Source organism: Marinigracilibium pacificum (assembly GCF_012926615.1).
GTDB classification, from domain to species: domain Bacteria; phylum Bacteroidota; class Bacteroidia; order Cytophagales; family Cyclobacteriaceae; genus Mangrovivirga; species Mangrovivirga pacifica.
Genome location: NZ_JABBNU010000013.1, coordinates 57672 through 115342, shown reverse-complemented (window position 1 = coordinate 115342; position 57671 = coordinate 57672). Strand labels below are relative to the sequence as shown.

Annotated in this window: 39 protein-coding genes (2 of these 39 cut by a window edge); 12 read left to right on the top strand and 27 right to left on the bottom strand. The window is 34.3% G+C overall.

Going from position 1 to position 57671, the window contains the following annotated elements:
* The 15 genes from HH304_RS18945 to HH304_RS18875 form a co-directional block, all read right to left on the bottom strand.
* Window positions 1-280, bottom strand: partial view of a hypothetical protein gene (locus tag HH304_RS18945; protein WP_169684861.1) — the 5' portion only. 131 nt of this gene lie to the left of the window's left edge; 280 of the gene's 411 nt are visible here — the first part of the coding sequence; its start codon is at window positions 278-280; the stop codon falls past the left edge of the window.
* A gap of 329 nt (window positions 281-609) precedes the next feature.
* Window positions 610-1095 carry a hypothetical protein gene (locus tag HH304_RS18940; protein ID WP_169684860.1) on the bottom strand — a complete coding sequence of 162 codons (486 nt, stop codon included), beginning with the start codon at window positions 1093-1095 and terminating at the stop codon, window positions 610-612.
* Window positions 1096-1472: 377 nt separating this feature from the next.
* Window positions 1473-2045 carry a hypothetical protein gene (locus HH304_RS18935; protein ID WP_169684859.1) on the bottom strand — a complete coding sequence of 191 codons (573 nt, stop codon included), beginning with the start codon at window positions 2043-2045 and terminating at the stop codon, window positions 1473-1475.
* 509 nt (window positions 2046-2554) lie between these two features.
* Window positions 2555-3094, bottom strand: a complete 540-nt coding sequence (locus tag HH304_RS18930; RefSeq protein ID WP_169684858.1) for a hypothetical protein — start codon at window positions 3092-3094, stop codon at window positions 2555-2557.
* Window positions 3094-3321 (bottom strand): hypothetical protein, encoded by a 228-nt coding sequence (locus HH304_RS18925; RefSeq protein WP_169684857.1) that lies wholly within the window; start codon window positions 3319-3321, stop codon window positions 3094-3096. Before HH304_RS18925 ends, HH304_RS18930 begins: the two co-directional genes overlap by 1 nt.
* Window positions 3322-3382: 61 nt before the next feature.
* Window positions 3383-3931 (bottom strand): REP-associated tyrosine transposase, encoded by a 549-nt coding sequence (locus tag HH304_RS18920; protein WP_169684856.1) that lies wholly within the window; start codon window positions 3929-3931, stop codon window positions 3383-3385.
* A 208-nt stretch (window positions 3932-4139) separates the two neighbouring features.
* Complete coding sequence (locus HH304_RS18915) at window positions 4140-4775, bottom strand: hypothetical protein (RefSeq protein ID WP_169684855.1); 636 nt, start codon at window positions 4773-4775, stop codon at window positions 4140-4142.
* Window positions 4762-10350 carry a hypothetical protein gene (locus tag HH304_RS18910; RefSeq protein ID WP_169684854.1) on the bottom strand — a complete coding sequence of 1863 codons (5589 nt, stop codon included), beginning with the start codon at window positions 10348-10350 and terminating at the stop codon, window positions 4762-4764. Before HH304_RS18910 ends, HH304_RS18915 begins: the two co-directional genes overlap by 14 nt.
* A 10-nt stretch (window positions 10351-10360) precedes the next feature.
* Entirely contained in the window at window positions 10361-12487 is a 2127-nt protein-coding gene (locus tag HH304_RS18905) for a fibronectin type III domain-containing protein (RefSeq protein WP_169684853.1), read from the bottom strand.
* 2 nt (window positions 12488-12489) lie between these two features.
* Window positions 12490-16890, bottom strand: a complete 4401-nt coding sequence (locus tag HH304_RS18900; protein ID WP_169684852.1) for a hypothetical protein — start codon at window positions 16888-16890, stop codon at window positions 12490-12492.
* A gap of 38 nt (window positions 16891-16928) precedes the next feature.
* Window positions 16929-17984, bottom strand: coding sequence for a hypothetical protein (locus HH304_RS18895; protein WP_169684851.1), 1056 nt, complete (start codon window positions 17982-17984; stop codon window positions 16929-16931).
* Between the two features lie 2 nt (window positions 17985-17986).
* Window positions 17987-18907 (bottom strand): hypothetical protein, encoded by a 921-nt coding sequence (locus tag HH304_RS18890; RefSeq protein WP_169684850.1) that lies wholly within the window; start codon window positions 18905-18907, stop codon window positions 17987-17989.
* A complete protein-coding gene (locus HH304_RS18885; protein WP_169684849.1) occupies window positions 18907-20745 on the bottom strand; it encodes a hypothetical protein in 1839 nt (612 codons plus the stop codon). Before HH304_RS18885 ends, HH304_RS18890 begins: the two co-directional genes overlap by 1 nt.
* A gap of 11 nt (window positions 20746-20756) precedes the next feature.
* Window positions 20757-24959, bottom strand: coding sequence for a T9SS type A sorting domain-containing protein (locus HH304_RS18880; protein WP_169684848.1), 4203 nt, complete (start codon window positions 24957-24959; stop codon window positions 20757-20759).
* Between the two features lie 265 nt (window positions 24960-25224).
* Window positions 25225-25647 (bottom strand): hypothetical protein, encoded by a 423-nt coding sequence (locus HH304_RS18875; protein ID WP_169684847.1) that lies wholly within the window; start codon window positions 25645-25647, stop codon window positions 25225-25227.
* 334 nt (window positions 25648-25981) lie between these two features.
* Here HH304_RS18875 and HH304_RS18870 point away from each other — a divergent pair, with 334 nt between their 5' ends.
* Window positions 25982-26965 carry an energy transducer TonB gene (locus HH304_RS18870; protein ID WP_169684846.1) on the top strand — a complete coding sequence of 328 codons (984 nt, stop codon included), beginning with the start codon at window positions 25982-25984 and terminating at the stop codon, window positions 26963-26965.
* 59 nt (window positions 26966-27024) lie between these two features.
* Window positions 27025-27525, top strand: a complete 501-nt coding sequence (locus HH304_RS18865) for a hypothetical protein (RefSeq protein WP_169684845.1) — start codon at window positions 27025-27027, stop codon at window positions 27523-27525.
* Between the two features lie 73 nt (window positions 27526-27598).
* Here HH304_RS18865 and HH304_RS18860 read toward each other — a convergent pair whose 3' ends face one another.
* Window positions 27599-27820, bottom strand: coding sequence for a hypothetical protein (locus HH304_RS18860; protein WP_169684844.1), 222 nt, complete (start codon window positions 27818-27820; stop codon window positions 27599-27601).
* Between the two features lie 69 nt (window positions 27821-27889).
* The gene (locus HH304_RS18855; RefSeq protein WP_169684843.1) at window positions 27890-28942 is read right to left on the bottom strand and encodes a serine protease; all 1053 of its coding nucleotides are present in this window, start codon (window positions 28940-28942) and stop codon (window positions 27890-27892) included.
* Between the two features lie 559 nt (window positions 28943-29501).
* Between HH304_RS18855 and HH304_RS18850 the strand changes: the two genes are divergently transcribed.
* Window positions 29502-30425, top strand: coding sequence for an ion channel (locus tag HH304_RS18850; RefSeq protein ID WP_169684842.1), 924 nt, complete (start codon window positions 29502-29504; stop codon window positions 30423-30425).
* Here HH304_RS18850 and HH304_RS18845 read toward each other — a convergent pair.
* From HH304_RS18845 to HH304_RS18835, 3 genes are all read right to left on the bottom strand, one after another.
* Complete coding sequence (locus HH304_RS18845; protein WP_169684841.1) at window positions 30422-31342, bottom strand: NAD-dependent epimerase/dehydratase family protein; 921 nt, start codon at window positions 31340-31342, stop codon at window positions 30422-30424. The genes HH304_RS18850 and HH304_RS18845 overlap by 4 nt on opposite strands.
* Before the next feature lie 23 nt (window positions 31343-31365).
* Complete coding sequence (locus HH304_RS18840) at window positions 31366-32022, bottom strand: phosphoadenylyl-sulfate reductase (RefSeq protein ID WP_169684840.1); 657 nt, start codon at window positions 32020-32022, stop codon at window positions 31366-31368.
* A 122-nt stretch (window positions 32023-32144) separates the two neighbouring features.
* On the bottom strand, window positions 32145-33599 hold the full coding sequence (locus tag HH304_RS18835; protein WP_169684839.1) for a phytoene desaturase family protein: 1455 nt from the start codon (window positions 33597-33599) through the stop codon (window positions 32145-32147).
* 70 nt (window positions 33600-33669) lie between these two features.
* Here HH304_RS18835 and HH304_RS18830 point away from each other — a divergent pair, with 70 nt between their 5' ends.
* From HH304_RS18830 to HH304_RS18805, 6 genes are all read left to right on the top strand, one after another.
* The gene (locus HH304_RS18830) at window positions 33670-34077 is read left to right on the top strand and encodes a 6-pyruvoyl trahydropterin synthase family protein (protein WP_169684838.1); all 408 of its coding nucleotides are present in this window, start codon (window positions 33670-33672) and stop codon (window positions 34075-34077) included.
* Window positions 34040-34747 carry a GTP cyclohydrolase I FolE gene (gene folE / locus HH304_RS18825; protein WP_169684837.1) on the top strand — a complete coding sequence of 236 codons (708 nt, stop codon included), beginning with the start codon at window positions 34040-34042 and terminating at the stop codon, window positions 34745-34747. Before HH304_RS18830 ends, folE begins: the two co-directional genes overlap by 38 nt.
* Window positions 34748-34922: 175 nt before the next feature.
* The gene (locus tag HH304_RS18820) at window positions 34923-37118 is read left to right on the top strand and encodes a sodium-translocating pyrophosphatase (RefSeq protein WP_169684836.1); all 2196 of its coding nucleotides are present in this window, start codon (window positions 34923-34925) and stop codon (window positions 37116-37118) included.
* A 124-nt stretch (window positions 37119-37242) separates the two neighbouring features.
* Window positions 37243-37665 (top strand): DUF2147 domain-containing protein, encoded by a 423-nt coding sequence (locus tag HH304_RS18815; protein ID WP_169684835.1) that lies wholly within the window; start codon window positions 37243-37245, stop codon window positions 37663-37665.
* Between the two features lie 218 nt (window positions 37666-37883).
* A complete protein-coding gene (locus HH304_RS18810; RefSeq protein ID WP_169684834.1) occupies window positions 37884-38093 on the top strand; it encodes a hypothetical protein in 210 nt (69 codons plus the stop codon).
* A gap of 2 nt (window positions 38094-38095) precedes the next feature.
* Window positions 38096-38815: a tetratricopeptide repeat protein gene (locus tag HH304_RS18805; protein WP_169684833.1), complete on the top strand. Its 720-nt coding sequence runs from the start codon at window positions 38096-38098 to the stop codon at window positions 38813-38815.
* On the opposite strand, the gene HH304_RS18800 is transcribed toward HH304_RS18805, so the two are convergent.
* Window positions 38790-41801 carry a PAS domain-containing sensor histidine kinase gene (locus HH304_RS18800; RefSeq protein ID WP_169684832.1) on the bottom strand — a complete coding sequence of 1004 codons (3012 nt, stop codon included), beginning with the start codon at window positions 41799-41801 and terminating at the stop codon, window positions 38790-38792. The two genes, HH304_RS18805 and HH304_RS18800, sit on opposite strands and share 26 nt — an antisense overlap.
* Window positions 41802-42362: 561 nt before the next feature.
* A complete protein-coding gene (locus HH304_RS18795) occupies window positions 42363-42944 on the bottom strand; it encodes a hypothetical protein (RefSeq protein WP_169684831.1) in 582 nt (193 codons plus the stop codon).
* 419 nt (window positions 42945-43363) lie between these two features.
* Between HH304_RS18795 and HH304_RS18790 the strand changes: the two genes are divergently transcribed.
* The gene (locus HH304_RS18790) at window positions 43364-44779 is read left to right on the top strand and encodes a DUF5723 family protein (RefSeq protein ID WP_169684830.1); all 1416 of its coding nucleotides are present in this window, start codon (window positions 43364-43366) and stop codon (window positions 44777-44779) included.
* A gap of 59 nt (window positions 44780-44838) precedes the next feature.
* Here HH304_RS18790 and HH304_RS18785 read toward each other — a convergent pair whose 3' ends face one another.
* The gene (locus HH304_RS18785; protein WP_169684829.1) at window positions 44839-47211 is read right to left on the bottom strand and encodes a transglycosylase domain-containing protein; all 2373 of its coding nucleotides are present in this window, start codon (window positions 47209-47211) and stop codon (window positions 44839-44841) included.
* A gap of 128 nt (window positions 47212-47339) precedes the next feature.
* On the opposite strand from HH304_RS18785, the gene HH304_RS18780 reads away from it, so the two are divergent.
* Window positions 47340-48188, top strand: coding sequence for a pyrroline-5-carboxylate reductase family protein (locus HH304_RS18780; protein WP_169684828.1), 849 nt, complete (start codon window positions 47340-47342; stop codon window positions 48186-48188).
* Between the two features lie 92 nt (window positions 48189-48280).
* Here the strand turns inward: HH304_RS18780 and HH304_RS18775 are convergent, their stop codons facing one another.
* The 4 genes from HH304_RS18775 to HH304_RS18760 form a co-directional block, all read right to left on the bottom strand.
* Window positions 48281-51190 (bottom strand): glycoside hydrolase family 3 N-terminal domain-containing protein, encoded by a 2910-nt coding sequence (locus HH304_RS18775; protein ID WP_169684827.1) that lies wholly within the window; start codon window positions 51188-51190, stop codon window positions 48281-48283.
* Between the two features lie 86 nt (window positions 51191-51276).
* Window positions 51277-52566, bottom strand: coding sequence for an amidohydrolase family protein (locus HH304_RS18770; protein ID WP_169684826.1), 1290 nt, complete (start codon window positions 52564-52566; stop codon window positions 51277-51279).
* 20 nt (window positions 52567-52586) lie between these two features.
* On the bottom strand, window positions 52587-55556 hold the full coding sequence (locus HH304_RS18765) for an amidohydrolase family protein (RefSeq protein WP_169684825.1): 2970 nt from the start codon (window positions 55554-55556) through the stop codon (window positions 52587-52589).
* 59 nt (window positions 55557-55615) lie between these two features.
* Window positions 55616-56371, bottom strand: a complete 756-nt coding sequence (locus HH304_RS18760; RefSeq protein ID WP_169684824.1) for an RNA methyltransferase — start codon at window positions 56369-56371, stop codon at window positions 55616-55618.
* A gap of 9 nt (window positions 56372-56380) precedes the next feature.
* Between HH304_RS18760 and tamL the strand changes: the two genes are divergently transcribed.
* Window positions 56381-57671 carry the 5' portion of a translocation and assembly module lipoprotein TamL gene (tamL, locus tag HH304_RS18755; protein WP_169684823.1) on the top strand. The gene runs 1163 nt beyond the window's last position, so the window shows 1291 of its 2454 coding nt (coding positions 1-1291); its start codon is at window positions 56381-56383; its stop codon lies off the right edge, out of view.

Below are 57671 nucleotides of genomic sequence, written 5' to 3'. Positions count from 1 at the left end.
CACTTTCATAAGGAATAATCTCATCTTCAGCAAATACCTGACCACCTTCAATACTTTCAACGATAATATTAGTTTCACTAAAAGTTAAATTTTGACAATCACCATCAGAACATCCTGAGTTATCTATATCATTCCAATCAGAATCAGTACAATTTTCTGAAACCAGTTTAGATTCAATCCACTTTGTTCCAATCAAAGGCGAATTAACTTCTTCATCTCGACAAGAAATAATACATAATGCAAAAAGGAAGGCAATAATTAATTTTTTGTTAAAAAACATAGTAATGGTTGATAAAAAGATTTTAAATAAAAGAGGTACAATTTTCATATGTCCTCACACATTTTTTGTGCACAAGTATAAAAATTTATATTACAAAAAAAATCATATTTATTAATAGAAAATATCAAGAAAAAAATCCATGTTTGATGGAATTAGATATTCCCACGCAGTTTGGAGTGTTCTGCAGGACAACTTCAAACTTTTGTATGAAATGCAGAGTCTGTGACTCGGACTTTCAGAAAGCAAACAGTAAAGTACCCTCAACCATTTATTGTAATTACAACTATAAATGATTGAGGAATTATAAACTAAAATAGTTTAATTAATATTTATTTGATCAAACGGATATCCACGGTTTTCACATACCTAATAATTTCCTCACCACTATCATCAATTGTTTCAAAATTAAATTCTAGGTTATAAGTAGAATCTGTTTTTTCCGTTATTTTAAAAGTTTTAGCTGCCCCACCGCTTCCAAATATAATATCATCACCTTCTATAAGGTAATTTTTATTTATTTCCGGAATTGTAGTTAATTCAATTGTTGCCTCATCCATATCGCCTGTAAAAGGATCACGATAATCAGCAATGAAACTACCATTAGTTGAGCATATTTTTTGGTCTTCCAAAAACGTTACGTTCATAGTTCCTGAATTATATTTAATAGTTGTTGAACCAAAATCTGAAATGTATTCTTTATAATAATAATATGACACAGTCCATTTGTCTGACTTATCAATTTCTTCATCAGAACAGCCTGAAAACATTACTAATAAACATATGATTAAAACATTTAAGCTTTTGCTAAAATTCATAATTGTTATTGTTTTGATTGAAAAATGAATAGAAATAATATATTATGTGGATAGTTGAAAAATCACGTAAAAGTAATATTATTTTTTTTAACTTGGTGTATTAAATTGTTCGAAAGTTGTTGTAAAATTTTTATTAAACATTAACCATTCTCCCCCCCTGGCGCAAGTATTAACTTGTGTCGATGTCGTTAAGCGAAACTTTTAAATATTAATGGATTTCCTGCTCATGCTGGAAATATTTGAACTAAGATTGACCAGGATTTAAAAAGATTAACAAGAAGAAATATAACTACTTTACTTGACCGGGATACAATACTTACTTTTCATTAAAAGCATGAAGTTACGCTATCGCTAAACTCCAGACAGCAGGTGGTATTTTATGGCCTATAAAACTCACTTTCTTTATATTCTTTTCCGCCCCAATATCTTTCAATTTGCTCTTTAGTTGGATTTGTGTGTAGCCATCTAAAATAGCCACAACCATTGGGGTATACTACAATCAAATATTCACCAACTTTTATTTCCTTAGCATCCCTTTTACCACATATTGACAAATCATTAACTACACTATTATTAGAATGATATTGTATTTCATATTCAAAGTCCGAATATTTACCTGTTTCTTCCTTTTTAATTACCTTAGATGCATATATTATCCCTCCATTTTTCATCAATATTTTGTTAAATCTATAATGATCAAATTTCCCATCGACAACAACAAAACAATATATGTGAATAACCACTATAAAAACACCTATAGTTAAATTGAATAGTTTCTTTATAGTAGTAGCAATTAAAATGTTTAATAAGATCAAGGGAACTATATTCTTTACAAAAAAAATAACGCCCAATTTTGAACAACCAAAATAAAATTCACTAAAAAATGCAAAATAATCAACAATTAACACTACAATAAGGAGGGCTAAAAGTAGAAAAATTTTAACTTTCATTGTTTATTTTTTTGTTTAAAATAATTCTCTAACTCTAAATCCAATAAGGTTGAAAATGTCCCTACATCAATTCCCAATAAAATATTTATTGACAAATCATAAATAATATTCTCTCCCCCTGGCGCAAGAATTTTCTTATGCCGTCGTCGTTAAGCAAACCTATAGAATTATTATGTATTTCCTGCTCATGCCGGAAATTAAATGCAACTAAAAATAAATCAAAGAAATATACATTAAGGTTGAAAAATACTTAAAGGAACTAATAATGATCGGTCCAAGAGGATTCTTGAACCAGTTTTCGAACGATAATTGCACAAGTACATACTTGCGCTAGTGGGGGCTCGTTTATGGTCAACAAAATGAAAAAGCCCGCCTCCTGATTACAGATAACGAGCTTCTATCTCTTTTCAATAAAACTTAGCAGCTTTCTGATGACCAGAAAAAAACTGTCAAAGATGTGCTAAGTGCCTTCTTGCTTAAAGCTAACCTGACTAAGCAGTTGATTTGATTTAAAGTGAAACTTCCTTATATGGTCTATTTTCCCACGAGAAATACATTTTATTAAAACTATCTTTCAGTTCTTTAAAATTTGCTTCCTGCGAAGTACCCATGACATTTTTAAAGACATAATAATCCATATGCACCATCTGATCAAATCCACTTTTTTCGTTAATTAAATCTCTCTCAATTACGAGTATCGAGTAGATTCTAAGTAAACTAGGATTTTTTAGTTTATCTCCATTTTCTAACTCTGCAATGGCTCTAATGACTTGATCATAAAGATCAATCACATTCTCACAGTATACCAAACTTTTTTGTTTCCCACCACTTTCACTATCCCATCTCTTCATTTTTTGCAATGACAGGATTCTTTTCTGCTGCTTTTCATCTCCTGTTAGCTCTTTCCATTTTAGATCATCTTTAAACCTATCAATCATAGCTAACTCTTGTCTAATGTTTCTTTTCTCCAATTCTGGAATCTCATCATTAGAAAGCAACTGACTATATTTCAGTGATAGTAATTCGTATTGATCTAGCCTTTCTTTCATTAATCTACTTCTTTGATGTGTATTTCTCTAACTAATGGATCATTAGGTGTAAACCTTGGACGATATGATTTTGAAACAACCTCGAACTTGGTTTTCGATTTGAATAAAATCTCACTTTCGAAAGCTGCAGAAATTTCACCGATAGATTTACCAGATTTTGGCTCTATTACTAGCACTACACTTCCTCCTTTTCTACTCATAAAATCATCTGCAATATCTGTTTCCAAAGAACTAGAAATAAAGTTGTTATAAGTATAGCTTTCCTTGTGCCGTCGTCGTTAAGCGAACTTACCGTATGTAGTTCAGCTTAATCAATTCTTCTTTACCATGCCAACATCCTGCGCTGCTATATGTATATTCTTCTTCCTTTTCAACAAAACCGGCTTCTACAGGATTTCTGTGAATATAGTCAAGTTTTTGATAAAACATCTGCTCGTTAAGTAACTCTATTGGTTTGTTATGCTGCTGCCAAAACTGCCACTTTTTATTGTTGCTATTCTTTAATCCTGCTCTTTCAAACATCCAAAGCATCCACTCTCTCCTGCTTTCTCCCGGATGATCAATTATTGCTTTTTTTAATTGACCTGAAGTATGTCGTTTCATGTCAGCAACAATTCTTTCTAACGGCTTTTCTTTGGAACCAATAATCATATGCACATGACTTGTCATGATACACCAACCAAATATTTCAAGATCCTTATTTTCTTGACAATACTTCCAGCTATTTATCAATATTTCTTTATACTCGTTTCTTATGAATACATCAATCCAATAAACCACAGCAAAACTTATAAAATATAACTTGCTGCTATCGCCAAATTTATATTTCCTGCTCATGCCGGAAATTAATTGCAACTAAAAATAAATCAAAGAAATAAACGGTTAGGTTGGAAAATACTTAAAAGAACTAATAACGATTGGTCCAAGAGGATTCTTGAACCAGTTTTCGAACGATAATTGCACAAGTACATACTTGCGCTAGTGGGGGGGGAACATATCTTCTCCGTAATCGATGCTTTTATCGCTAAAAGAAAAATTCAGTCGATTATGTGAGGCGCAAAATATCGTAAACTTCCTTTGCTGCTTTATCATAGCCTTTAAATTGTGAGGGCTTTGCTTTTGCCTTCTTCTCAGATGATTCAATATAATGATTGCAAAAGCTTTCAAAACCAATATCTCCACAGAGCTTTTTAATAACCATTCTACGTAATGGAAGTGGCTGACTAATAAATCCCACCATCTCTTTAACTTCCATTTTTTCAGATGACTCGTAAACTTGGTATAGTTCTTTGTATTGATCCAAAAAATTAGCTTTATGAGTCAAACTCTCTGATTTTATCTTTTCAAACACATTTCTGACAGCTTCAAAATTGTCTCTTTCAAATTCATGCTGACCAACCTTATAGTCCTTAAATATCGTAGACTTCCAAAACCCAAGGTTGATATTATACTTATCTAATATCGGCTGCAGAATCGACTCTACTTCATTAAATTTTTTGAAAATAGTGCAAGTCTCACGCACCTTTATTGAACCAGGATATGTTATTAATCCAACCGCTATAGTTGCTGGATTTTCGTTATGTAAAAATTCAATATAGCAAGCATCACTGTAAAGCTTTACGTTGAAATTACTTCCAAAAACAGCCTCAATAATATCATTAATCTCTCTATTTAAACTCATCGGTAATATCTATAATGTTTTTTCCAGAACCATCTCCATAAGCTCTCAACCAATTATTCGAGTTTGCTTCAAGCCCTTGATCTAACCCACTAATTTGTCTACTTCTAACAGTATATCCTGATATACTTTTCGCTGCCGATTGGTTAGCAGTCAGCTTTGTTGCATCTGAGAGTTTATTTTCTATTACTATAACATTCTCTATGAATTTATCACCATCAGCATCAAAGCCATATTTCACAAAAGCCTGATCTGCCACAAAATAGTCTCCGGTAGATTTATTGTAGGTAAATTGAACCTGCTCATACATTTCGTAGGAGTCTAAATCATCAATTCCGAACTTCTTACTAACAACATCTTTTAGCTTATTCCTCCATGCTCCTCCCTGTCTAAGAGCTGGAGCAACTACACCTTCAAAATCCTTCCCAAGCTTCGTTATGTCATTGAAAAATGTACTTTTAGCAGTGGTGGTTAAATTTCCATTACCTGCCCTTTTTGCTATGTCTAAAGCATTTTCAGGATCATGGATAATATCATCATACAACTTAAAGAAATCAGGGTCAGCCAAGTCATCAGCCAAAGCGGGATAATTGCCTTTACCTAACCTCCTAGCTAGATCATCAACTTTGCCAGCATCCCATTCATTGATCCTTGAAAGTATTTTGGTCTTATCTGCATCTGAAACTTTACTCAAAGTTCTGCCTAAGCCATTGTCAAAAAGTTTTGCAACATCAAGCGGATTACCATTTAAAGTCTTACCACTTAGCTTGGTTACTTCCTCTAAAACATTTGTATTCCTTGCTAAGTCATCTAACCCAGCATTCTTGATTAGACCCCACGCATCAACCAATTTAGAATTTTCAGCTAATTTCTCAAAGAATTCTGCTGGAGTATTTCTTGAAGAAAGGTCTGCAGCTAATTTTTTAACTAAATCCTGCTTATGAACGATTGAACTATTCTTTACCAGGTTATCAAAATCACTAAGTGTTTTGCCTAACCTACCCAACTGATCTGATAAAGCTGAAATCTCAAAAAGCTCCAGTCCGTAGGTATTCCTAAGTCTTCGTAATAAGGCTTCTGATATATTAAACCCACTTGCTAAAATTTCTTCAGAGGCCTCGGCAAGATCGTCTCCAAATTTTGTTAAATTATACTGAACTCCATCAATTTTCAATTGATAATTATCACCTATGGCAATCAGCTTTTTACTACTTTCTAGTCCAGATAAAATTTTATCTGAGAATGTTTTTAACGCAGACCCTCCACTTTCAGTAATTATTCTAACATAAACTAAACCATTTTGAGCCTTTATAAAAACGTCACTACCACGCATTAATTTAAAAACTCCATTAGCAGATTTTCCAACAAGTTTAAATGCTCTTGTTATATCTGCTAAATCATCTATATAGGATAAAACCCTAAAAATTGTAGCAACCTTGGGCCCAAATGTAGCAGCTAATGTCGTGCCTCCAGAAACAAAACCAATAAGTACCTGAACAGATATGGCAGAAATATCGTGAGCTGCCTTAACAGGTTGCTCCTGCATCTGATCTAATTGTTTTCCAGCTAAATTTTTAAATGCAGCATAAAAGCCTTTTTCACCTGTATCCTCATTTTCATAATTTTTCAAGTTCAGATACATTTGCATTACTTGATTTCTACCATCAACAGTCATTATCATACTAACCATAGAAACCATTTGTGGGATTCCATCAACTATATCAATCAAGCCATTATATGCACCACATAATACTGCAAATTCATATTCATATAGATTTATTGATCCATCCTCATTGAGGAAATTTGAAAGATCACTAGTTGGTTTTTCCTCAGGAGAATCCCAAGCCTGAAATTGATACCCTGCATTATTCAATGAAGTCTGAAGCATCAAAGAAAAAACTTGTCTTGCTGGTTCTAATGTAATTGTTAAATACCTATAAAAAGTTGCGTATCTTGGATCATAATTTTCATGCTTAGGGTTATAGACATACTCTGGAATTTTCGCTTTTTGAATCTGCTGAGAAATAAAATCTGACCCTTCATAAAGTAAGGTACCAAATTGATCGGCAGAATGATTTACCTGTGCCATGATTTTAGCCATAGTAACACCCTTACCATGTAAGGCCAGGTATTCATCTAAATCATCGAACCCGTCAATTTCGTTCTTTAATTCGTATGAGCCTTCTGTTTTATGAATCCAAATCTTTTTAACTCCAGCTCCGGGATCATAAGTTTCTAACTCAGATAATATCCAATCTTCAGTTGTTTCATCAGTTATGAATAATTTTGCCTTAATAGTATGTCTTTGAGTATTATCTTCCAGGGTGATTGGATCATCTCCCTTGTAGAGCTTACTTAAAAACTCTATGTCATCAACTAGATCTGAACCAAAGTTAAAAGCATGTGAATTCCCTGTTTCAATTGATTTAAAAATCAGGAATTGATCAAAATCCAGACAACGGCAATTATTTGAAACTTTCTCTTCTGATATTTCTTCACCAATTTTTATTCGATAAGTACAACTACCATTTTCACCAAAGTCACCTAATAATACATGTTGAGCTATTGCCCTATCTCCCTCTTCAAGATCTATTTTAAAGTCTTCAAAATCAGATAAATTTTTAACCTTACTTTTTATACCAACAGGTGCATACCCAAGAAATGTATCATCCTTTTTACTAAGGTATGGGATATAAGTAGTTCCATTATAGACAAAGGAAGCTAGCTTTCCTTGATGTTCATTAGTGAAGAAGGCTTTCGGAGTAGCTCCTGATGGTAATTTTATTGGTTTTCCACCAATATTATAGAATTGATTGACTCTGGCTAATGTAGTAACTAAATCACCTGATATACATTGACCAGCTATTGTTAACTCCGATAGTTCGTCATCTTGCATCCACGCAATCATCGACTCCGGATCGTGGACTCTCTTCCACTGGAAGTAATACAGGTCGTCTCCCATTGCTCCACTCGCTGCCATCAGGTTATTAGGGTCACTGGTGCTAAACTCATCATCCGGGTGCCTCAACCTGAATAGTCCATGACCCAATTCGTGAGCCACCGTGGTATGGTATTTATCTGTATTATTTATCTGGTTGGCATAGATAAACCCGAAGTTCCGCTTAAATGGCATTCTACCAGCTACAGTAGAGTTACCAGTGCCAGGTGCCACAAACAAAAAGGCTGCATCATCGCCAGCATTGGTATATATGTTTGAATCTTTAAATGTACTAATCAGCTTTTTTTGCTCTGTATTATAGGTACTAAATGCACCACTTTCATCATTTTGAAGTGCTTCCCAGTCGATATCTTCCGAAGGATTCCACTCTATAGCTTTGACTTCAAATGTTACCAGGGTTTCATTAAAAACCTCATTCAGATATTCTTGCAGCTGAAAATTTGAATTGGCAAAATCCTTATTTGCTACATTAACAATAATTACTTCTTTCTTTACATCATTCTTAAATGATATTACATTGGTCTTCCCAACTAGTATCTCATTACCATCTTCAGTTGCTGGCTTACGATATGCCTCCACTCCAAATTCTTCTTCATGCTGGCCACCAACTACTGATATATTGTATTGGTTTGCAATAGACTGATCTGCTACCGGCCTTGGAAGATCGATACCTGTCGTGGTTTTAAATTTATAATCATCTATGTTCTCACCATCTTTCAGTGTAATGGTTACATATCCTATACTCGTCGCCTGCATACTTACCCATGGTACTTTATAACCCTCTTCACTAAGAGGAAGTGTTTCATAATCACCCTGGATATAGGCTTTATATGGCTTGTACTCATCAAAACCAAATTGTCCATCTATAAACAATATGATGCTATCAGGAATTTGACGTTGGGTATTTTCGATAAATGCCTCGGCCTGATCACCCTCGAGTACACGACCATCAGGTGTCACCACATACCTGTCTCCGTTTTCATCTTGAATAACTGTTGGTCCTTCGTCCTGAGAAGGTATATCTACTCGCTGAGGTTCATCATTTCCTTCAACTTCGATAACTACCTGGTTATTTTCTCTATCAATAGTAACTGATTCTATTGTACCTTCAACAATGACTGTTTCTCCAATTGTTTGTCCAATACCCTCAAACGGATGCTGGAGTGCATCTCTTACTTCATCACTTTGTTGCCATTGTTCTTTGAATTTCTCTACGCTTTGGGTCAGTGCATGAACTTCTCCTTCTATTACCTGGTAAGCCTCATTAACTACTATGTTATCAAACTTTACATGTACCGTAAACCCTAACCAAGGGGTTTTCATCGCTCCATATCCTGAAAATATACCATTGCTACCCTGAATCTGTAGCACTTCCATTTCAAAGTCGCCAACCTGAAAGACATTTCCGGTCATAGCTGTGATAAGCGGATTGGTATTTTGAGGAACAGTTGTCGTCACATCCTCTCCACAGGCGGCAATTAATCGAGCAGGAGTTTCAAACTGAAATTCTTCTGTCCATGCTGAAGTATAACCTTCTGATTTTTTACCAATGCGGTAAACATAAGGCGTGGATGGATTAAGTTGATTAAGCATTAATTCAGGATCGGTAGTTTCCTGATCAAACCAGGAGGCACCGCCTTTATCTTCCCTGAATTCTACTACATAATTTGATGGTTCTTCTTCCAGATCCCAATAAATCCTTGCTTGTCGCTGACCAAGCACTTCATGCCCAACATTTGTTACCGGATAGCTCAGTGCTTCTTCTACTACTGTAAAATAACATACGGCACTATACCCCTCATTTTCATAGAGATCTCTTCCTTCGACATCCATGGCCCGGACTCTCCATGCATAGGTCTTACCCGGTAGTAACTGAGGTTCATTATACCCATACAAAAAGCTGGTTTGATCGGTTATTGTCTGAAATAAAGGCTCAGAAGTATTAATTGCATCATTTGGATTTCTTCCTTCCGGCCAAACTTCGGTCACTGTCAGTTCATATTCAGTACTCAATGCTGAATTTGGTGATGCATTGATGTTTTGCCACTGAAATAAAAACTGCGGCTGCTGTACCGGATTAATTGCTGTACCACAAACCGGTTGTGTGATCATTGGCGGGTCATTTCTTACCAGCCATACTACTGCCTGGGCAGTATTAGAAACTTTTTGGTCGTGACGCTCATAATCATAGGCTGTAATTGTAAATCGATACATGCCTTCTGGTAATTCACCACTTTGATAGAATTTTTGCGCTCCCGGACCACTATAAATCAGGTTTTGTGGATTAAGGTAATCGGCTATTTCAAATCCGGAAACAGTTGTCATCATGCCCGGATTTAGCTCTACCGGAAGATTAACTGCATTTGGCCTGGAAGTAATTGAGATATTTGTACCCTCAATTTTTACTACAAGCCGTGCATTATACACAGGTTCATTTAAATCGCGCAATGTCAGATTAAGCCTCAAATGATCTTGATCAGGTAATGTGTAATCTGACAAGTACAAACTATATGGAGGTGTAATCTGCAATGAAGCATTTACGGGCCAGGTCTGGGCATTTACCTGCCAGGAAAAAATAACACCTATAAAAAATATCAACAGTTGATAGAACCTGTTCATAATAAAAAAATCAATATTTTACTTTCAATTCCTTACTAATCGGAAGCATGCTTCCATCTTTAAGCACCGGCTGAATACGGTATGTATAATTTGTGTTGATTATCAGATCACTGTCTTCCCACTTTCTTAATGTTCCGTCAAGTTTCTGATAAGTCGTCATGGCAAATCTGTCTGATCCACGATAAAGAATAAAGTGATCTACAGGTTTACCTTCGTATTTCCAGTTTAATATTATTTTCAATTGGTCACGATCAGCAGCACCTCTTTTCCAGTCAAATTCATCATCTTCAGACACAATATTTGAAGCAGTCCTGATCGAAATCGGTTTTGTTTCTCCTTTCAGGCCAGCATCATCAATTGCAGCAATCACATACTGATATCTGGTATTTGCTTTTACTTTATTATCAAGGTATGAATAACTGCCACTGCCATTTTCTACTTCGATAGTATCGGCAAAAATTTCATTCCCATTTACCTGTCTTGAAATCCTGTGCATTACTACATCTTTAGCTGAGCTTGGAACAAACGTCAGGTGAACGCCCTTGCTATCTGCAGAATAATTGGATATCACCGGTGCTGATGGTGCTATTACGTCCGGACGTTGAAGTTTTATTGGCTCACTATAATCTGAATTATTGTAAACATGATCAACAGCAACAATCCAGTAATAAATATCTTCATGAAGGGTATTCATAGTAACGGTATCTACAAAGACCGTATCATAATGCATCTGTGGAGTTACAAGGCTAGGTTCGTCAGAAACATAATTTGCCTGATATACTTTATAAGCGATTACATCAACCTCCGGATTTGGTTTCCAGGCTATTGTTACTACTCCCGAAGAATCAATTTCTGCTTTAACGCCTATCGGCTTTACAGGAGGAATATTATCTTCCAGCACTCCAACTGCGGGTAATGAAATTGAAGTCTCTCCTTCTGAAGTTACTGCTTCTATAAAGTAATAGTTAATTCGCTGTGGCGATTCATCAACATATACGCCATCTTTTGCAGGTATTGGCTTAGAGTTTAATTTTACTTTATAATCACCCTCATCATTTTGACTTCTATAAATATTCAGGTGTTTAGCTTTATCAATCAAAGTTTCCGGAATTGTCCACTCTATCCTTGCTTTTGAATTATTAATTACCTGAACGCTTTTTATAGAAGCTACATTTCCTGATATAACCGGAAATCCAAACCCTTCTTTAACTTCTGTCCATTTACCATTTTCACCAAATGGAGTCTTACCTCTCATCCGATAATAAACCATTTTTCTATTTTCTCTTAAGCTATCAATGTAAAGAGCCATTCTGGAATCCTGATTTTCATTAACCACGCTAACATAGTTTGTTGAATCAACTCTGAAAAAATCAGTTCCATTATATGATTTCTGAATTTCGTAGCTTGTAAAAAATGTGCCACTTATTTCGGCATTCCAACTTAAGAATGCTGTTTTGTCTGCAAACTCCACGTTAAAATCAAGTGGTGCCGGTAAGGTTACAAATTCATTTCTATCTACTCTGGTCGCTGCAGGTTCGGGAGTAATACCAGATTGCCCCGGGTCAGCGAGCTTAATTCTGTAAACATATATCTTACCTTTATCAACTGACTTATCTACAAATGCAAGCCCCATTGCCTGGGCTACTTCATAATCTTGATCTGCAACATAAAGTCCAAATGCATGTCTGTTTTCCTGGTCAGTTGCCATATCGAGCATTTGCATCATGTCAGAACTTGGAGTACTCAGGTTAAATGACTCACCATACAAAGTTTGAAAAGCAATTGCCGCATTGGCGTCATTGTTTGCAAACTCAGTCCATTTTTGTTCCGGCCATGGCTGAATAGGCTCGTTACTTAATAATTTAATTGCCTGGTCAGCTTTAATATTGCCTTGATTATCCAATTCGAAGCGCTCGAGAATATAACCATGCCTTTTCCCCAGTTCAAACATGATGTGGTTTGCCGGAGCCCATCTTAGTCTGACCTGATTTGATTCATTTCTGGCAATCAATGCGATACTATAGTTGCTATTTTGTGCAACCAAACCAAATGGGTTACCAATAAACATAATCCAAATAAAGGTCAGGCTTACCAGTCTTTTCATATTCTGTAGTATGTTGTCCACTCCTTTTACCATCTCTACCACTTGATTTTAAATGTTTTTGTTGACGTAACCTTTCCTGTTCCCGGCAATACATATTTCATTTTGAAACCATACTCGGAACCAGTATAAATATTTTCATAGGTCACTTTTAATAATGAAGGATAGCTAGTTGAAGGTTTATAATTTGCCATTAAGTAATTGTAAATCTTATTATAATCCTGATTTACATAGAATGGCAGATCATAAATATATCCTGTAATACCTCCAATGCTACCTGATGTCGATTCAAATGATGACTCAGTTAGTACCGGATATTGATCTTGATATACAAAGACACTTTTTACAGGTGGAATACCCAGTTCTTCAGCAGGACTTCTAAATGTGTTAATATTAGCTGTTAAACTACTTCCATATTTAGGGTAAGGATCATAAATCTTTGGCAAGACAAAATTATTCATCCATGGGTTATCAGCTAATCCTTCGATTTCTATCAATCGAGTGTATCTTATGCCATCTGAACCACCCTTTTCAAATCTTCCAAATACCTCATCAGAGGTAGTACGATATCCTAATCTGATAACATTGTAGTCTTGAAGTATTCTTCCAATTGATTCCTCGCTAGAAAGGTTGTTCATTTTATCAACAAAAGTATTGAAACGGCTGGTACGGAATCTTAATGAGTAAATTTCCTTTTCACCCGGACCAATTATTACACCTGCCAGTTTATTATTAGAAGTAGAAACTTCGCCTCCAATTTCACCATCAGAATATACTTGTTTATCGTCTCTTATTACATTTCCTTCAGAAAGATAATTTTGAGCAGGTTTTCTGACTATCACCATTTTATAGGCTGTTGCATTTAATAGGTTATCAGGAATAGACAGTCTAATAATGCCTCTATTTTCAGGGCTATAAGTAATGCCTACTTCCTTACGATCAAATCCATCTGCTGAAGCAAACACTGCGCTATAATTCCATTTAACTCCGTCAATCTCTTCAGCAAACACCGCATCTTGAGCCATATTCAATTGGATATACGCCTGTCCATATTCATCCTGATAGAAGTTATACATGTTATTTACAGGATATGCGTATTTCACATTGCTTTCAGGAATATAATCCGGTGCTTCTCCGGTCACAAAACTTATTTCTTCTTCCTCAAAAGCTAATTGATCACCAAACTTCAAGTCAGTCCAACTTCCATTTTTACGATGTTGCCAAACAACCTTAACTTTCATCTTGTATTTTGCTTTTCCTTCAAGCACGCTTTCTTGTAAGAAGGTTGCAACATCCTTTCTTTCATTCCACTTGATATCACCAGAGACAACTGATCCGTCAGGAGCAATCAATTCAATTTTATCAAGTCTGATTTTGTATGCATTGAGCTCTGTATCGGTTAGCATCTCAAATTTTGTATTGATTTGAGTATTAAATGCAACCTGAGGAGAAGAAAATACGCTCACATCTTCACCATCTGGTTTCATATCACTGATTACTTTAACACCGTTAAGAGCACCGCCTACAATTTCACATCGTTCTCCCACTTCAACTTTAAAGCGACAATTTCCTTTCACCAGGCCACCGAGAATACTAAACTCACCTCCTACTACACCTTGCATCCAAACCGGGTTTGGCAATCTGGCCTGAAGCACCACAGCAGCACCAATTCTAAGGATTTCAAACTCACCTTTAAACCATCTTTTATCCACAAATACACCAATACTTCCCGATACATAAGCCCAGGCTTGTCCTGTAGCATACCAACCATTTATACCGATTGGTTCAGTACTGCCCGAGCATCTTGCAGCAGGGCCATAGTCTTTGATCATCACATCAAACCCCAGGCCTAAAGCAAAGCTTCCATAGAAAATCGCAAATTCCTGTCGGCCAGTATTTACATCAATTGCCGCACCAAAGGCCAAACCACCGCCTGAAGCCAACTGATTTAAGTCTCTCCCAAGACTCATATCTATATCTCCAATAATCTTAGTTACGTTTGAAGGCAACTCAGGAAAATCAGAAATCACAGTTCCTGCCATAAAGTATGATGTTGCCTTGGCCAGCCCCATAAAGTTTAGACCAATTGGCTGCTCTGGTGTACCGGCATGAATATACCAGTCTTGCGGATCACTATGGATAATTAATGAACCTGCAAGATAATTTTCATTGACACCAATAATTTTTTCTTCTACATTGACAAATAGGCTAACATTAGAATGGAATGTTTTTGTAGGATTATCATAAACCATCATCAATGAAGCATATAATGGAGAACCTCCACTTCTATCATTAATATCAGTTAACAGATAGCCATCACCTTCAAGAAGTACATAGCGTAATCCTCCTGATTCATTGAAGGCCATTTCAAAAGTTGCATCTGCATTAAATGCCTTGGAATTAGCGGTCAGACCAAGCGTAGTCATAAACTTCGCTCCGATACCAATCTCCTTATTAGGAATATATTTGGCTCCGGAAAGTGATTGTCCAACTTGTACGGAGTCTGGCATATCGAAACTTCCATATTTACCCAAATTGGCAACGGCTTGGTTTTCCATATGATAATATAGTCCACCACCAAAGCCAAAGAACCCTATCGGACCACCAACTGGTTTAGGCAATCTCACATTACAATCAATATACCAGTACCTCAGTCCTTCTACTCTTCCAAATTGAGCAGTTGCTTTAGCTGCTAACGATGGTTCAACTGTTAAATCAACAAAACCTCTGATACCATCACCATATACTTTGTCCTTTCTATAAATGCTTAACTCACCTTTTGCAGTAAATGCTCCTGTCGCTACATTTATATAAATATTATTAACCTGAGCCCTCTTAAGTTTCCATTTCTGAACTTCTTTTTCTCCTTCACTATTAACCTCTCCTCCTTCAATATCAGTTTCAACCCCAATATTCGCTCTTGCAGCAAATCCTTTATCTGACTTATTCATCAGGTTAACTGAAGCATCAATATTAAGCTTTACAGATTGCTGGTTGTTGACAAATGAAACGCTGTGAAGTGTAATCGGGAAAGTTCCAATACTGTTACTTTCATCCCCACTTTCACCTCCAAGGTTAAATGTACCTCCTAACAAATATGGTTTTTCAGATACTAAGTGGAGATTCTGAAATTCAAGCTCTTTGACTTCGGCCTCATCCATGCTTAAATTATAAGCTCCATGAAGCATTGCCTGAGCTTTAAATTCGCCATTAACTTTTTCAAGTGTAATTGATGAATTAGGTGCTAATTTCATTCTTCCAGATAATGCACCAACCTGGATTTCTTCCATGGTTTTTATTTGGAATAGATAATCAAGTTTATCGTCAGCACCACGAGCAAGCAAAGCGGTGTATTCCATAGACTTGGCTTCTTCATCCATTATCGGAAGCTTAATATCTCCTTTCATTGCAGCACCTTTAACTGCTCCCATCATAAAGGATACACCTACAGAATCAATAGTAAATGCCCATCCGGCTATATTTCCTTTATCTTCCTTTTGAATAATATTTGCTGCACCGAAATTTCCTGTAAGACCATGCCTGTCAATTATCATTGATGTGGCATCTAGTCTTTTCCTATCCATTCCTTTCGTTAATTCTCCCGGAAGCCTGACTGTGAGGGATTTCAGGAAAAACCCTTTCCATAATTGAGGCATGGCTCCATAAATATCCATGTACTCCTGTGGCATAATCATGTCTGACGAGTTTTTTTCCTCACTCATGTCAAACACAGCATTGGTTACTGCAAAACTAAACCCAGGCATTTCTTTTGGTTGAAACGGAGGCAAGTTAACATCTATCAAAAAGTCATTCCAATCAGACATAAATATCTCAAAAGAGGTTTCGACATATTTATCATTGATAATATTACCATTTTGATCTTCAGGTAACATCAGGTCTCTGCTAAACCGCACCTTCCCAAAAAGATTTACACCTTGAAAGCCATTGCAATCCCAGCTTACGTATGTTTTTTGATTTGAACCATTTAGCTCTAAAGTGGCATGATTTCCTATTTTCACACTATGGTCACTAACCAAATACAGCTTAGCCATATCAGAGGTAGTTAAACCTCCAGGGGTAAATTCAATTCTACTCGCTCTGAAAGCTAATTTCTGAGTAGAATTCGGGACATCTAATGAAACGAAAGCGCTAAAATATGCCCCTGTAGGAGTAAATACTGCACTATCAATTAATACGATATACTCTTGATTACCCACTTCATGGTAAATTCCGATTGGTAATCTACCCAAATCACTTTCTGAAAAATTATCCGTCGTTAGCCCTTCTCCTAATACTTTTTCGTGCAAGCCATGGATATATGCTATCAATGAATCTTCAGAAGCTAATGCCCCTGTTGGAGTTTCATTTTCATTCTCCTGGCCTGATAAAGCAATCGAAGAAAAAATAAACAGTATAAAAAATTTTATAATATGCTTCATTTAAAAAATTTTAATCGCCCTGAATCAAATCATGGTAATTATTGCTTATAATATTCTACCTCCAAATATTGTTTTTTCCTGTTTTTGAGATCTTTAACCAGACTAATTGTCGATTCAAAATCAGTCCCCATCAATTTGCTGATTAATGGATCTGAAGTCAAAATATCTAAAGCTTCATCATACTCTTCTTTAAGGATAAAACAAATACCTTTCATAGCTTTAACCGAGGCTAAAAACTCATTTGCTTCTATTTTACCATTATTCTTTAGTGGTTTAGTTTCGAGCTCACTATATATCTTATATGCTTTTGCTAAACTATCATTACTTACATTATAGTTATTGGCGTCATCTTTAAGTTCTCTTGCATAAAACTTAACAGCTTCATAGGCTTGATTAAATAAAACCACATTTTCAGACCCACTACTTTTTTTATCCTTTATATAAAAAAATGCATTACGCTGATATTCAAAGGCAATACAAAATTGGCTAATCAGCTCTTTACCAAACTTTTCTAATTGCTGATTAACTAAATATCCTCCCTTTCTACTAAGCCAATCATTTTTTATATTGCTAAAGCTTGAGGCCAATGCGGATGAAGACGAATACCCATTTGTTCCATCATCAGGAAATGTAAAATTATATTCATCAAAACCATCGATTACAATTTTTTCATATATAACAGTACCCTCATTATCAAGGAGTCGATATTTAACTGGTGTAGTTATTTTAACCTTATACGAATATTTTTTTACTGTCTTCTTATTATCCCCGCTTCCAGTAACTAGGGCTGTTTGTTCTAGTTCGGTAGAAAGTAACCTTGGAGAAGCTATCTTGACTTCTGAAATGACATCAGCCTTTGAAGCATCCTCCACAAATTGAAGTCCTTCCAAACCAATTAGATTTTTCAGGTTGCTATTCATATGCAAATTCTCCTCAGGAAAGGAATATTTAATAGCATAAGTTTTAGCATTTCGCAGGTCGTCTTTTAACGGATACTTCCTTACTCTGAAATACTCCCCGTCAACTTTTAATTTTTGAGCATTTGATGCTATTCCTGAAAGCAACAATATCGATAGTATAAAAATCTTCTTCATAATTAAAAAATTGAACGATCTATACTGAAACTATCTTTTACTGAATCAGCCCAAATAATCAATTCATTCAATGCTGATTCATAATCGTTTACCAAAATCAAATTACCATCATGTTCTATCGGGTAATCTTTTATGTAGGCTGCCATATCTTCCATTAGCGGATAACCACACTGAATTGGAACCTTTCCGGATTCGCGATAATATGAACAGCGTTTTTCGGCGACCTTAAGTTGATTAAAAAGCCATTGATATACCTTAGTATTCCTGGTATACAATAAGTCAGGTACTAATTCATGATAAACATTCGAGTTTAGGGAATTGATATTCGCAATTTGAATTATTTTATCAGTTGCTTCAGTAACATTTAGCCTGCTTGCTGCCAATAATGCCGACCATTTAATCTTTTGAGCATTACCCTCTTCGCTATAAATATTAATCAGAGCACCTTTTGTTTGATCATTACCGTAATAACCTGCAAGCTTGATAAGTCTGTTATCCTTTTGCCATACTAAGTCTGTTGAAAACCTGTTATTAAAAATTTGTCTGAAATTTTGATCAATAACTGATGCAGGCACCAAACTCAGTGAGCGATATAAAGCACCGTCCGAAATTAAAGAAGATGTATCTTCTACAATTAAAATTAAATTCTGGGCTGACCTGTATACAATTGCTTCATTCGTAGAATTAGCACAAATTTTACCCAGTAAAGAAACCTTAGTTTCTAATAAAGACTGAACCGTATCAACAGGATAGTTTATTATTTCATTCAATTGAGCATTATTCAATTGGGCATAATCATCCTTCTTTAAGTATGGCATTTGTTCACCTCTGGCAGCAGCATCCAACACTACCTTAAATGGATTTTGACCATTTACAGTAAGATGAACTAATATATATATTGTTATGATATAAAATCTTTTCATTAGAATGATATATTGTAAGTAATTCTAATTGTTAATTCTCTGTATTTTGAATTTTCTCCAAAAACCTGCTTTCTTGAAACATAACCACCCGAAAGTGACAAACTTTGCCTCAGGTTTAATTTTCTTTCTTTCGGCTCAATATCCTTTGGTTTTACTTTTTCCTCCTTTTTCACTAATTCAGCAGGAAGAGCTGCGCCGGTTGTTTCTGAATATACTACCTTTTTCTTATTAGGCTTTATCTGCTTTTGTTCACTACTTTCCGAATCTTCTTCTTTAGCCTTTAGCATAAAAAGTTTTTCCGGAGTTATGCGAACATTAAACCTGGCACTAAAAATTTCAGAGCTAATCTGACTGTTCTGATATTGTCTTTGAGATGTAATTGACAAGGTATTTCTCAGGGCACCTTTAAGCATACTATTTGAAACTGACAATACAGGCCCTTGGGTTTCTGTATTAATCAAATTCATTTCATTTCTATTGTAATTATATCCCAAACCACCTGTAAGCTTTAGTGGTCTGAAGTTAACCCGGTAATTTGCATTGGCTGTGTAAAAATCACTTCCATTACCAGTATCTTCATCATTTTGAAGATCTTTGATTTTTTGAACACTTCCGGTAAACATTACCATATGTGTTAAATCATCCTGACCAAAATTATAGTTTAATGATCCTTGTGAACTGTTATTAACCTGATAAAAGTTTAATGTATCTAACTCATTTTCAATAAAAGGATCTATTTCCGGTCTTATATTAGTGAAAGTGCTAAAATTTGAATAGCTGACATTACCATTCCAGTTTTGAGTTGGGTTAAATTGAATATTTATAGCGCTAACCCATCTTTCAGTCTGATTAACCCGATCATTTTCAAGATTATTCCTTTGTTTACCCACATTACCTGTAATATTAGCTTTGCCATTAAATAAATTAACACCTCCGCTAATGGTGATATTTTCAAGATCATTATTGAAAAAATATGCCCCATAAGAACGGTAGCCAGGATCTATTCGCTCATAATTCAATTGTAAGGAGTATTTCTGCTGATTATAAGCAACAGAGGCCTTATAGGCACTAAATTCTTCTTTGCGGTTTATCGATACATTAGAAGAATTCTCCGTAGTATCTTTAACATTACCTGAAGTTGTAAAAATACTTCTTGCATATTCTACATGAAGAGACACATCAGGTAATAATCTTTGTGTGGTACCTCCCTGGAAAACCCAGTTTTTTTGCGGTAAAAGTTCCGGATTCCAGAATGATTTATCCAAACTATTTTCTACATCATAACCATGAAAGACACTGAAATTATAATCACCTTTTTCAGTAGAGTAACCTAATTTCACACCTCCACCGTATCGTTCAAAGTCACCATTTCCATAACTAGTTGAATCTGGTTCAATCGCTTTTTGAAATCGACCATACATTACAGAAGCAGAGAATTTGCCAGGGGAAAACTCCGCACCAGCTCCTAAAAAGAGATGTCCATTTAATGAATATGGACTAAAGCTCATACTTTGATTTCCCAGGTATAGCCTTACCCATTTATAATATGGATTTAAGGAAAATTGATTAAACGGTTGCCTGAAGTTCACCTGACGATTAGTGTAGTTGAAAGTGAACGGAATATTCCAGCCGTAAATACTCAAACCAAGATTCCCTGATAAATACATAGTATTTGGATCTCTTCGTTGGGGGCCTCCCAGACTATTATAGTAAATATTTGAGAAGTTTAGACCACCAGAAACTTTGACAGGTTCAGTTTTACCGATCTGTCCTAAGTCTTGTGCAACTAAATAATTCCCAAAGGATATTATAAAAAATAAAATAAAAAATGCTCTCATTAGTTGATAACCTATTCCTTGATAACCTTTATTGCTATCTGATCTGTTTTAGTTTCTATAATTAAAAAGTATATATCAGGTTCTAAAGTCGACAGATCAATTTCTCTTGCAAAAACCCCAGATACTTGTTGGTTGAAATTTTGAATATTTGTTCCATTCAAATCATAAAGTCTTAGGTTTAAAAAATCTTCCTGATATGATTCACCTTCGATTTTTAAAATTGTATTAACAGGGTTTGGATACACTTTTAGTACTTTTAACCCCATTTCCCCTAATACATATCTGCCTTCTTCTGTAGCTAATTCTTCCGGAGTTAATACCGTAAAGTATTTAATTCGCTCACCAAAACAACCTTCAGCAAATGCAGTAAATCTTAACCAGTATTCTCCTACCGCACTTGGTGCTAATATCAAATTATCGCCATTATCTTCAATAACCTCAATTCCTTGAGGAAGATACCAGTTGATTGAATCCGGCTTTGGATTAGAAATATCTACGATTACAAGAGAATCTTCAGTACTAATCTTCGAGGCCATCAGGAAATTAACTTTGAAATCAAGTTCTGATGTTTCTACAGACACGGTATCGTACAGTATACAATCAGCAGATTGATCAACTTTAATAAAATACTCACCAGCCTCAGACAATAACACTTCGGATCCTGAAACAATACTACCATCGGGTAATGTCCAGGTATAAGTTGCTGCAGGATCAAATGCGATTGGATCAAGAGTGAGTTGCTGATCCTTGCAGAGTTTTACAAAATCTATAACATCAATATTTGATGGCTCTGAAAGGGAGACAGTATCATATTTTATACACCCTTCGGCATCTTCTAATAAGATTATATACTCTCCTGCTGTTAACCCATCTATCATAGATCCAGGTAATACATTTCCATTAACTGAATAAGTATATGGTGAAACACCTCCATTTGAGGTTATATTAATTTGACCATCATTCGCATTAAAACAGCTTATATCTAGAGCTGTGATATTTGTTTCAATTGGCGGATTTAATGAATTAATAGTTATCGTTTCACTTAACAAACAACTATTAGCATCAACTACATCAATTATATGATCACCTTGACCTAAACCTGTTTTATTAATTATTTCGTTTGAAGGTGTTATATTTTCACCATTAACCATATAATTATAACTTGGTACACCGCCAGAAACTGAAAATGTTATTTCACCATTATCTATACCGAAACATTTAACATCAACTGTTTCTAATGAAGCTAACACTAGTGGAGCAGGTTCTGAAAGTAATACTGTGTCTTTTAAGGTACAGTTATACTGGTCAATAATTTCAATGATATGTTGTCCGGCACTTAATCCGGCAAGACTTCCGGTTGATTGAACTGTGCCAAGCACAGCAGTTTTAAAAGTATATTCTCCTGAAGGACCTGACTGTCCACCAGAAACTGTGTAATCAATAGTTCCAGAGTTTTCTCCGGCACAGGCAATCTCAAATCCATTAAAGTCTTGTAAGTTTCGCTGGAATGTTAGTGCTGAAGAAGCCTCCTTAACTTCTAATGAATTTTGAGTCTGCAAAATACAATTACCTTCATCAGTAACACGCACATCATATAAACCTCCAGGTAATTCTAAGGTTGAATCTAATGGCTTAAAGGCAGTCTCTGGTTCATTAGCTGTTTTAAACTGATAATTATATCCACCCCAGCCTCCTGATGCTAATACATTTAAGCTACCATCATTAAAACCAAAACAAGATACAGGCAACGCTTCAAGTTGATCGAAGAGTAATTGGGAAGGGTTAATGATAGTTATTGTTTCTGAAACCTTATCACAATTATTTCCATCTGTAACAATTAGTCGATAATCAGCAGCATATAAATTTTGGATTTCAGAATTGTTAATTCCCATTGGAGATTCAACACCAGCATTGGTTCTCAACCAATTATAACTAAAGTTTTCAGCACCACCGGAAACACTTGCTGTAATTCGGGCATCATCATCACCAAAGCAAGTAATGCTATCTATGTCCAATGCTATAGAAATTTCAGCTGGTTCATAAATATTAAAAGAAGGCGAAACCTCTGTTTGGTCAGAGCAATAATTATTTTCATTTTTAAGAATAATCCTGTAATCACCACCTGACAAACCGGAAATCAGGCTATTATCATTAGAAACGAATAAATTTCCTGCTGTCAGATCGGTCACTTCAAATTTATAATCTAATGATCCTCCTGAAGCTTGGATTTCAATAAATCCATCAGCCAAACCAAAACAAGAAACACTATCAAAGTCAATGATATCAGCAGTTAATGGAGTTGCAGGTTTTAAATCAAAAGCTTCTGTAACAGTAGCACATTGAGGGTTTTTAGCATCGTAAATAGTATATTCATACTGTCCGGCATCTAGAGATTCATAAAGCTTACTATTAGCTTGAGTGTAACTTGAATCAATTACATTACCAAGAGAGTTTTTTAACACTACAGCATACTCAAAACTTCCATTTTGAATAGAAGATATATTGATCTTTCCATCTTTTTCATTGAAGCATGTAAGATCAACAGAAGAAGCAGATGAGGTTATGTCTTCTGGTTCGAAAATGTTGATAGTATTATTAATTTTAGAACCGCACTTATCCTGAATTAATAAATCATAAGTTCCCCCAGACAGGTTTGCAATATCAAAATTCCTATTATAATCTTCATATATAATTGAATCAGAATACCCACAATCCTCATATAACATATTCGTTTTAGGATCTACTAGCCAGGAACATTGCCAAACCTGTACAGTATCAATAGGGTATTGACCTAATAAATCAACTTCTTCACTATGTAGCAAGGTCCCGGCTTTTGAAAAACTATAGGTATAGCTCTCCCATGAGCCTCCTGTAAATCCAACATCAATACTGGCGTCTTGCATTGAATTACAGGTTACCGAATCAAAACTCAGGTATGAAATTTCAGGGGAAGTAACGGTTTCTATCGATACTTGTTGAGTTTGATCAGGATTGTAACAAAACCCTCTAGAACCTCCTCCATTTGTAACATAGACCGTATTATTGCCTAATTTTAGATCATTTATTATATTTTCATTAATTCCATTTAACTCAACAGTCTTAATATCTGATTTAATAAACCCAATGGTATCACTTGCATTTAATTGAAGACTTTGCCCATCTGGCAATACCCAGGCAACATAAGTGTTATTTACGGTAGGTTTAGTTACCTGAACTTCAATACCTCCTCCTCCTTTTAATGAATCAGCACAAGCATCTCCTAACTTGGTAATATTAAACTCAGGTCCTTGAGGTGATAACATAAATGTACCTACATTAATTTCATATCTTTTACCCACTGTTCCACCATGTAATTCGGCCTTAATTGTTATTATTGCATTTTCAGAAATTGATTCTCCCAAATCTGAAAACATATCTTTGATTAATTGCGAATTAACTTTAATCAATTGACCCGATTGTGGATAAAATTGAGTTAAATCAATTGTTTTAAATTCATTATAAACAATCCTGTCTTCATAAATTGTTTGCGGATAAGAACAACAAGCTGCTGGTTCCTGTCCAATATCTTCCAGATATCCAGGGTCACATTTTTTTATTTCATCACCACAATAATCAGGATTATCAATTGGCACCTTTGTCGTTTGACCATTAATATTGTAAATATACTTTATTCCTAACCCTACATAATTAGGTGATAAAAGTTCATTCCTAATACTTAATGATTCATTTAAGCAATAATTAGATTGACTTCCATCCAGAGAAACCTTTGGTTCAGGAATTTGATAAAAGAAATTATAAGTTATGCTAGCCGTATTGGATATATATACTAGTTCAGTAGAAACTGTACCTTGGTTAGTTTGTAAAGGAGGTAATTCTCTTAAATCAATATAATCTACAAACTCTATAGTATTATCACTTGAACAACCTAAAACAGCACTGGTTAACAAAACTAATTTTACTTCAATTACATTATCAGTATTACCCCTTTTTAAAACATTCAAATTAAATGGAACATTATCTGTCAATGATTGTGTTTGTTGAAAAACAATTTCTCCATCAACATAAAGGTTTATTCCAAAAATAGCTGAAGGACCAAAACATTCTGAATTAACAGTTAATTCTTTAAATGTTAAACTATATGGATAATCCTGAGAATAAAGATTGAAAAAGGTTATTAAAGATAATACAATATTGAAAAAATATTTTTTTCTCATTTTAATATGTTGATATCCTAGTTAAAAAAATTGATTGCTCAAAAGATTCACAAATCTAGAAATATTAAATAATTAATCAAAAAAAATACAACTGTAATTATTTGTAACACTGCACTTTATCGGAATAATACAAAGTGCAATTTCAACTTCATATATTAACTACCTCCATTCCTATTTTTCGCAAAAAAAAATACAATAAAAAAGGTTTGAGAAGTAATCTCAAACCTTTTCTAATTATCTTAAATTAAAATATTTTGAATGAATATTAATTCTCAGCAACAAAAACTACATATTCATCACAAGCATCTCCCTCTGATTTACTATCAAAATAAATTGTTAATTTATCCCCTTCTATCTTGTATTTGAATTTCTCTCCATCAGCATAAATATAAGTTCCATCACTTTCATATGGTAACCCCGGACCGTCATCTACAGTAGCTTGACCATTCTCCACAAATTCATGAATTATTGTACTCTGAGTAAAAGTTAGATTTTGACAGAATCCATCAGAACATCCTGTATCATCAATCTCGTTTAATTCTGGATCATCACAATTTTCGGAAACCATTTTTGATTCAATCCATTTTGTACCTATCAAAGGTGAATTTACAACCTCTTCATTACCACATGAGGCAAGACCAAATACAAACAGACATGCAAAAATTAAAAAATAGCTTTTCTTTAACATAGTGTAAAATTTTTAAAAAATTAAAATATTCAAATGAGGTATTAAAAATATGCACCTCAATTAATAAGTGCCAAAAATACAGAAAGTTATATTTAATCAAAATGAAATCTTAGTCGGTGTATTATAATTAAAAAATCACCTGAAACATGACTAGCAATAAAAAAACCAGATCAGTCTTTACCATTGAATAATACGATTAATAACAAACCGGACTTTTACTATCTAAATTTGTTCAATTTCTCCAGATACACTAGTTTTAAAGTTTCAACCATATTTTTCTATCACCAAAATACTTAACACTGTTTAATCAGGAATAATCTACCAATCTAAAAACATGAGAACTCTTCTTTTACTTTTAACTGTACTTACTTTTACCGGTTTTTCTCAATCAAAAAAACAAAAGGTTCAATTAATAGACGCAGAAACTAATGCGCCAATTGCCGATGCCATTTTTCTATTTAATAATGGTAATAAACCTAAAATAAGTGATGAATCAGGATTTGCAACTTTCAGAATGGATTCTTATGATATCATCACCATATCACATATCCAATATGGTAACAATATTGTAAGCTATGAGAAAAATGCCCCTGATCAAATCAAACTCAAAAAGAAATCTTATAACCTCGGAAGTTTAGATTTTAACCTAATTGATAAAACTACAAATAGCATTGATCCAAAGGATATATGGAATGAAATATCTGTATTTCAAAACTCTGCAATGTATAAAAGTGACATCAATCAATTTTACATTGATATCAACAATAAATTAAAAGAGAAAAGCTATTTTAATAAGCTAGGAGAGGAATTTAGCTACCTTATCACTTTTTCTATCGATACAGAAGGGAATATCGAAAACTTGCTGGTTAATGACAGGGAACCTAAAAATGAAGATGAAAAACTCATCAAAGAAATGGTTCTATCCTTAGACAACTGGTCTCCTGCTTTCCAAAACGAAAAAAAATACAGCCAGAATTTTTATTTCAAAATAGAAAATAAGATTCGTGAACTCGAGGATGAAATTTTAAGCCCATACCCACAAGGAGGAATAGATACCTTTTACCAATACATTTCACAAAACATGGTCTACCCCCCGGCAGCAAGAAGAATGGGAATACAAGGTAGAGTATATGTAGCCTTTGTAATAGATACCAATGGTAAGGCGATCAATCATAGAGTTTTGAGAGGTATTGGGGCAGGATGTGACGAAGAAGCAATTAGAGTACTTCAAAGTTCTCCCTATTGGATTCCGGGACAAAAGGATGATAAACCAACTAAAGTAGAAATAACAATTCCATTAGTTTTCACCTTGAATTAAAGCCTAATCAATATTTAATTTTCAGGTTACAATATTCAAAAAACAATATCTATTGGTTAATGAGATACTTACCTATAATAATTCTAACAATTCTTACTATTGGTATTTTCTCCTTTCAGGATTCTTCGCTTAAGAAATATCATAATAAGTCTAATAAATATATCTGTTACTACCCTTCTTTCATGAGTATGGGTCCTCCTTCACAGTCTGGAGATGGAAGAAATTTTTATAACTCTGATTCATCTTTTACTCTTGGTATCTATCGAACTACAAATTTTAACGGATATGAAGAAGCCTATAAATCAAGAAAAAACTACTTTGAAAATGACGGTGGGAAAATCACCTATAAAGTATTCAAAGAAAACTGGTATGTAATCTCCGGTTTATACCCAGACTCAACAATTTATTATGCCAAGCAAATAAACAGACCTAATGATGAACATCAATTCGAAGCTGTTTTTATAGTACTAAGATACCCTTATTCGGAAAGAGAAAAATATAATAAGTATTGCTCGATTATTCCTGAATCACTTGAATTTGTAGGTTTAGAGGAACAATAGCTGAATAATCACTTCAAAATTGAGGTCTGCCAATAGAATATTGAATCAAATTTACGGCACTATTTTAATGGTATTATTCTATTCCATCTTCAGCCATAAACTGACCGGTATTTTCAACTACAATTGCATATCCGTCAAGTTCTTTAGGTAGCTTACTTTGCACTTCGTCGTTAGAAATGAAGACTGTAATACAATCTTTTCCATTTTTTAGTCCTTGTGCTACTCCTTCAACACCATCAATGTTATCTACCCAGCTTGATGCTTTGGCCAGAGCTTTTTCTATATCATTTGCCATAATATTTTTATCATTTAAAACAGGTCAGAATACTGAAGAAGTATTCTGACCCATACAATTATAAACAGACTATTTTTCGCTTAATCTAATTTTCAGTAATGACTGAACAAATAAGATATTATTCACTATCGTTCTGGTGCTAGAGCCGGCAAATAGCAGACCTACAGCATTTTCTTCACGATCCATAATTAAACTACCAGAATCTCCGGGAGCACTCATTCTACTTGTTACTATTTGTTTACAGAATTTTGCTACTCGACCACTACCGTAGTTAACATTTACTGTTGCATTTATATTAGTGATTTTTCCGGTAGTAAACCCTGTGGTACGACCTGTTTTTTGAACAATCTCACCTATTTTTGGTGCATCATATAGCTTTTTAACACATCCCTGCCAATAGATTTCTCTATCGAGATCCTGAAAATTACCTTCTCCAATAGCAGCATCAACATAATTATATGGCTGACTTGTGGAAGTGATAAATTTAATTGGAATATATCTGCTCAATCTGGCAATCACATCCCTTGGATAAGTACCACCATCAACTCTTCCCGGCTGAAGAATTGGATCTCCGATTCGACAATTGTTTGAGTTAGCAATAACGTGGTTATTACTTAACAAATAATATTTAGATGGTATTCCAGGAAAAGGAGTAAGGTCATAACAACAAGTTGCAATTGTCCCGGCTGTAACTTTATAATGACCACAACTATAGCCTCCCTTGGCTGGTCTGATTCTATTTTTTAAGTTTGAAGCTGCTCCAGCCTGAATAACATCCTCAAGAATATCCTCCTGTTGTCCAACATGATTATCCACATCCACAGATACCTCAACACCAGTATTTGGATCAATAAAACCTGCGAAAACCTCCCCGATCTCCACAACATCCGTTTTTACGCCATTATATTCTTTTTGAATAACCTGACTTGAAGTAAGTGAGTCTTCCGGTAGCTTCTGGTCAACAAAGACTGTCATTACCTGGTCACTTTCTTTTTCAATTCCATTTTTGATTTTGTTTCCTAAGGCTACACCAACAACATTTTCCATGTTTAATAAATCTGATTCAACCTCAGATTGTACCTCAGTCATCATTTTCAAAGACTCTCCATTAAATTTAGCCATGATAAGTAGTTTTTAGGTCTACATACTTCAATTGCCTGCCAAATTGAATATTCAACCGGTTATAAAAGGATTTAGAGAGGTGAAATACAGGCAGTTAAACCAACTGCGTTATATTGAAGTTGATAATTTCATTATTCAAAAGATTAATCATTAATTATCTATATTGATTATCTTTTTTACAACAATTCAAATTTCTAGATTAGGCACTAGTTGACGCTCTTATGAGGTGATGCATAAAGGTAGTAAACAGTAATATTTAAGTCAATACCCAAGATTCGGCATTTTTCAACCCTTCAAAAAATGATCTCCCTAACAATCTTAAGCCTAAATAATCTATTAAATCATAAACAATCAGTCAAAAAATCTGACTATTTGGTTAACAATAGAAAATTGATTTGAATATTCTTTATGAATATGATATTTATGACAAATAATCTATTAAATGTATAGTCATAATTAAACAAAATTTTTTTTAGAGTTAGTTTACCTCTTGACTTACTCCAGCTTTTACCTTGCTATTGAGAGTTATTCAGAATAAATTTGATTAACACAAAATTTTATGGCTTTAAACAAACGCAGAGATCCGGGAACAGGAACTAACCCTCAATTTCGAGCAGGTAGAACCATTAATAAAGATGGTAGTTTCAATGTAAAGCGTCTGGGCAGAACTTATATACTTATTAGCACTTTTGAATGGTTGATCAATTTAAAATGGTCAGTTTTCTTTCTTATGCTAATTCTAGGTTACTCCTTTATTAACTTAATCTTTGCCTTAATTTACTTATATATTGGCGTTGACCATATTGGAGGTACTGATACGCTAACCACTACCAATCCTTTATTAATTGCTTATTTCTTTAGTTTTCAAACCTTTACAACCGTTGGATATGGAGCCCTGCATCCAGTTGGGTTGACAACGAATATCATTGCAAGTTTTGAAGCGTTTTTGGGGTTCATGATGTTTGCTATTGCCACAGGTCTTCTGTATAGTCGGTTTTCGCGTCCAAAGGCTAAAATTCTATTCAGTAAAAATGCTTTAATTGTTGATAAGGATAACAAACGAATGCTTCAATTTAGAATTGGCAATCTCAAAAATAATGCTTTAATGGAGGCTCAAATTGAAGTGATAATGCAAAAAAAAGAAACAGGCCCCAATGGACCTGTTTTCAATTTTTATAACTTAAAACTCGAGAGAAAATACATTTTATTTTTCCCACTTAACTGGACCATCGTGCATGAAATAGATCAGGATAGTCCCTTATATGGGTATGATATTTCAAATAAGGAAAACTTTGAATTTGAAATACTTATACATTTCAAAGCTTTTGATGACACCTATAGTGAGCATGTTCACCAACGATTCTCTTACACTTCTGATGAAGTAGAGTTTGGTTGTAGATTTGTACCCACTTACTATACTGATAAACATGGTCATACAATATTTGATTTAAACAAAATCAGTCAATATACACATGTTAATTAAAATGAAAACCGATCTTTAAAATCTATCAGTTCTTCCCTCAAAGATCTGTTATTTGTATAATCAATATGGTTTCTAAGCGAAGACTCAGAGGACACCCTCAATTCCCTTAACGTCAAATGCTGGTTGATAAATAAATACTCAAGATCAGGATATATTTCCTTAACTACATCAACCAAGTCCAAAACAGACAAATTCCTGTCTACTACATTATAAGTCCCTTTTTCAACATCATTCACAGCAATTTCTTCCAATACTTTAGTAAGTAGATCAACATGAATAAATGCCCTACCCTGTTTTCCATTACCATGAATAGTAATTCTACCATTGCAATTGGCTTCAAACATAAATCTGTTTATTACTGCATCAAATCTCATTGACTTGTTATATCCATATACGTTTCCACATCTCAGAATATAGGTATCCATTTTATCAACCAGTCTTTGGACGTGCTCCTCTCCTCTCATTTTAGAAATCCCATAAAAGGTTCGTGGATTAGGAATTGTCTTTTCTGTAACTTCCTTTTTAGAAGAGCCATATACGGAAGTACTACCAGCATAAATCAGCTTTTTAACACTACTTTCTTCTAAAGCATAAACAAGTTCTGCGGTACCCCAGTGATTGACTTGCTCAAAAATATGCGGATCAGAATTAGCAAATGGGGTAGTTACTTTTGCTGCAAGGTGATAAACAATATCAACCCCAACAAGAGCTTTCTTCAAGCTTCTTGAGTCAAGTAAATCACCCTGAATAAATTTCAGTTTTTCCTTGTTTGCATAAGTATGGCCTAGAAAAAAATTATAATTCTGCTTAGATAAATTATCGTAAATTATTACTTCATCAACATCATTTCTTTCCATTAATGAAGAAGTCAGTGCCGACCCAATATAGCCTGCACCACCTGTTATTAGTATTCGCATGGTATAGTATGGTAATTATAGATTTATTTTTTAACGAGCTCAGTATGTAGTCCACACTCAACTTTTTTCATGCCGAACCATCTCGATTCTCTTTCGTGCATTTCAGGATCTGGTTTTCTGGTACATGGTTCGCATCCGATACTACTGTAGCCTTTTGCATCTAATGGATGCCTTGGAAGGTCATGTTCTTTGATATATGCAAAAATATCCCGCATTGACCAATCAAGCATAGGATGAAATCGAATTGCCCCTGAAGGTGCCGGCTGCTCTACCGTCATCGCCTTTCTTACTGCAGATTGATCTCCTCTTACACCGTTTATCCAAACATCATACTCCAATAGAAGTGGCTCCATAGGCTGTACCTTGTTCAAATAGCAGCAATGATCAGGATCACTGGTAAACAACAACCGTCCATTAGCATCTTTTTGCATTATTTTGGGAGTTGTCGACTTGATATCTATTACATTCAAACCAAATTCATTTGCTATTTGGTCCCTGAAACTTAATGTCTCCGGAAAGTGATAACCAGTATTAATGAAAAATACAGGAATAGTATTATCAATTCGACTGATCATGTGAAGCATCACTAAACTGTGAGTTTGAAAACTAGAAGAGGTAAATATCTTCTTGTTTTGATGCTTGTATAGATCTATTTTGGAACTAAATTCTTCGAAAGTCAAAATTTCCTCCTATTAAAGTTTGGTTTACAAATATACAATTTTGAAAAATAATGAATCACTTTATGATCATTTTATCAAAAATATCACCAATTAATTAGGCCAAATAGTGAAACGAGATTATTTCAAAGCCAGTCAGATCTTAATTTCTCAAATGCAATTATACCACTTAGTGCTACACCCGGGATACCCTGCCCCGGATATGTGGAATCTCCACATTGGTATGCTTTATCCCCGTCTATTCTCGAATCAATCATCTGCCAGGGTTTTATAGAAAAATACTGAGGATAACCTCCCACAAAGCCGAATGCCCTGCCCGTCCACTTTTCCCAACTAAACTGGGTTGAACTATGAAGGTAATCAACGGATGCTTCATCAATAAGGTTTCTAATTTGCAACTCTTTTAAAACTCTTTTAACCACCTTATCCTTATCAAATCTGGTTTTCTCAGGGTTTCTGATATGCATGCTAATATTAGCTACACTATGTCCTTCTGGTGCTCTGGTCAAATCTTCCGGATGATTAACTGATAAAAAAAATGAATCAGCATCTAACTCAGCAATTGGTTCTTCTAATATTATTTGATGATGTATTGCTGAAGAATTTAATTTCCCCTTAAACCCGATACCCATTTGAAATGCGCTGTAGAGCTTTTCTGAAGAAAGAATTTTTGACTTATTTGAAGCGTTAAGATTAAAATCAATGATTTTTTCAGTATTGTTCACAGGTATTCCGGAAATCAGATATTTTGATTGATAGATTCCGTTTTTTGAACTAATAAAATACCCCCCATTCGACTTGGTTATTTTCTCTACAGGGTTTCGAAAAATTAATTCACACCCTTTTCCTTCCAGATAATCCAAAATGGGTTGTATTAACCCCATCAGACCTCCATCGGAATAATAGTTTGTATAATTTGTATAACATAAAGCTGCTGCACCAAAAGGCTTGTTTACCTCAGAAGCATGATTTTGTGCAGATATCAAAAGTTGCTCGTCAATAAATGTTTTGAAATATTTTAGATCATTCAAATTGTATTTATCAATTTCACTTTGGACATTTTTAAAAACTTCCGGAATCAATCGTAGTTGACCAGGTTGAAAATTCCCTATCAGTTTTAACAGATCTTTCGTTTTTGATGGTGGAAAATGTGTTTGTTGACCACTGATCTTCCAGACTAACTGACTTACCCTGTACATTTCTTTCCAAAACTCCTTCAAGCCTGGTTTATCACCCCAATAATTAATCGTCTGATCAACCCACTCTTCAATATTATTATATCGCGTTAAAACCTCATTATCAGGAAGGTGAACTTCCATAGGTGGATCAAGTTTACGAAGATTAAATTCTATCCCGGTTCGTTCTGAAAAAATCTGCATCGGCATTCCCTTATCAAACCCAACTATTGTTGTAGCCCCACTATCAAAAGTATATCCTTTTCTCCAATAAGAACTTGTACAACCACCCGGCAAGTAATTTCGTTCAAAAATAGTTACTTTTACTCCCTCATTAGCCAATAAGGCTGCTGAGACTAATGATGACAAACCACTTCCAATTATTGCAACGTCTGTTATCTGCATTTTTTGTTTAATCTATTTGTTAAAATGTTAAACAAAATTTTTAGATTGGAGTTTATAAAAAATAGAAATAATGAAAATAGCCGTATATAGAAAGGAACACTTTAACGCTGCTCACCGTTTATATAATCGAAATTGGAGTGACGAAAAGAACAATGAGGTTTTTGGAAAGTGTAACAATCCGAACTATCATGGTCACAACTACGAGTTAGTAGTAAAGTTAGTAGGCGAGCCTGATCCTGAGACTGGTTACGTTTATGATATGAAGAAATTAAGTGATATTATAAAAGATAAAATTTTAAAAAGATATGATCACAAGAACCTTAATCTCGATGTCGAAGACTTTCGAGATATTAACCCAACAGCAGAAAACATTGCTGTGGTTATTTGGAATATTTTAAGAAAAGAAATTGATGAAAAACTTGATCTAACAGTCAGATTATATGAAACACCGAGAAACTTCGTTGAAATCCCAGCTTGACGAAAAAATAACAAGAAAGATAGATGACATTGGTGATGAACATGTAGGAACATCACTGGAAACTCCAATGAGAGCAGATGCTTTTGATAAAGATGATGAGCTTAAAATTGAACTTATCGAAAAGCACTTCAAAGAAATTATGACAATCCTTGGTCTTGACCTTAATGATGACAGCCTTCAGGGCACCCCTAGAAGAGTTGCTAAAATGTACGTTAAGGAAATATTCAGTGGATTGAACCCTGAGAATAAGCCTGATATTACATTATTTGAAAATAAATTCAGATATCAGGAAATGCTTGTTGAAAAGAATATCACTTTTCATTCAAATTGCGAGCATCATTTTGTTCCAATTTATGGCCATGCTCATGTGGCATATATCTCAAATGGCAATGTTATCGGATTAAGCAAATTGAACAGAATAGTTCAATATTATGCAAAAAGGCCTCAGGTACAGGAAAGAATGACTGTTCAGATTGCAAATGAGTTAAAAGAAGTTTTAAATACCGAGGATGTAGCTGTGGTAATCGATGCCGATCATATGTGCATTTCATCACGTGGTGTAAATGATACTAACTCATCAACAATTACAACCCATTACAGTGGAAAATTCCTTAATGAAGATAAAAAGAAGGAATTTTTAAACCATATCTACAACGGTAGAAACATATAAGATATATTAATTTTTAATCTGTGAAAAAGCTGTTCAAATTGAGCAGCTTTTTTTTATTATTTGCAAAAATTTGGCTTTTAAAGTCTCTATAGAAAATAAAATTTTGTTTTCTATTCTCAACTCATCTTATATATTTGTGAATCTTAAACTTTTTAACTAATCCAACTAAAACGATATGAGTAACATTATTTACGTGGTGCCGGCGCTTGGTATACTGGGCCTTTTAGTTATGTACATAAAGGCTACATGGGTAAACAAGCAAGCAGCCGGAGATGATAAAATGCAAAAATTAGCGGGTTATATCGCTGAGGGAGCAATGGCATTTTTAAAAGCAGAGTGGAAAGTACTGGCAATTTTTGCAGTCATTGTAGGTAGTTTACTGGCTTATTCAGGAAGTTTGGTTGAAAACTCTGACTGGGTTATTGCTGTTGCATTTTTAATTGGAGCTTTTTTCTCTGCTCTGGCTGGTTTTATTGGAATGCGTATAGCTACAAAAGCAAATGTACGTACCACTGAGGCAGCAAAAACTTCTTTAAAAAAGGCATTAAATGTATCTTTTACAGGAGGTACAGTAATGGGTCTGGGTGTTGCAGGACTTGCAATTCTTGGTCTGGGAAGCTTATTCATCATATTTTATAATTATTATGTTCTTTCTAATGGTGGAAGTGCCAATGGAATAGAAATGGAAACTGCCCTTGAGGTATTAGCAGGATTCTCACTGGGAGCTGAAAGTATTGCTCTTTTTGCTCGTGTTGGCGGTGGAATTTACACTAAAGCTGCAGATGTTGGAGCTGACCTTGTTGGTAAGGTTGAAGCAGGTATTCCGGAGGATGATCCAAGAAACCCTGCTACTATTGCAGATAACGTTGGAGACAATGTAGGTGACGTTGCCGGAATGGGCGCTGATCTATTTGGTTCTTATGTAGCAACAATTCTTGCTACAATGGTATTAGGCCGTGAAATTCAATCAGATGATGCTGTTGGTGGTATCGCTCCTATTTTATTGCCAATGGTTATTGGTGGAGTTGGTATTATATTTTCAATTATCGGAGCTCAACTAGTCCGAATTAAAGATGAAAACAGCAGTGTTCAGAATGCTTTAAACCTTGGTAACTGGGTTTCAATTATATTAACAGTTGGAGCTTCATACTTCATTATTAACTGGTTATTGCCTGAGGGTGAACTAACCTTGATGAGAGAAGGTTCTGCAGGATTCACTAAAATGGGTATTTTCTATGCGGTAGTTACCGGATTGGTTGTAGGTGCTCTAATGAGTATTGTTACTGAGTATTATACATCAATGGGTAAAAAACCTGTTAATTCAATAATAAAGCAATCTTCTACTGGTCACGCAACAAATGTTATTGGTGGACTTTCAGTTGGTATGGAGTCAACATTCCTTCCAATTATTATTCTTGCATGCGGTATTTATGGATCATATCATTTTGCCGGTCTTTATGGTGTGGGTATCGCAGCTGCAGGTATGATGGCGACAACGGCTATGCAGTTAGCTATTGATGCTTTTGGTCCTATTGCAGATAACGCAGGTGGTATTGCAGAAATGAGTGGTTTACCTGAAGGAGTTCGTGGCCGTACTGATATTTTAGATGCTGTTGGTAATACAACTGCGGCTACAGGAAAAGGGTTTGCTATTGCTTCTGCAGCTTTGACTGCATTAGCATTATTTGCTGCTTATGTAGGTATTGCAGGAATTAACTCAATAGACATTTACAAGGCTGATGTTTTATCAGGTCTTTTCATTGGAGCAATGATACCTTTTATCTTTTCATCGCTGGCAATTGCTGCCGTTGGTAGAGCTGCAATGGATATGGTTAATGAGGTTAGAAGACAATTCAAGGAAATTCCAGGAATCATGGAATATAAGCAAGAGCCTGAGTATGACAAATGCGTTGAAATCTCGACAAAAGCTTCTATTCGTGAAATGATTCTACCTGGAGCCATTGCCTTATTAACTCCGATTATTGTAGGAGTAGCATTTGGTCCTGAAGTACTTGGAGGTGTATTAGCCGGAACAACAGTAAGTGGAGTATTAATGGGAATTTTCCAGAATAATGCTGGTGGAGCATGGGATAACGCTAAAAAATCATTTGAAAAAGGAGTTGAAATAAATGGGAAAATGGAATATAAAGGCTCTGATGCTCATAAAGCTTCAGTTACCGGTGATACTGTTGGTGATCCATTTAAAGATACATCAGGTCCTTCAATGAACATTCTTATCAAGTTAATGTCTATTGTAGCATTGGTAATTGCACCATACATTTCTTTGAAAGATCATCACACTTCAGACTTGGATCATAAAATCGAGAAAGTTGAAGTCAAAATAACAGAAACAGCAAAAGCTGAAAAATAAATAAAAAAACTCCGGTCAACACCGGAGTTTTTTTTTACTCCCATTTATAGAAAATAGATTTATTATAAACTATTTTAGTGATTGATTCGTTTCTTAAAAACTAATAAAACAACTTCAATTATCTATGCGAAATTTTTTACTATTAATTATTCTTCTTGGTGGGTTTCAGACTATTTCTGCACAAGTTATAGGCAAATGGAAGACAATTGATGATGAAACTGGTGAGCCAAAATCTATCGTAACTATTTACGAGGAAGGAAATAAAATTTATGGAAAGGTGGTAGAAATCCTTAATGAGGATAGAAAAAATGCCAAGTGTGAGGAATGTGAAACAGATGATCCGAGATATATGAAGCCAATTCAGGGTATGGTGATTATTAAAGACCTTGAAAAAAACGGTGATGGTGAATATGGTGACGGCACAATCCTTGACCCGGAAAATGGTAGTGTCTACCGTTGCAAAATCTGGAGAGAAGGCAAGACACTGAAGGTCAGAGGTTATCTCGCTTTTCTATACCGAACACAAACCTGGTATCCAGTAAACTAAAATTTTGAAACCGGCAAAAGCCGGTTTTTTTACTAATTATCGTTGTAAGAATTAGATTAATCTAGGTAATTAGTTCATAAAAAGAACATATGTACATTTATATAAAATGATATCTTCTTTTAAAAACTTTGATTTGACATATTTGCAAGTTGTTCTACATTAGAAGAACTATTTTATTTATAAATAATTAAGAAAATTTGTAACAACCAGCTTTCCGAATGGGTATTAAATTAAAAACAAGTTTGTTTTCTAGTTTTTTGGCTACTTGCATTATAATCATTGGCTTATCAACAGGTGTTACTTCTTGTAAGTCTAATGATTCTGGAAGTACCATTTATGTTGTAAAGCCAAAAACCAGGAAAAAGCTTTACGATTCAAAAAAGCACAAGAGAAAGAAAAGAACGAAGCGAGTTAAAATGATCAATTAGTCATGAATCAGGAGGATAGTTTAGCAAAAGGCATACAATTGTGTAAGGAAGAAAAATATGAGGAGGCAATTGGCCTGTTTAATAATTTGTTAATTGAAACCCCTGAAAACACTAATGTTTTATATAACAGGGCAAAAGCATATTCAAGAACAGGGAAGTTTAAACAAGCAGTTTCTGATTTTGACAAAATTGTTGAACTGACAAACAGTCCTTCAATGATTAGTGAAAGAGCTTTAGCTCATTTTCTAAATCAAAACACGGAGGCTGCCATGAAGGATCTTGACCTGGCTGCTGAACTTGACCCCGAAAACCCTTACAGATATTCTTCACGAGCATTTATTAAAGATAGATTAGGCGATCTGGAAGGTGCTATAAAAGATTATAATAAGGCGATTGAACTTGACCCTGATGATGCCATATCTTATAACAACAAAGGGTTAGTAGAAGAAAAACTTGGTAGAAAGGAAGCAGCAAAAAAATCCTTCACAAAAGCTGATCATTTAGCTGATGGAAAACCGTCTGCTATTGACGCTCCTACAAAACAGGTTTCACAACCGAAAACACCCGAAAATAAACCAACAATCAAGTCTAATAAAGCGGATTCTAAATCGAAACCAAAAATGAAGTTTACGGACTTCCTCAACACAACGAAATCTATAATTTCTGATAAAAAAGAAAGAGCTGATTTCTTTGATTTTATCCGCTCACTTGGGAAAAAGTAGGCTCTTCTTTTATAACCGACGGAATTTTCAAATTAAATGTGGTTCCTACACCAGGTGAACTCTTAAGTTTTAACTGCCCATTTAATTTATCTACTGCGTTTTTCAAAAGATATAACCCTAATCCTGAACCTGTACTATTTTCAGTGGCTCGATAAAACATATTATAAATATTCTTTTGATGCTCAGCTTCAATACCTATTCCATTATCAGAGACCTCAATAGTTAACCAGGAATCACAAACCTTAGCTTTAATTGCAACATAAGGATCAGGTTTACTGGTATCAGAATATTTAACAGCATTTTCAATAAGATTTTGAAGAATTGTTCTGATTAATAGCTTATCAGAATAGATAACAAGATTATTGTCAATGTCGACATTAAATTTCAAGTCAGAATTTGCTGATTTATCTTCATAAGTATCAATAAATTCATAGACTTCATTTTCAAGATCAATAGCAGACCTCTCTGCTTTCTTATCTTTTATTTTAGTTAGACTTAACAAGTCATTTAACAAATCATTTAACCTGTTAATTTGTGTATTGTAACGTTGGAAATACTCTAAAGACTGTTCATCGGTAATATCATACTTCACCAATGTATATAACCCGATCAAAGAGGTAATTGGGCCTTTCAAATCATGACTTGCTTTATAAACAAAAGTATCCAACTCATGATTTTTATACCTCAATTCTTCTTCAATCTTTTTCTGCATAGATATATCTCGAATAACTGTAGAATAACAATCAAGCTGGCCATCACGATTATAATGAGCCATTATTAGCTGTGAAACAGGAAACTCAGTTCCATCATGCTTCAACTCCACGTTCTCTCCCATCCAGAAACCTTCTTTTTCAATAGTTTCCCAAATTTCAGGGTTTCTACTAACAGAATTATTAGGTTGAAAACGCGAAATAGATTGCCCTTTAAGATTATCCTGGCTACTTAAACCATAAAAATCCATTCCAGCTTTATTCATATATTCTATGGTCTTATCCTTATTAATAAGACATATGATATCAGATGAACTCTCTATTAATTTGGTAAGCCTGTCCTTCTCTTCCTGAGCCTTCTTAATCGGAGTGATATCCTGAATATTTCCATACAGTTTAACCAGATTTCCTTCATCATCATGAAGAACCTTTGTTGAAATGTATAAATGTGCTATTTCTCCATCTGGTTTGATTATTCTATATTCAATATTCTCAAGTTTATCTCCTGGCTTAGCCTCAACCGCACTCTTCTGACTTTCAAAATAACAATCTAAATCCTCAGGATGAATAAGTTTCATATAGTCTTCAGTCTTCAGATTAGGAGAACTTATGCCTATAATATTTTGTGACATATTGCTACCAACAAAGACTCCTGGCTTATCCATAACATCAATTTCCCAGGTCCCGAGTTGAGCAAGTTCAAGAGCATCCTGAAGGTGAGAACGACTGCTAATAAGCTCTTGAGTTCGGATTTCAATTAGAGATTCTAAATTTTCTCGATATTCCTGTAGCTCATCTTCAGCTTCTTTAAGTCTACTTATATCCTGGGCTGTACCATAACAGAAAATTGGCTTACCATTTGTATCAGTTTTAACTCTGAAACCGGCAGATATCGTAAATATTCTTTCCTTAATTTCCAGTTTAAACTCAATGAATTTTAATCTATTTGGTTCATCTGAACCTATTAATTCTACAAATGCCTTTAAAAGCCTTCTTTTTTCAGTATCAATTACGTAATTGAATACTTCATCAAGTGTAAAAGTATAAATCTCATCTTTTACGTGTATGCCCAAGTTTGCCAGAAAATGCTGGTGTACTTGACCATTTCCAGTAGTCAGATCAAGATCCCAGTTTGTAAGATTGGCAGTTTTCATAGCATCCAACAATTTCTCATTAGATAACTTAAGTTCCTGCCTTGCCTTAATTAACTCGGTTATATCATAACTAGTACCATAAATAAGTACAGTATTTCCAATGCTATTTTTTCGAACCTTAAGATTGGTAATAAAAGAACGTACCGACTGACCTGCAACGACCTGGTAATTCAAGCTAGCTTTATGATTTACATCCTCAGTATTTATACACTCCTTAATTGTTTGGAGGATGTTTTCGTGATGATCTTCTAATACATATTTGTTCAAAAACTCCTTGAAATTATATGATTTCCCATCACTCTCCGGCAAAAAACTATTAACAAATATCTTATTAAGCTTAACATCAATTTCCCATGTTGATAATCTCGCCATTTTAAATGCATCGGTGAGGATATCATGATTTCTGCTTACCTTTTCCTGAGTTGTCTTTAATTCAGTGATATCCCTTGCCGTTGCTACAACAGATGATATTTCATCTCCCACAGCAAATTCAGGAACCATATAAAGATCTATAAAAATTCCTGTTGGCAATCTCAACTCTACTCTTTGACGAGACCTGTTAATAAATACTGATGAGATATTATATGTAAGCAGATCAATAATTTCAGAATTAAAACCAATGTCAAAAATGGTTTTCCCTAAAAGATCTTCAAAATTGAGATGGAGAAGATCATAAATATTCTCACTAGCATATAAGATGCGGAATTCTTTATCAAATCTAATAATTGTATCTGGTGAACATTCCGCTAAACTTTTATAGTTTATCTTATTAGAAGCATCAAACTTCTTATAAAAGGAAATATCCTTGAAGGAAATGAAATACTTTTTTACCCCGGTTTTTGTAACAGAGACTTCATACCAGATATTTTTATGCAAGTACTCAAATGAAGAATACCCGGTTTCTTCACATTTTTGAAGATAATCATCAAATAATAATCTTAGGTTAACTCCGATGGGCTGATTATCATATAAGAACTCTTTAATAAAAGAAGAAAATAAAATTCTATAATCAGATATTTCAAAAAGTAATTTCGCTGAACGATTAACTTTTATTACCTGGCCTTCTTCAACTATTAGAGCAACATCCCTGAAATTTTTAAAATACTCCTCACTATCTAGCATAAAAAAAATATTACTCTGTAAAATTAGCAATATTTTACCTAATAAAATAAAAAAGGGAAGCTTTGCTCCCCTTAACTAACCCAAATAAACATGAAAAACTGTGTTTGATATAAAATTGAACATTTTTTAATTTATTCGCAATAATACCGCATTTTAAATATCATTTTAACATTATAATATTATAATTATTATCAATTAACATTAAATAAAGGACATATATTTAAAATATGTTAATCTACTACCATCAATCTTCCAAATCATTGCCAATAATAAAAAAAGGGAAGCCTTGCTCCCCTTAACTAACCCAAATAAACATGAAAAACTGTGTTTGATAGCAAGGTGTTAAATAAATACACTATTCACAACAAAACACCATTATATTTACACAAACAACATATTTTTAAACAATAAAATGCAATATCAATAAAATAGAGATTTATATTTTACAAAAATATAAATCACCACTATTAATTATAACCAATCTTTAGCAAAAAGAAAAAGGGAAGCAAATGCTTCCCCTTTATAACCCAAATAAACATGAAAAACCGATCTTAAATATTTTTAGAATTTCATCGATGCTAAATTCTCACCATTATAAAAAACAGTTAATGATTGAGATTCTACGCTATCATCGATTTTTAATACTTTTGTTTCTAATGGATTGAAAGAAATCAATTTTGTAATAGTTTCTTCACGACCATCAATGTTGATCATTACTTCGATCTTCTCTCCGGTTCTGTTTTTAATAAGGATTCGACCATCTTCAACTTTAGATATTACAAATCTGCTTTTTAAATAATCGATATCACTTACAACAGTTAATTGCTTTTCAACAAGAACTCCTGATTTAGAAGAAGATACTAGTACAGAATAATCTCCACTTTCTAACTTACCATAATCATAAATTCTGTCAATTCCATTTCCAGTTACCTGATCTTTGAAAATCACAGTACTACCCTTTTTTACTATTAAAGTATAAAGGTCAAACTGATCATTATTATATGATATATGGTATATACTCTTTCCTGAAATTCGCTCTAATGCGAGACCATTAGTTTTGGTCGTGTCGACAACACCTAGAGACGCTGTTGAATTAAATCCTACGCCTGCTGCAAGTAAAAATGTAAATAATAACTTTCTCATAAATTTTTGATGTTGAATTATGTTACAAAGATATACAGTCAATTACGGATATCTTAATAAACAAATATAAAAATTACGAACACGAACTATATTCGGTCATTTTATTAAATAATTTAAAATACAAACCATTGCAGATTTCAAATATCTCAATTCAAGCTATTGAATAGTGTCATATTTAATGAAATATTCAAAAAAACCGCCCTATCTCTCCAGAAACAGCGTTTTCATCTAAAAACACTCGATAATAAGCAACAAAAATTCAGCTTTAATCGTATTTGCAAAATTTTAAAAGGCTATCTGTTAACTTAGCAGAATTTAATATGCTTGCATACTATTTCTATTCGTCGAAATCCAATTTTTTTGGTAGTCTTTTTCCATAATAAACTTTACTTTAGCGCAAATTTTTTAATTATTAAATCATGAAAAGGATACTTTTTTATTTGTTCGCATTCTTTTTTGCATACTCTATCGGTTTCTCCCAAGATTTCAGTGGAAGTCAATCAAGTAATTTTTATGGGTATGAAAGAATAAATATTCAACCTGCGGCAACTTTCAGTTCAACGAAGAGATTTAATTTTTCCGTTTATGGTAATCTCAATTTTGAAAACAATATGTATTCAGTTAATTTCTGGGATCTCTTGAAAGGCTCTGCAAATGAATCTAATATTGTTAAAAATGTAGATGGCAATGAAAAAAACTTATTTGGATCTACATCTGCAGGCCTGGGATTGAGCATGAACGTAAATAAATCAAATGCCATAGGATTTTCAATTGGAAACAGGACACTAGTGAATGGTGATAATTTTGATAATAAAATTGTCACTCTTATATATGAGTCGGCCATTAAAGGAAATGATATTATGCTGGAGAATTTTAATCAGTTTGATATCGAGGATATGAGATTCAATAGCCAGTCATGGCTTGAACTTAAGGCTTCATACGCAAGGGTAATTATGGATGACCTGCATTTTCTAAAAGTAGGTACATCAATCAAGGCATTAAACCCTCTTTATGCAGCAAGTGTTAATATCAATGAATTTAAATATACGGGACAAGGAGACTCTTTATTATATATAGAGTCTATCGATGCAACATGGAGTTATAACTCAGCATTGGAAGATGTAGAGTTTAGTTCAGACTATATTAAAAACCAAATGTTTAACAACTGGACTGCTGGTGTTGATATTGGTGCTGTTTACGAATACAGACCAGAATCTATTCTGGAAGAAAACAATAGAGACAATGAACCAAATTATCTTTTAAAGGCTGGCTTCTCGATTATTGATATCGGTGGAATAAAATATGAAAGGGCTTCAAACTCAGGATCAATAAAGGGTTCTAATCAAACAATTAACATGAATGATTATGAAAATCTTGATTCACTTAATAATAATCTGGAGGATTTCTTTTCATATAATAAGGGAGGTAGTTTTAAAATGAGTTTACCTACTTCTATTGTCTTGGAACTTGATTATCGTATACAGCGAAGGTTATATTTAAACGTAACAAGCTTACTAGCTTTAAAACAAGGTTCTTCAGATGTTGACAAAACTCATAACCTCAATAAGTTAATAATCACACCGAGGTATGAAGGCAGATATGCTGGTGCTATGATACCTATATCTTTCAATTCGGTAACCGGAACTAATATTGGGATGATTGTAAGAGGTGGTCCATTATGGTTTGGGTCAACAAACATATTAAGCTCTATGGCTTCATCAAGTAACGTTTCGGGTGGCAATATCCAGTTTGGTTTGAATATTGGTATTCCTTATAAAAAGAAAAGTAAAAATAAAGAATTTGATTCTGAAGATGGCTCAATCGAAATAGAATAATAATAGCCTCAAAATGAAGTGCCCCCAAAATGTTAGACACAATTTGGGGGCATTTTTTTCTATATTTCACCAAAGTTAGCTTCAGTTTTTTTCTTGTTTTTATTCTTGCCTTTAAACAAATCCCTGAAAAACTGTTTTCTTTTCCTTTTCTTCTCCATTTTTTCATTGGAAACTTCGTCGTTCCTGAAGATATCTCCAATATCATCAAAGATATTATCATCTTTATATAGCGGACAGTCTATTTTATTTTCTTCTTCACGAGTTAGTTTTCTAAATCTGCCAGTATATTTATTTCGAAGATCATCATTTCTACTTATAGACGAATACATTTGCCCCCAAATCGGTAATGCTAAAGAAGCCCCCTGAGCAATAGCACCACTACTAAAATGTACATCCGGACTTGGAGCGCCAACCCAAACCACAGTTAATAATTCAGGAGTATAACCTACAAACCATCCATCAGCACCATTCTGAGTTGTACCAGTTTTACCAGCTACCTCTCCACTTATTTTATAATTTTTCAATCTCGTTGCTGTACCTGAATTCACAACTTCTTTCATGAATTCAATAACTATTCTCCTGTCCGAATCTGAAAACAATGGCTCATTATCTTTTGATGATACATCTGACAATAATTCACTCCTTTCAGGTTCAGGATATATAATATTTCCTTCACTATCTTCAATCTTTGTAATAAACTGCAGGCTTTCTACCGGATATTCATTTATAATAGATGTATAAGCTTTTGCCATTTCATAAACCGGAATTTCAAAACTTCCCAAAGCAAGAGATGGAACTGGCTCTAACGGACTATCAACACCGGTATACCGTAATAACTCTACAAAATATTCAGGGCCAATCGTCAACAACCAATCAATAGAAATCAAATTGACGGAGTTTGCAAGCCCTCCCATCATTGAAAACTTACCTTCATTACTATTATTCCCAGCATTCTTTGGAGACCAATCATCGTAGTCTACATATGTCTTAGCTCTATTTACAACATAATTACAAGGATTATAACCCTGATTTAGTGCGCCAAGATAGATAAAAGGTTTAATGGTTGAACCAACCTGTCTTCTGGCAAACACATTGTCATATGGAAAGAATCTGAAATCAGCTCCTCCAACCCAGGCCTTTACTTCACCAGTTTCAGGCTGGACAGAAAGAACTGCTGATTGTAAAAATGACTCATAATATGCTACACTATCAATTACAGAAAACTCTACATCTTTAATTCCCTGCCAGGTAAATACTCTCATTCGCTTTTTAACCTTTAAAGAATCAAAAATAGCTTCCTCACCCACTCCTTTTCTCTTTAATCTTAAATAAGCATTCGATTGTCTTAATTTGTTTTTGAAGGATGGATTATTTACCGAAAGCTTATTTTTCACACCTTTATCCTGGCTTAGCTGCTTTTGTAAATTTGATAAATGATTCTCAACTGCCTGCTCTGCACTTTTTTGCAAACGACTATCAAGTGTAGTATGAATCAGTAATCCGTCTTTTTCCAAAACATAAGGTGATCCGTCCTTCTTAACCTTATCTTTTAATATTTTCTTAACCTGTGACTTGATATATTCTACAAAATAGCCAGCATAATTATCAACTGCTCTATTATTATAGTTAATAGATATTGGTTTTTGGCTAAACTCTTTTCTTAAATCTTCAGACAAATAACCATATTTTGCCATCTGACTCAACACAACTGCCTTTCTATTATAGCTATTTTCAGGATTTAATCTAGGATTATAATAGGTATTTGCCTTAAGCATTCCTACCAAAACTGCAGCCTCATCAATAGTTAAATCTTTCACTTTTTTGGTATAATAACGGTCAGACGCTGCTGCTATACCATAAACTTCTTCACCAAAGGGAACAGTATTCAAATACATTGTTACTATTTCCTTCTTAGTGTAAATATCTTCTAGCCTGGTCGCAATTATTGCCTCCTTAAATTTGCTTATCGGCAATGCCAGAAATGGATATTCCTGTCGTCCATAAATATTTTTAACAAGCTGCTGTGTTATAGTACTTCCTCCCCCAGCAGACCCTTGTTGTAGTATTATTGTTCTTATTAATACTCTAAACCAGCTTTGGTAATCAATTCCACCATGGTCAAAAAAACGGACATCTTCTGTTGAAACAAGAGCATTTATTAGGTAATCAGGAATATCATCCTGCTCTACAACCTGGCGGTTCACATAAAAAAACCTTCCAATAACCTTTTCATCTGAAGAGTAAACTAATGATGCTTCCGGGTTTTTAAATTCTCTAAGTTCATCTTTATCAGGTAATGCCCCAAAAAGCCCTATATAAATAGCTCCTATAAATAAAAAAACAATAGCTGCCCCAACGAGAAATATTCTGATTCCCCACCGAAATAATATTTTCAATAATCCGTTACTCTTCTTTTTTGCTGGCCGACGCATAAATTTTTATCAATAAATACCTTAAAAAATTAATATTTTAATAATTAAACGAGCTAATTCTTCAACAAACAACTAATTCAACACAAAACAATTACAAAATTAACCAGAATAATGTAAATTTTCATTCTATGGAAAAAATACTAATATATGGAGGTGGTAATATGGGCTCTGTGTATGCTAAAACCATCTCAGAATATTATCACGACAAAGACACTGTTTTTATTGTTGAAAAGCATCAGGAAAATTTGGACAGACTTAGATCTGAAGGCTTTGCTTGCGGCAATACTATACCCGATAATTTTGATACATTTACTTCAATAATTCTAGCTATAAAACCACAAGACTTCCCTTCAATTGTTAATACGCTTGCAGAAAATATAAAATTTAGTCAGTGGGTAATTAGCATAATGGCTGGTGTTCAAACTTCGATGATATCAAAACATCTTAATCATCAGAAAATAGTTAGAACCATGCCCAATCTTGCTATACCTCATCAACAAGGAATGATTGGTTACTATTTCCCATTCAAGCATTTAATTACTGAAAAAGAAAGAAGTAACATAATAAAGATCCTATCATTAGGTGGAGAAACAATTGAAGTTGATCATGAAGATGACATTAATGCGATAACTGCGCTAAGTGGTAGTGGTCCTGCTTATTTCTTTTATATCGTTCAAAAAATGGAACAAGCTGCCAGAAGTTTTGGATTTAGCTCTAATGAATCGAGGTTACTGGCTTTACAAACAATGAAAGGTGCGCTAAGTGTGCTTGAAAATAGCCCTGAGGGCTGTGAATCTCTTATAAAAATGGTTTCTTCAAGAGGGGGAACTACTGAAGCAGCATTTCAAATATTTAACCAAAGAGAGGTTGGAGACAATTTTATAGATGGAATAAAACGTGCAAATGAAAGAGCTGATGAAATGGGACAGGAATTAACGAATTTTATTTCAAATAAATTATCCGGTGCGGGTTACTAAATTGAATTTGAAAGTATAAATTAATATAAGGTCAATTGAAAGATTGATCTTTGATACCATCATAGATGAAACCTTTGTTGTGAAGTTCCGAATTAATTTTCGGAACTTATTTTTTTGAGCTGATCATAAAAAACCTGATGTATCGCAGGTCTGACATTCATCATAAAAAGATTTTTATTCTCTCTTGTTGGGTAAACTCTGTTTGAAAGAAAAATAAACAGCAGTTCATTATCCGGATCGGCCCATGCAAATGTTCCTGTGTAACCAGTATGACCAAAACTATTGTCACCAGCATCCGGAGAAGGTGTACCCCTCCATTTATCTTCTAATAAAGGCTTATCGAAACCTAATCCCCTGCGATTTCCTTCATCACAATATTGGCACTTTGTAAACTCTCTTACCGTTTGCTCTGAAATCAACTGCTCTCCTCCATAAGAACCAAAATTCTGATACATCTGCATCATTTTAGCCAAATCAAGAGAATTACTAAACAATCCTGCATTTGAAGATAATCCTTCCATTATTATTGCTCCTTCATCATGAACAATTCCATGAATTAGCTCATTCCGAAAATAATTGTCCTTTTCAGTTGGAACTATTCGTGATAGATTAATATTTCTTTCTAATGGATTATAAGTAAGTGTTGTAGCTCCTAATTTATTAGTGAAAGAATTATATAGTGCCGTATCTATTCTGACTCCGTAGTAATTCTTAATTATATCAGGCCATAAGTAAAAGGAAAGTCCTGAATAAACATATCCTGGAGTTTCATTTAATGGTGCTTTCTTAATTCCTTTATACACATATCTTTTTTTAAATGATTTATGCATATAAAGGTTTTCACCAATTTTTGTCGGAAATCTATTTGAAGGCTTATTTTTAAATGTCCTCCATCGCCATTTACCATTTTTTCGTTGGGCTTCTTTATAATAAGGTATCCAGCTTTTTAATCTGGCATTATGTGCTAATATTTCTCTGATTGTTGCATTGCCAATAGGACTGTTTTCATAATATGAATAATATTTTGAAAATTTGTCATCCAGGTTAACCTTCCCTTCATCTATTAATTTCATCAATAATGGTAAAGCAGAGGTAACTTTAGTGATTGAAGCAATATCATATACATCACTAATATTCACAGACTTTAAATTATCATAGGTATGAAAACCAAAAGCATTATGATAAATTATATCTCCTTTATATGCGACAAGAATCTGGCATCCAGGAAAGGCACTACTATCTATTGCTAATCTAACTATAGAGTCAACTTTTGAGTTTATTTCATATGAATCAAAATCATACTGCTCCGGAAATTTATACCCTAATCTTAATTTCGCAGTCTTGATTCCCTGCCCAATTTTAAAACCATTCAATGATACAGGTAATTTACCTGAAGCTGAAATACCACCATATAATGTTTCTACTGCAATTTTTTCACCTGAATCTCTGCCCTGATAGGTAACAATTATGGCATCAAATTTATTTTGTGGGTCCAGTAGCTTGAGAGAGTATACATTTCCGGAAAGTAACAATACTTTTTCAGGATTGAGATTTAAAAACTTATCTGTATTTTCAATATCTGTAGTTGTCAAATCAAATTTAGCAGCTGCACTCATCCATAAGCCATCGTGATGAATGACCAGCCGGTCATATTGATTTAGCTTATTTAATAGTTCCCCGTTGATCTTTTTATCTTTAGAAATGAAATAAAAATCAACACTATCATATTTTAAAATCTCATTATAAACATTTGATCCTGATCCGGAATTTCTCAACTGAACAAATGCTGTTTTCTTATTATTCAGATCTTTGAATGGAATTACACCTTCACTTCCAAGAACCGTCACCGCTTTTTCAAGAACCTTTCTTTCATACACCTTATATTCATATTCAATTTTATTAGCTATATCGCTTTTATATGAATAATCATATTGATTTATTCCTGATTTATATTTAAGTACCCTATACAAATGTTCATCAATTAACTTTTCATAATAAGGAGCTTCTTCAACTTTCTTTATAATAAAATCTATTGCTTTAAGAACATTTTTACTCATCAATAAAAAGTCTGTTCCAGCAACAAGTGCTCTCCATTCCAGTTCTCCCGTCGGTGCATATTTTAAGGCCCCCTCCATATCCATTGCATCACTGTAGACTATTCCGCTAATCTTAAGACTATCCTTTAATAATCCGGTAATAATTTCCGGACTTATTGAAGCAGGAATATCATTTCCTGTAAAGGATGGTACCGCAAGGTGACCAATCATTATGCCTGCTTGATCTAAATCTTTTAACCTTTTATAAGGATAGAGCTCAACTGAGTCTAGGCGGTTATAATCATATGGCAAGGTAATCAGGTCTTTATGAGAATCAGCATCTGTATCACCATGCCCAGGGAAATGCTTAAAAACAGGCATTACACCCTCATCAATTAACCCCCTGGCATATTCATAACCAAAAGAAGCCACCACCTCTTTATCTTCACCAAAGGAACGAAATCCAATCACTGGATTATCCGGATTGTTATTAATATCTATAACTGGAGCATAACTGACATTTATCCCCATATATTTTAATTTAGCCCCTGCTAACCGACCATATTCATAAGCCATTGAAGAATCACTGGTAGCCCCTAGCGTCATGGCATAGGGTAATCGATATGTATCCCTGATTCGCATTGCCGGTCCCCACTCTGCATCCATTGAATGAATAAGAGGAATTTTAGACCTTGATAATTTACCTTGCAGACTTTCTAATTGTGCTGAAGTTCCTTGAAAGTAAATCACCCCACCTATATTTAAAGAGTCTATATAGTAATTAACCGAATCGATATGTTCTTGATTCCTTGTAGGATAAACCGGCACGATGAATAGCTGTCCAATCTTTTCCTTTAGTGATAGTGACTGAATAATCTCTTCAATTTTTTCATCCTGAGAAAAGCCAGGATTTACAGAAAAAAGTATGGTTAAAACCAATAAAATAGTCCTCTTTAAATTCTTCATTATTATCCCTTTTAATACAATTTAATGCCCGTTAAGATGGCTCTAAAATCTTTAACGGGCATTAAGCTTAGGTGTCTTATAACGTATTAATTTAAATTATATTTTTCTTTATACTTTTGATAAAGTTCTTGCTGCATTGCGTCCAGCTTCACCTTTCTTCCATCAATAAATGCATGGGTAATTTTATTGCCGCTCATATCCAATGCATCTCCTTCTGACAAAAAGAATGTTGCTGATTTCCCAACTTGAATAACACCATATTTGTCAAGACCTAAAATTTCAGCTGTATTTGAAGTTATTAATTTTAAAGCCTCCTCTTTGCCAAGTCCATATGCTGAAGCAGTACCGGCATAAAACCCAAGGTTTCTGCTATTTGCCACACCTCCATATGACAATGCAACTTTCAAGCCTTTATTAACTAACTTTGAAGCCAATTTATAAGGTTCAAATACATCAGCACCCGGCCTCATTGGTAACCTATGTACATCAGTTAAAATCACTGGAATATTATTTTCTTTAAGAAAATCTGAAACATACATAGCATCTGCCCCACCAACCAGAACGATATTTTCGATTCCTTTTTCTTTAACAAAGGTAATGGCAGATACAATTTCCTTAGCTCGGTTTGCATGAACATATATTTTTTTAGAACCATCAAAAAGCCCTTTCATAGCGTCAAGCTTAAGGTTTCTTTCATCAGAAGTCCCCGCAGCATATGCCTGAGCATCTCCGAACATCGACCTAATTCTGACTACATTTTTATCATAATCTTCGTTTTCTCTCCATTTGGTTTCATTCATCCACCAGCGCGGAGGTAACATCGCCATTGGCCAGCTCATATATATGCCTTCATCCATTTTCACAACCGCATCTTCCCAATTCCAGGCATCTAACTGTACAATTGAAGATTGCCCGGAAATAAGTCCTCCACTTGGCACAACCTGTGTCAATAATATTCCATTAAAACGTAATGTTGGAATGATTTCACTATCAGTATTGTAGGCAATTATACTTCTGATATTAGGAGATATACTAGTCGGTTCACTTGAGTCTATCGTAGCTTTTACAGCATTAACTTCAACTAAACCAACATTATTATCTGGTAAAATAAATCCCGGATATAGGTGCTGCCCTTTTCCATCTATCACTTGTGCTTCCTCATATATTTCAGACGCATCTCCCGTGGCAACAGAAATTATTAATCCGTTTTCAAATACTACTGAGCCATTCTGAATCAGCTCACCGTCTCCTTTGTGAATTGTAATATTTTTTATCACTATCGTGGATTCCTGAGGCTCACCTGGTGAGGGTGCCTGGGCGTTTATCGACAGGATACTGACTAAGAATGTAAATAATATATATTTAAATGTTTTCATATCGTGAATTAAAAATTGAATTAAAACTGATAAAAGAAATCATCACAATGGAAATTCTTTTCACCATTTGGAACAGGCTTTTGAGTTTCTCCACCGTTTTCTTTTACATTCAGCATCTTTTTAATCAGACGCTCCCTTTCTTTTGCCATTGATTGCTCCAACGCTTGACTTTCTTCAACATAAAACATTACTCTGCCATCAACAAAAGTCTTTTCGACTTTAGCATAAACTGAAGTTGGTTCGTCAGTCCACAATACCAGGTCAGCATCTTTCCCTTCTTTAACAGACCCCATTCTTTCATCAAGGTGTAATAATTTTGCCGGATTAATAGTTACCATTTTCATGGCTTCGTATTTATCCATTCCACCATATTTAATTGACTTAGCAGCTTCCTGATTTAATCGTCTACCCATTTCGGCATCATCAGAATTAATAGCTGTAGTAACACCTGCACCGGTCATTAAAGTTGCATTATAGGGAATGGCATATCTTACTTCCCATTTGTAAGCCCACCAATCGGCGAAAGTCGATCCTCCAACTCCATGTTCAGCCATTTTATCGGCAACTTTATAACCTTCAAGAATATGAGTAAATGTATTTACTCTGAATCCATATCGCTCAGCAAGATTCATTAACATGTTGATTTCAGACTGTACATATGAGTGACAGGTAATAAACCTTTCCTTATTTATTATTTCAAGCATTGCTTCATGAACAAGATCTCTTCTCGGAGCTGGAGTATGTGCCTTTTCTTTTTTGCTTAAAGAATTATAAGCCTCCCACTTTCTTTCATAATCAAGAGCATTATTAAATGCATCTTCAAAAACCTGCTCTACTCCCATTCTGGTCTGCGGAAACCTGATACTTGAACTACTGCTACTTCTTTTAACATTTTCACCTAGTGCAAACTTGATAAATTCATCAGCATCTTTTATCAGCATCTCTTGAGGTGACATACCCCATCGCATTTTGATTAAAGCAGATTGTCCTCCTACCGGATTTGCAGACCCATGCAATAACTGAGCAGCTGTTACTCCTCCAGCTAATTGCCTATATATATTAATATCAGAATTATCAACAACGTCCTTCATTCTTACCATTGAACTATTTACCGCCACATCATTGACACCATCAAGAGCAATGTGTGAATGTTCATCGATAATTCCAGGTGTTAAATACTTACCGGTTCCATCAATCTCTATAGCACCATTTGCTGAAATATTTTTTCCGATTTTCTTTATTTTACCTCCTTCAACTAACACATCAGAGCCTACAAGAATACCATCATCTTCCATTGTCCAGACAGTAGCATTCTTAATAATATATGTCTTCTGTTCCGGAATAGTTGTGCGGCCATAAGAAGCAAATGGAAAAATCATTTCTCCATATTCTACCGGTTTTTCTTCCTTCTTTTTAACTTTTTCAACATAGGAACTGTCTAAAGTGGCATTCCACGCTACCCAATCAGAATTAACCATTGCTTCCCCACTGAAACCTTTTTCTGATTTCCATCCTGATAACAGATATAGTTTACCTTCATGATCAAAAGAAATTGATAATTGATCATTTTGCCATGAACTTTTAGTTTTGATATTTGTCGAATCGTTAATCTTAATTTCATGAGACGGCTTTGAAGACTTTCCCTTTCCGATTAGCTGGAATTTTTCATCCCCAATTGATAAAGTAAAATATCCTCTTGTCTCGGCAGTTGGAATTTGATTTACAACAAGCTTATCACCAGCTACCCAGTTTTCTATTATTGAAACTCCCTCCTCAAATAGGCTTTTATCAGTAATTATAAAATTGGCATATGATCCATTTTTTAAATTACCTACCCCTTTTATTCCAATTAAATCAGCTGGAATGGAAGTCATTGCCGCAAGTGCTTTTTCTTCCGAAAGCCCATTTTTCACAGCTTTCTGAACATTTTTAACATAATCAGATGGATTCTTAAGGCCAGAAGCTGTAAAAGCAAAACGAATATCATTTTTATCTAATATGGCAGCGTTTGCAGGTGCCATCTCCCAATGTTTCATCTGTTCGAGGGTAATATCAAGTGCTGCAAATGGATCACTCACATCATATGCATCCGGGAAATTTAAAGGCAGGATTAAAGATGCACCAGTTTCTTTTATTTTATCTACCATCTGGTACTCATCACCAGCCCCCATAATGATAAACTGAATCCCAAATTCATCCCCAACTTTATCAGCTCTTAAAACTGATAATTTGTCTCCCACTTCAAAAATTTGCGGCAATGAAAATGAGTTATTCAGACCTTCAAGTGTTAAGTCCAAATATGGATTAGTTTCATTATACCATTTGGCATCCATAAATGTTTGCCTTAATAAAGCTATTGCTCCCATTTGTGAAAATGGAAAATCTTGCTTGCTAGATCCTTTATCAAAACTGTAATGAGCTGCTGCCTGATTCTTAACCAATAAATCGTTAACATTCTCACCGTGTAGATTCACAAATACTGATGTCCCTCTCGCTATCCCATCTTTATTCAATGATAAAACAGAACCAAATCCAGCTTTTCGAAATGAATTCGCAGTTTTATCATCATAATTAAACATCTCAGATGCATTAATATCAGATTTTATAGCTGCATTCGGATTATAAGGCCCTTTTCTTGGTGATGTAATTTGTTCGCGTCGTCCCCAACTGAATCCGGAAGATTCAACCTTTGGCATCCCAAAAGTTGTGTAAGGATCAACAAAAGCAGGATAAATATGTTTACCAGTCAAATCATTAACATAATATCCTACGGGAACAGATCCGTTTTCTATAACTGATAAAACTGTCCCATCCTCTATGAGTAAAGTTGCATTATTTATAATCAAAGAATGATCAACATGAACAATAGCATTAGTAAATGCATACTTTCCAGATCGATCATCCTTAACATCATTTCTTGGAAATGGATCTTGTGCATATAGATTTACACCCACGATCACCATCAAGAAAAAAAATAAAGATTTTTTCATTAGGTTAAATTGGTTTGATTTAAAATTTGTTTAGACAAGGAATCTTAAATATAAGACATCTATTTTGATTTCAATCGAAAAATGTTGTCGCAAATTATACCAGTTGCAATTGCAGCATTCAAAGATTCAGCACCTTCAGCACCAGGAATTGTTATCTTATTTGTACATAGTTTTTCAATTCCCTGACTTATCCCGTGACTTTCATTTCCAATAACTAAAAATCCCTGATCAGGTATTTGTTTTAATTCATGAATGTTATCACCACCAAGAAATGCACCATAAACTACCTTTTCAGGACTGTTGCTAATTACTTCAACAAGATCCTGATAATTAACTGTAACTCTGGTAAATGAACCCATTGTGGCACTAATAACTTTTGGGTTATAAAAATCAGCAGATTCTAAAGAACAAATCACATTCCTGAAACCATACCAATCAGCAATTCTGATAATCGTCCCCAAATTACCAGGATCTCTGATATCGTCAAGTAGTAGAGTCCATCCTGAATAATCTTTTGCCAAATTTTGATCAGGAATTTCGGCAATTGCCACTCCCGCATTGTTAGTTTGATATGTAGAAATACCTGGAAGCTCCGAATCTTTGACTATTTCAAGTTTATCACCTATTTTTTTGGTAAATGAATCATTTAATGTATTAAAAAAAGAAGATGTAACATACAGTTTTTCTATCTTTACATTGGAATGAAGTAACTCAGAAATATTTTTAGCTCCTTCGACTAAAAATCGTTGAGTTTTCTTTCTGTATTTTTTTAATTGCAATTGTTTTATTCGTTTAACAGCATTTTTAGATAGCATAGGCCGAATTTGAATAGATTACTTCTAATTATATTGCCCTTAATTACCCTTCTGTTATCAGGCTGCTTAGGTACACGCTACCTGGAGGATAATGAAAAGCTTCTTGTCAAAAATAAGATAAAAGGTGATGTAAATATACCAAATAGTGATCTTGAACCTGTAATTATACAAAAACCTAATAAAAAACTCCCTATTGTTCCATTTGCAATCTATGTATGGTTCTATGAAACCGGAGAAAGATACTATGATGTCGAGGAAATCAGAAATGATAGACAGGAGCTGATAAACAAATTTGATCGAAAAATCACTCAGGCTGAAAAAGAAAAAAGGAAGAATAAACTTCAGAACAAAAAAAGAAAGAAAGTCGCAAAAATCGATAAGAAGCTAGAAGAAGGAAATTTGCTTATGCGTTGGGGCGAACCCTTATCTATTTTTGATTCCACTTTGGCTAATTCTTCAGCAAAAGCGATTGAACAACTCCTTATTAACAAAGGCTATTTTAAGGCAGAAGTAAAGTATTCTGTTGATACTACTTCAAATAGTAAAAAAGTGGTAGCTACTTATAATTTGGAGCCAGGTGAACAGTATATGATCAGAAATATAGAGTATGACATTCAAGACTCTACTCTAAGTGAAATGCTAAAAAACCAAAATGAAATAACCAGAATAAAAACTGGAATTCCTTATGATCAGTCTATATTAATTGAGAAAAGAAATTCAATTGATTCATATTTAAAAAATCATGGTTATTTTAATTTTAACAGGGAATATGTTAGAGCAACGGTAAGAAAATTTGACTCTTTAAAAGTCGTTGATATTAAGGTAAACATTCTAAACCCTGAAGGAAAATCTTCACATAGTTTGTATAAAATAGATTCGGTAACCATGGTCACCGATTCAGATGTAAAAGATGTTGAAGGAACCAGACAAAATATTTATTACAGAGGAATATCGTATAAATATTTTGAAAAAACTTACTCTCAAAAGGTATTAACAAGCCGTATTTTCGTAAAGCCAGATCAACTTTATAGCAGGGAAAATATTTTTGATACTCAAAGACAGCTCGGTACGCTTGATATGTTCCGGACTATTAATATCACCTATGACACCACCGGTGGTAATATCGATGTTTTTATAGCTGTTACACCATTGAAAAAATTCCAGATGGCAAATGAGTTTGGATTGGGAATTAATATAAGTCAGGGAGTACCTGGTCCTTTCTATAACTTAACACTAAAAAATAGAAATACATTTGGAGGCTTAGAAATATTACAGCTAAATGCCAGGATTGGTTTTGAGC

Coding starts and splice junctions, on each gene's coding strand:
- HH304_RS18940 (WP_169684860.1), bottom strand. CDS start 1,095: ATGAATTTTAGCAAAAGCTTAAATGTTTTAATCATATGTTTATTAGTA.
- HH304_RS18935 (WP_169684859.1), bottom strand. CDS start 2,045: ATGAAAGTTAAAATTTTTCTACTTTTAGCCCTCCTTATTGTAGTGTTA.
- HH304_RS18930 (WP_169684858.1), bottom strand. CDS start 3,094: ATGAAAGAAAGGCTAGATCAATACGAATTACTATCACTGAAATATAGT.
- HH304_RS18920 (WP_169684856.1), bottom strand. CDS start 3,931: ATGAGCAGGAAATATAAATTTGGCGATAGCAGCAAGTTATATTTTATA.
- HH304_RS18915 (WP_169684855.1), bottom strand. CDS start 4,775: ATGAGTTTAAATAGAGAGATTAATGATATTATTGAGGCTGTTTTTGGA.
- HH304_RS18910 (WP_169684854.1), bottom strand. CDS start 10,350: ATGAACAGGTTCTATCAACTGTTGATATTTTTTATAGGTGTTATTTTT.
- HH304_RS18905 (WP_169684853.1), bottom strand. CDS start 12,487: ATGGTAAAAGGAGTGGACAACATACTACAGAATATGAAAAGACTGGTA.
- HH304_RS18900 (WP_169684852.1), bottom strand. CDS start 16,890: ATGAAGCATATTATAAAATTTTTTATACTGTTTATTTTTTCTTCGATT.
- HH304_RS18895 (WP_169684851.1), bottom strand. CDS start 17,984: ATGAAGAAGATTTTTATACTATCGATATTGTTGCTTTCAGGAATAGCA.
- HH304_RS18890 (WP_169684850.1), bottom strand. CDS start 18,907: ATGAAAAGATTTTATATCATAACAATATATATATTAGTTCATCTTACT.
- HH304_RS18885 (WP_169684849.1), bottom strand. CDS start 20,745: ATGAGAGCATTTTTTATTTTATTTTTTATAATATCCTTTGGGAATTAT.
- HH304_RS18880 (WP_169684848.1), bottom strand. CDS start 24,959: ATGAGAAAAAAATATTTTTTCAATATTGTATTATCTTTAATAACCTTT.
- HH304_RS18875 (WP_169684847.1), bottom strand. CDS start 25,647: ATGTTAAAGAAAAGCTATTTTTTAATTTTTGCATGTCTGTTTGTATTT.
- HH304_RS18870 (WP_169684846.1), top strand. CDS start 25,982: ATGAGAACTCTTCTTTTACTTTTAACTGTACTTACTTTTACCGGTTTT.
- HH304_RS18865 (WP_169684845.1), top strand. CDS start 27,025: ATGAGATACTTACCTATAATAATTCTAACAATTCTTACTATTGGTATT.
- HH304_RS18860 (WP_169684844.1), bottom strand. CDS start 27,820: ATGGCAAATGATATAGAAAAAGCTCTGGCCAAAGCATCAAGCTGGGTA.
- HH304_RS18855 (WP_169684843.1), bottom strand. CDS start 28,942: ATGGCTAAATTTAATGGAGAGTCTTTGAAAATGATGACTGAGGTACAA.
- HH304_RS18850 (WP_169684842.1), top strand. CDS start 29,502: ATGGCTTTAAACAAACGCAGAGATCCGGGAACAGGAACTAACCCTCAA.
- HH304_RS18845 (WP_169684841.1), bottom strand. CDS start 31,342: ATGCGAATACTAATAACAGGTGGTGCAGGCTATATTGGGTCGGCACTG.
- HH304_RS18835 (WP_169684839.1), bottom strand. CDS start 33,599: ATGCAGATAACAGACGTTGCAATAATTGGAAGTGGTTTGTCATCATTA.
- HH304_RS18830 (WP_169684838.1), top strand. CDS start 33,670: ATGAAAATAGCCGTATATAGAAAGGAACACTTTAACGCTGCTCACCGT.
- folE (WP_169684837.1), top strand. CDS start 34,040: ATGAAACACCGAGAAACTTCGTTGAAATCCCAGCTTGACGAAAAAATA.
- HH304_RS18820 (WP_169684836.1), top strand. CDS start 34,923: ATGAGTAACATTATTTACGTGGTGCCGGCGCTTGGTATACTGGGCCTT.
- HH304_RS18815 (WP_169684835.1), top strand. CDS start 37,243: ATGCGAAATTTTTTACTATTAATTATTCTTCTTGGTGGGTTTCAGACT.
- HH304_RS18810 (WP_169684834.1), top strand. CDS start 37,884: ATGGGTATTAAATTAAAAACAAGTTTGTTTTCTAGTTTTTTGGCTACT.
- HH304_RS18805 (WP_169684833.1), top strand. CDS start 38,096: ATGAATCAGGAGGATAGTTTAGCAAAAGGCATACAATTGTGTAAGGAA.
- HH304_RS18800 (WP_169684832.1), bottom strand. CDS start 41,801: ATGCTAGATAGTGAGGAGTATTTTAAAAATTTCAGGGATGTTGCTCTA.
- HH304_RS18795 (WP_169684831.1), bottom strand. CDS start 42,944: ATGAGAAAGTTATTATTTACATTTTTACTTGCAGCAGGCGTAGGATTT.
- HH304_RS18790 (WP_169684830.1), top strand. CDS start 43,364: ATGAAAAGGATACTTTTTTATTTGTTCGCATTCTTTTTTGCATACTCT.
- HH304_RS18785 (WP_169684829.1), bottom strand. CDS start 47,211: ATGCGTCGGCCAGCAAAAAAGAAGAGTAACGGATTATTGAAAATATTA.
- HH304_RS18780 (WP_169684828.1), top strand. CDS start 47,340: ATGGAAAAAATACTAATATATGGAGGTGGTAATATGGGCTCTGTGTAT.
- HH304_RS18775 (WP_169684827.1), bottom strand. CDS start 51,190: ATGAAGAATTTAAAGAGGACTATTTTATTGGTTTTAACCATACTTTTT.
- HH304_RS18770 (WP_169684826.1), bottom strand. CDS start 52,566: ATGAAAACATTTAAATATATATTATTTACATTCTTAGTCAGTATCCTG.
- HH304_RS18765 (WP_169684825.1), bottom strand. CDS start 55,556: ATGAAAAAATCTTTATTTTTTTTCTTGATGGTGATCGTGGGTGTAAAT.
- HH304_RS18760 (WP_169684824.1), bottom strand. CDS start 56,371: ATGCTATCTAAAAATGCTGTTAAACGAATAAAACAATTGCAATTAAAA.